Annotated in this window: 48 protein-coding genes, 5 pseudogenes and 1 riboswitch (2 of these 54 cut by a window edge); of the genes and pseudogenes, 37 read left to right on the forward strand and 16 right to left on the reverse strand. The window is 34.1% G+C overall.

Translation table 11 applies throughout. The features are described from left to right. Positions 1-910 carry the 3' portion of a 30S ribosomal protein S12 methylthiotransferase accessory factor YcaO gene (ycaO, locus tag H3S88_RS05385; RefSeq protein WP_198231924.1) on the forward strand. The gene continues 857 nt to the left of window position 1, outside the view, so 910 of the gene's 1,767 nt are visible here — the last part of the coding sequence; the start codon falls outside the window, past its left edge; its stop codon occupies positions 908-910. Between the two features lie 76 nt (positions 911-986). Here the strand turns inward: ycaO and H3S88_RS05390 are convergent, their stop codons facing one another. Then, a complete protein-coding gene (locus H3S88_RS05390; RefSeq protein ID WP_065737281.1) occupies positions 987-1,817 on the reverse strand; it encodes a shikimate 5-dehydrogenase in 831 nt (276 codons plus the stop codon). Between the two features lie 72 nt (positions 1,818-1,889). Between H3S88_RS05390 and H3S88_RS05395 the strand changes: the two genes are divergently transcribed. Further along, a complete protein-coding gene (locus tag H3S88_RS05395; RefSeq protein WP_086308452.1) occupies positions 1,890-2,219 on the forward strand; it encodes a nitrous oxide-stimulated promoter family protein in 330 nt (109 codons plus the stop codon). Positions 2,220-2,301: 82 nt separating this feature from the next. On the opposite strand, the gene H3S88_RS05400 is transcribed toward H3S88_RS05395, so the two are convergent. Beyond that, entirely contained in the window at positions 2,302-4,449 is a 2,148-nt protein-coding gene (locus H3S88_RS05400; protein WP_198231926.1) for a TonB-dependent siderophore receptor, read from the reverse strand. 207 nt (positions 4,450-4,656) lie between these two features. Between H3S88_RS05400 and alr the strand changes: the two genes are divergently transcribed. Both alr and mltG read left to right on the forward strand, forming a co-directional pair. Further along, entirely contained in the window at positions 4,657-5,745 is a 1,089-nt protein-coding gene (gene alr, locus H3S88_RS05405) for an alanine racemase (protein ID WP_198231928.1), read from the forward strand. 6 nt (positions 5,746-5,751) lie between these two features. Further along, a complete protein-coding gene (mltG, locus tag H3S88_RS05410) occupies positions 5,752-6,762 on the forward strand; it encodes an endolytic transglycosylase MltG (protein WP_172398402.1) in 1,011 nt (336 codons plus the stop codon). 119 nt (positions 6,763-6,881) lie between these two features. Here mltG and H3S88_RS13490 read toward each other — a convergent pair whose 3' ends face one another. Then, positions 6,882-7,217, reverse strand: coding sequence for a YqcC family protein (locus H3S88_RS13490; RefSeq protein WP_367301859.1), 336 nt, complete (start codon positions 7,215-7,217; stop codon positions 6,882-6,884). After that, positions 7,191-7,745, reverse strand: a pseudogene (gene ampD / locus H3S88_RS13495) (1,6-anhydro-N-acetylmuramyl-L-alanine amidase AmpD); the annotation flags it as partial. The gene H3S88_RS13490 and the pseudogene ampD, both read right to left, overlap by 27 nt. A gap of 203 nt (positions 7,746-7,948) precedes the next feature. Here ampD and ppdD point away from each other — a divergent pair. The 5 genes from ppdD (at position 7,949) to H3S88_RS05440 (ending at position 12,782) form a co-directional block, all read left to right on the forward strand. Continuing rightward, a complete protein-coding gene (gene ppdD, locus H3S88_RS05420; protein ID WP_198231932.1) occupies positions 7,949-8,380 on the forward strand; it encodes a prepilin peptidase-dependent pilin in 432 nt (143 codons plus the stop codon). A 33-nt stretch (positions 8,381-8,413) separates the two neighbouring features. Continuing rightward, positions 8,414-9,523 carry an ATPase, T2SS/T4P/T4SS family gene (locus H3S88_RS05425; protein WP_198231934.1) on the forward strand — a complete coding sequence of 370 codons (1,110 nt, stop codon included), beginning with the start codon at positions 8,414-8,416 and terminating at the stop codon, positions 9,521-9,523. After that, the gene (locus H3S88_RS05430) at positions 9,520-10,695 is read left to right on the forward strand and encodes a type II secretion system F family protein (protein WP_198231936.1); all 1,176 of its coding nucleotides are present in this window, start codon (positions 9,520-9,522) and stop codon (positions 10,693-10,695) included. The genes H3S88_RS05425 and H3S88_RS05430 overlap by 4 nt, the downstream gene beginning before the upstream one ends. A 35-nt stretch (positions 10,696-10,730) precedes the next feature. After that, on the forward strand, positions 10,731-11,486 hold the full coding sequence (locus H3S88_RS05435; RefSeq protein WP_198231938.1) for an A24 family peptidase: 756 nt from the start codon (positions 10,731-10,733) through the stop codon (positions 11,484-11,486). A 144-nt stretch (positions 11,487-11,630) separates the two neighbouring features. Further along, on the forward strand, positions 11,631-12,782 hold the full coding sequence (locus tag H3S88_RS05440) for a M20 aminoacylase family protein (RefSeq protein ID WP_198231940.1): 1,152 nt from the start codon (positions 11,631-11,633) through the stop codon (positions 12,780-12,782). Positions 12,783-13,043: 261 nt separating this feature from the next. On the opposite strand, the gene ygfZ is transcribed toward H3S88_RS05440, so the two are convergent. Then, the gene (gene ygfZ, locus H3S88_RS05445; protein WP_198227827.1) at positions 13,044-13,922 is read right to left on the reverse strand and encodes a tRNA-modifying protein YgfZ; all 879 of its coding nucleotides are present in this window, start codon (positions 13,920-13,922) and stop codon (positions 13,044-13,046) included. 284 nt (positions 13,923-14,206) lie between these two features. On the opposite strand from ygfZ, the gene ilvI reads away from it, so the two are divergent. From ilvI to H3S88_RS05515, 14 genes and pseudogenes are all read left to right on the forward strand, one after another. Continuing rightward, positions 14,207-15,925, forward strand: a complete 1,719-nt coding sequence (gene ilvI, locus H3S88_RS05450; RefSeq protein WP_198231942.1) for an acetolactate synthase 3 large subunit — start codon at positions 14,207-14,209, stop codon at positions 15,923-15,925. Further along, positions 15,925-16,419 carry an acetolactate synthase small subunit gene (gene ilvN / locus H3S88_RS05455; RefSeq protein WP_198231944.1) on the forward strand — a complete coding sequence of 165 codons (495 nt, stop codon included), beginning with the start codon at positions 15,925-15,927 and terminating at the stop codon, positions 16,417-16,419. Before ilvI ends, ilvN begins: the two co-directional genes overlap by 1 nt. A 204-nt stretch (positions 16,420-16,623) precedes the next feature. After that, a complete protein-coding gene (locus tag H3S88_RS13500) occupies positions 16,624-16,758 on the forward strand; it encodes a hypothetical protein (RefSeq protein WP_370528583.1) in 135 nt (44 codons plus the stop codon). A 190-nt stretch (positions 16,759-16,948) separates the two neighbouring features. Beyond that, positions 16,949-17,650 (forward strand): purine-nucleoside phosphorylase, encoded by a 702-nt coding sequence (gene deoD, locus H3S88_RS05465; protein ID WP_086336367.1) that lies wholly within the window; start codon positions 16,949-16,951, stop codon positions 17,648-17,650. A 39-nt stretch (positions 17,651-17,689) separates the two neighbouring features. Further along, positions 17,690-18,868, forward strand: coding sequence for an MFS transporter TsgA (tsgA, locus tag H3S88_RS05470; protein ID WP_198231946.1), 1,179 nt, complete (start codon positions 17,690-17,692; stop codon positions 18,866-18,868). Positions 18,869-19,042: 174 nt separating this feature from the next. Then, positions 19,043-19,735 (forward strand): Crp/Fnr family transcriptional regulator, encoded by a 693-nt coding sequence (locus H3S88_RS05475; RefSeq protein ID WP_198231948.1) that lies wholly within the window; start codon positions 19,043-19,045, stop codon positions 19,733-19,735. Positions 19,736-20,071: 336 nt separating this feature from the next. After that, positions 20,072-21,658: an IgaA/UmoB family intracellular growth attenuator gene (locus H3S88_RS05480; RefSeq protein WP_198227819.1), complete on the forward strand. Its 1,587-nt coding sequence runs from the start codon at positions 20,072-20,074 to the stop codon at positions 21,656-21,658. A 217-nt stretch (positions 21,659-21,875) separates the two neighbouring features. Beyond that, positions 21,876-23,513: a glutamine hydrolyzing CTP synthase gene (pyrG, locus tag H3S88_RS05485; protein WP_025315202.1), complete on the forward strand. Its 1,638-nt coding sequence runs from the start codon at positions 21,876-21,878 to the stop codon at positions 23,511-23,513. Positions 23,514-23,561: 48 nt separating this feature from the next. Next, entirely contained in the window at positions 23,562-24,863 is a 1,302-nt protein-coding gene (gene eno / locus H3S88_RS05490; protein WP_025315203.1) for a phosphopyruvate hydratase, read from the forward strand. 229 nt (positions 24,864-25,092) lie between these two features. Then, positions 25,093-26,037, forward strand: a complete 945-nt coding sequence (locus H3S88_RS05495) for a VirK/YbjX family protein (RefSeq protein ID WP_198227817.1) — start codon at positions 25,093-25,095, stop codon at positions 26,035-26,037. 199 nt (positions 26,038-26,236) lie between these two features. Then, positions 26,237-27,148 carry a lysine exporter LysO family protein gene (locus H3S88_RS05500; protein ID WP_198227816.1) on the forward strand — a complete coding sequence of 304 codons (912 nt, stop codon included), beginning with the start codon at positions 26,237-26,239 and terminating at the stop codon, positions 27,146-27,148. 416 nt (positions 27,149-27,564) lie between these two features. Continuing rightward, a pseudogene (locus tag H3S88_RS05505) lies at positions 27,565-27,828 on the forward strand (hypothetical protein); the annotation flags it as partial. 7 nt (positions 27,829-27,835) lie between these two features. Then, on the forward strand, positions 27,836-28,285 hold the full coding sequence (locus tag H3S88_RS05510) for a triose-phosphate isomerase (RefSeq protein ID WP_307785757.1): 450 nt from the start codon (positions 27,836-27,838) through the stop codon (positions 28,283-28,285). Between the two features lie 23 nt (positions 28,286-28,308). Next, entirely contained in the window at positions 28,309-29,283 is a 975-nt protein-coding gene (locus H3S88_RS05515) for a sugar-binding transcriptional regulator (protein WP_065737256.1), read from the forward strand. A 360-nt stretch (positions 29,284-29,643) separates the two neighbouring features. On the opposite strand, the gene pssA is transcribed toward H3S88_RS05515, so the two are convergent. Both pssA and ydiK read right to left on the reverse strand, forming a co-directional pair. Continuing rightward, positions 29,644-30,999, reverse strand: coding sequence for a CDP-diacylglycerol--serine O-phosphatidyltransferase (gene pssA, locus H3S88_RS05520; RefSeq protein WP_198227814.1), 1,356 nt, complete (start codon positions 30,997-30,999; stop codon positions 29,644-29,646). A 141-nt stretch (positions 31,000-31,140) separates the two neighbouring features. Beyond that, entirely contained in the window at positions 31,141-32,193 is a 1,053-nt protein-coding gene (gene ydiK / locus H3S88_RS05525) for an AI-2E family transporter YdiK (protein WP_198227813.1), read from the reverse strand. A gap of 101 nt (positions 32,194-32,294) precedes the next feature. On the opposite strand from ydiK, the gene eco reads away from it, so the two are divergent. From eco to H3S88_RS05575, 10 genes and pseudogenes are all read left to right on the forward strand, one after another. Then, positions 32,295-32,789, forward strand: coding sequence for a serine protease inhibitor ecotin (gene eco / locus H3S88_RS05530; RefSeq protein WP_198227812.1), 495 nt, complete (start codon positions 32,295-32,297; stop codon positions 32,787-32,789). 311 nt (positions 32,790-33,100) lie between these two features. Next, positions 33,101-34,210 carry an extracellular solute-binding protein gene (locus tag H3S88_RS05535; RefSeq protein WP_086318578.1) on the forward strand — a complete coding sequence of 370 codons (1,110 nt, stop codon included), beginning with the start codon at positions 33,101-33,103 and terminating at the stop codon, positions 34,208-34,210. Between the two features lie 102 nt (positions 34,211-34,312). Next, positions 34,313-35,449, forward strand: a complete 1,137-nt coding sequence (gene potG, locus H3S88_RS05540; protein ID WP_039127140.1) for a putrescine ABC transporter ATP-binding subunit PotG — start codon at positions 34,313-34,315, stop codon at positions 35,447-35,449. 324 nt (positions 35,450-35,773) lie between these two features. Further along, positions 35,774-36,646 (forward strand): annotated as a pseudogene (gene potH / locus H3S88_RS05545) (putrescine ABC transporter permease PotH); the annotation flags it as partial. A 243-nt stretch (positions 36,647-36,889) separates the two neighbouring features. Next, on the forward strand, positions 36,890-37,648 hold the full coding sequence (locus H3S88_RS05550; RefSeq protein ID WP_198227918.1) for an ABC transporter permease subunit: 759 nt from the start codon (positions 36,890-36,892) through the stop codon (positions 37,646-37,648). Positions 37,649-37,761: 113 nt separating this feature from the next. Next, positions 37,762-37,902, forward strand: a riboswitch (FMN riboswitch). Between the two features lie 223 nt (positions 37,903-38,125). Then, entirely contained in the window at positions 38,126-38,770 is a 645-nt protein-coding gene (ribB, locus tag H3S88_RS05555; RefSeq protein ID WP_198227811.1) for a 3,4-dihydroxy-2-butanone-4-phosphate synthase, read from the forward strand. A 125-nt stretch (positions 38,771-38,895) separates the two neighbouring features. After that, a complete protein-coding gene (locus H3S88_RS05560) occupies positions 38,896-39,825 on the forward strand; it encodes an alpha/beta hydrolase (RefSeq protein ID WP_198227810.1) in 930 nt (309 codons plus the stop codon). A gap of 112 nt (positions 39,826-39,937) precedes the next feature. Further along, a pseudogene (locus H3S88_RS05565) lies at positions 39,938-42,184 on the forward strand (TonB-dependent siderophore receptor). A gap of 457 nt (positions 42,185-42,641) precedes the next feature. Then, positions 42,642-42,965 carry a multidrug efflux SMR transporter gene (locus H3S88_RS05570; protein ID WP_198227808.1) on the forward strand — a complete coding sequence of 108 codons (324 nt, stop codon included), beginning with the start codon at positions 42,642-42,644 and terminating at the stop codon, positions 42,963-42,965. 23 nt (positions 42,966-42,988) lie between these two features. After that, complete coding sequence (locus H3S88_RS05575; protein WP_039127148.1) at positions 42,989-43,303, forward strand: multidrug efflux SMR transporter; 315 nt, start codon at positions 42,989-42,991, stop codon at positions 43,301-43,303. Between the two features lie 157 nt (positions 43,304-43,460). Here H3S88_RS05575 and H3S88_RS05580 read toward each other — a convergent pair whose 3' ends face one another. Together H3S88_RS05580 and srmB are read right to left on the reverse strand one after the other, a co-directional pair. After that, positions 43,461-44,063, reverse strand: a complete 603-nt coding sequence (locus tag H3S88_RS05580; RefSeq protein ID WP_039127151.1) for a peroxiredoxin C — start codon at positions 44,061-44,063, stop codon at positions 43,461-43,463. Positions 44,064-44,184: 121 nt separating this feature from the next. Continuing rightward, complete coding sequence (gene srmB, locus H3S88_RS05585; RefSeq protein ID WP_198227806.1) at positions 44,185-45,492, reverse strand: ATP-dependent RNA helicase SrmB; 1,308 nt, start codon at positions 45,490-45,492, stop codon at positions 44,185-44,187. A 406-nt stretch (positions 45,493-45,898) separates the two neighbouring features. Here srmB and trmA point away from each other — a divergent pair, with 406 nt between their 5' ends. From trmA to H3S88_RS05600, 3 genes are all read left to right on the forward strand, one after another. Beyond that, on the forward strand, positions 45,899-46,996 hold the full coding sequence (trmA, locus tag H3S88_RS05590; protein ID WP_198227804.1) for a tRNA (uridine(54)-C5)-methyltransferase TrmA: 1,098 nt from the start codon (positions 45,899-45,901) through the stop codon (positions 46,994-46,996). 364 nt (positions 46,997-47,360) lie between these two features. Continuing rightward, on the forward strand, positions 47,361-48,047 hold the full coding sequence (locus tag H3S88_RS05595; RefSeq protein WP_198227802.1) for a heavy metal response regulator transcription factor: 687 nt from the start codon (positions 47,361-47,363) through the stop codon (positions 48,045-48,047). After that, positions 48,034-49,446 (forward strand): heavy metal sensor histidine kinase, encoded by a 1,413-nt coding sequence (locus H3S88_RS05600; RefSeq protein ID WP_198227800.1) that lies wholly within the window; start codon positions 48,034-48,036, stop codon positions 49,444-49,446. Before H3S88_RS05595 ends, H3S88_RS05600 begins: the two co-directional genes overlap by 14 nt. On the opposite strand, the pseudogene H3S88_RS13505 reads toward H3S88_RS05600, so the two are convergent. The 6 genes and pseudogenes from H3S88_RS13505 to H3S88_RS05630 all read right to left on the reverse strand — a co-directional run bounded on the left by H3S88_RS13505 (position 49,424) and on the right by H3S88_RS05630 (position 54,447). Next, positions 49,424-49,624 (reverse strand): annotated as a pseudogene (locus H3S88_RS13505) (YaeP family protein). The gene H3S88_RS05600 and the pseudogene H3S88_RS13505 overlap by 23 nt on opposite strands. A gap of 40 nt (positions 49,625-49,664) precedes the next feature. Continuing rightward, the gene (gene rfaC / locus H3S88_RS05610; RefSeq protein ID WP_198227798.1) at positions 49,665-50,627 is read right to left on the reverse strand and encodes a lipopolysaccharide heptosyltransferase RfaC; all 963 of its coding nucleotides are present in this window, start codon (positions 50,625-50,627) and stop codon (positions 49,665-49,667) included. Next, a complete protein-coding gene (gene rfaF / locus H3S88_RS05615; protein WP_198227796.1) occupies positions 50,627-51,676 on the reverse strand; it encodes an ADP-heptose--LPS heptosyltransferase RfaF in 1,050 nt (349 codons plus the stop codon). The genes rfaC and rfaF overlap by 1 nt, the downstream gene beginning before the upstream one ends. Positions 51,677-51,691: 15 nt before the next feature. Next, positions 51,692-52,618 (reverse strand): ADP-glyceromanno-heptose 6-epimerase, encoded by a 927-nt coding sequence (rfaD, locus tag H3S88_RS05620; protein WP_198227794.1) that lies wholly within the window; start codon positions 52,616-52,618, stop codon positions 51,692-51,694. A 323-nt stretch (positions 52,619-52,941) separates the two neighbouring features. Further along, complete coding sequence (locus H3S88_RS05625; RefSeq protein WP_198227793.1) at positions 52,942-53,712, reverse strand: methyltransferase domain-containing protein; 771 nt, start codon at positions 53,710-53,712, stop codon at positions 52,942-52,944. 3 nt (positions 53,713-53,715) lie between these two features. Further along, positions 53,716-54,447, reverse strand: a complete 732-nt coding sequence (locus H3S88_RS05630; protein ID WP_198227792.1) for a 1-acylglycerol-3-phosphate O-acyltransferase — start codon at positions 54,445-54,447, stop codon at positions 53,716-53,718. Positions 54,448-54,535: 88 nt separating this feature from the next. Here H3S88_RS05630 and mnmD point away from each other — a divergent pair, with 88 nt between their 5' ends. Further along, positions 54,536-55,255, forward strand: a complete 720-nt coding sequence (gene mnmD / locus H3S88_RS05635; protein ID WP_198227791.1) for a tRNA (5-methylaminomethyl-2-thiouridine)(34)-methyltransferase MnmD — start codon at positions 54,536-54,538, stop codon at positions 55,253-55,255. Between the two features lie 352 nt (positions 55,256-55,607). On the opposite strand, the gene H3S88_RS05640 is transcribed toward mnmD, so the two are convergent. Then, positions 55,608-57,671: the 3' portion of a translocation/assembly module TamB domain-containing protein gene (locus tag H3S88_RS05640; RefSeq protein ID WP_198227790.1), read on the reverse strand. The gene runs 1,743 nt beyond the window's last position; only the last 2,064 of its 3,807 coding nucleotides appear in the window; the start codon falls outside the window, past its right edge — the gene reads right to left on this strand; it ends in the stop codon at positions 55,608-55,610.

Raw genomic sequence — 57,671 nt, forward strand, 5'->3', positions numbered from 1 at the left:
CGTTACTGAGCTGTTGCAAGGTCGCAGTTTGAAAGATCTTGATGTGTTTTCGCCACCAAGCTTTGATAACGATGACGTCGCTGATTTGAGTAATTTAGAAACACATTTTATCGATTCAAGTGGTTTAATTTCTTGGGATCTGTTTAATCAACAATCTGATTATGAATTTGTGGATTGGGATTTTTCTGGAACCACCGAACAGGAATTTGCAAACTTAATGGCGATTTTTAACCGCTATGAAACCGAAGTATTAATTATGGATTATGAGCATTTAGGCGTCTATGCTTGTCGAATTTTAGCGGTTGGAATGTCAGAAATCTATCCACCAGAAGATTTGTTGTTTGCCAATAATAATATGGCGATTCATCTGCGAGATCTGATTTTATCGTTGCCTTATAAAAAACTGACGGCTAAACAGTATCTGAATATTATTGAACAATTGGATGAAGAAGGCTTAGATGATTTTGCCCGAGTTCGTGAATTGCTCGGTATTGCAACTGGATCGGATAATGCTTGGCTAACGTTACGTATTGGTGAACTTAAAGCGATGCTGGCATTGGCAGCAAAAGATTTAGAGCAAGCCCAAGCTTGGATTGATTGGACAGTAGAAATGAACGAGTCAATTTTTACCCCTCAACGCAATCATGCTTATCGTTGCTTACAAACATTGGTTAATTTTATTCTTGAGCGAGATAAAAAACAGTTCAACCATTATCAAGATGCATTTTATAAAATGTATGGTAAAGAGTGTGTTGATGAAATGTGGCAATATGCTAATGGCGAAAAAACGTTTTTCGGGTTAGCTGATTTAATCTCGGCGGATAAATCATCTAATAACAATTTGCAACAATTTGCAATGCATCAAAAGTTATTGTCCGTGTACCAGAAATTACACCAAGCTATGTTATAAGCGCTCAGTTATTAAAGAGTAAATCATCTACTTTTGATACTATTCCACCCATAAAGCGGGTGGAATAGTTTATGATTTAGCCTTGTCTAGCAAAATCCCCAGCTTGCTTCACTAACTCTTTGCTTGGCGTAACGCCTGTGTATAACACAAATTGTTCCAGTGCTTGTATCACAGCGACATCTGCACCGGAAATAATGGTTTTATTAAGTGATTTGGCGAATTTAATCATAGGTGTTTCTACGGGCAGAGCAACCACATCAAATACAATATCGGCATTTTCAATCATTGTTTGTGGAAAGGCCAAATCATTGGCTTCAGCACCGCCTAGCATTCCAATTGGTGTTACATTAATAATGAGTTTTGCCTGTTCAGGCGCGATGTCTTGCTCATTTTTAACCCAGGCATAACCATAACGCTTGGCTAAAGCTTCACCTTTAGTTTGGTTGCGTGCGGCAATTATTCCATTTTTAAAACCTGCATCATAAAAGGCACCAATCACCGCATTGGCCATTCCACCACTTCCTTTTAATACAAAAGGGGTATTATTATCAATGTGATTTTCTTCAATCAGTTTAGCAACAGCAATATAATCCGTATTATAAGCCTTTAAATAGTGATCAGTATTAACAATCGTGTTGACTGATTGGATCGATTTTACAGAATCATCCAATTCATCAATAAACTCAATACAAGCTTCTTTATAAGGCATTGAAATAGCGCAACCACGAATGGCTAACGCTTTAATACCATAAATCGCATCTTTTAAGTTATTAGTGGTAAAAGCTTTATAGAGATAATTTAAATCAAGTTGTTCATATAAATAGTTATGAAAACGAGTACCGAAATTGCCAGGTCTTGCTGAAAGGGACATGCAGACGGTTGTATCTTTATTAATAATTCTTGCCATTGTAACAAATCCTTGTGATCATAGTTAAATTCATATTTATTTTAACACTTTATTCATCTGACATGTAAGATTATGGTTGCAAATAATACTGGACCCAAAATACAAGAAGAAAAGAAAACCGTTAGTGCAATGATTTATCTATATTGCAACAAACACCATCACTCTAAATCTAATCAGTTATGTGAAGAATGTAACGACTTATTGCTATATGCCATGCAACGCTTAACCATGTGCCGTTTTGGTGAGCAAAAAACGACCTGCGAGCGCTGCCCAAAGCATTGTTATCGTAAGGATTATAAACAGAAAATCAAACAAGTTATGCGTTTTTCAGGGCCAAGAATGATTATTCATCATCCGATTATGGCTTTTAAACATTTGTATAAAAATTTGACTAGAAAATAGCGTGACTAATCTGTTTTATTCACTCACAACGATTCGATATTGATCATAATCGCTAATGAGTGAGCAAGGTTAATCTTTCTATCTAAAATTTCATACTTGCGCTAATTATGGCATGGAATTTAGCCGCAGGAATCGATTCATAAGCAGTCCTATAGTTCTTATTTAATATATTATTGAGATCTATTCCAATATGGTACTGACGATCCGTACCGAACGAGGTTGTTGCCGATAAATTCAGCGTTGACCATCCATTGTAATGATATACCGATGAATCACTACGTTGTGTGGCTTTGGTCGCAAATCGCATAAACAGATCGGAATCTATATCAAATTTATCAAAGTAAGCAGTATGTTTTATCCCTGCATTTCCTGTAAAGCGTGGGTTGCCAGTATCATGAGTTGTATAGGTTTCTGTTTCAATTTTACGATGTAAATAATTGCCTTTTAGATAAGGGGTAACGGGTAGTTCTAAATATTCAATACTTAATTCAAGGCCATGAGTTTTGGCTTTATTGGCATTACCGTAATAAGTGTAATTTCGCCCAGATGTGCCATCACAAATCGCCGAACCATTACAATTCATTTGCGTAATGTAATCTTTTGCATCTGAAAAATAAATCGCCCCATCAATTAGCCATTGGTTATTATTATAACGTAACCCAATTTCGTAGTTATTTGATTTTTCAGCTTTTAAATTAGCATTACCATAGATTGTTTGCGAAGCTGCTGAAGTGACTGCATAAAGATGTGAAAGTGTTGGATAAACATATCCTTGGGCAAAAGAGGCCCTTAATTGCGTATGTTCAATTCCAGAATAGGTTAAACCTGACGATACAACGAAGTTATTGTCATGATCTTTCTTTTTGCCATCAATTTTATGATTGGAAGACGTTGCACCTATAACTGGAACTTTATTGATTGTCGTGTGACCTTTTTTTAGTTTTGATTGTACCCAATATTGGCGAGCGCCAATATTCCAAGAAATATCATCGGTAATTGCCCAATCATTTTGTCCAAATAGTGAGATACTTGATTGTTGCCATTTATTTGTCAGATATTTGTGTTGTGTATAACTTGCTTTTGGTGAAGGCATTTTTGATACGACGACATTATGTGAATCTTGATCGACATTATCTTGTTGATATTGCATACCGGTAATAAGATTCATATCCTTGCGTAGCTCAAAATCTGATTGCAATGTCATACCATACGTTTTTTGTTCATCATCAGTGGCGGTATTAGTTGTTACATTCATAATAGGTGCAGGTGATACTACAACATGATTTCTAAATTGACGATTTAGTTTTTGTGCATAAGCATCATAATGAAGTTTTTTTAAGAAATTACCATTAGCTTCATAATCATAAAACAATCCAACTTTTTCTCGTTGTAATTTGGGTAGTTTTACCCAGAATTCTTTAACTTGTGGTGAATTATCATCTTTGTCAGTATAGGTTTTAGTATCAAGTTTATAACGATCTAGTGAGATACCCAATTTATGTTTATCCAGATTAAGCCCAAACCATGAACTTAAACTGTTATTACCAAAATCGGTATTGTGTAGTTTGCCTTGATAAGCTTTGCGATCATTATTTTCAGCATAAGTTCCACTAATACGGTAATCAAAAATACCGTCAATTGAACCATTTACAGTGCCCATCTCAGTAAAACCATCTGTCGATTGATTATAAATAAATTTCATATCACCATTGATGGGAGAACCATTTTTGCTACCTTTACGTGTAATAAAATTAACCACACCACCAATAGCTTGTGAACCGTATAATACAGAGTGAGGTCCTTTAATCACCTCAATGCGTTCAACCGATTCCATATCAATTAACACACCGGCACTCGATCCGTGTCCGGAACGATGATAAGTTACTTCTTGCCCATCAATTAACATTAAAATGCGTGAAGGCGCTTCACCACGGATCATGATCTGTTTGCGTCCAGCAAGAGCATTATCGGTAATTTCAACTCCAGGGATGTCACGTAATGCTTCAACAACAGAATCACCATTTTGCTTATCAATATCATCTCGATTGACTGCATTGACTGATACTGAGCTGTCCCAAACAGTTTTTTCATTACGATCTGCTGTCACAATAATGGTATCTTGTGGATTGTTTTTTCGCTCTTCTGCAAAAGTATCCATACAAAAGCAGATATTCAATATTGCTATATAACAGCTTGGTTTAATGAAATTTTTGGTACTAATTGTTCTCATTATCTATTTTATCCTGTACAGCTTTAAACTATTTATGTAAATTTAATGCAAATGATAATCATTATTATTATATGTGTAAATAATTAAATTAATTAGAATTGTGAAAATTTTAATGGTAAAAATAGGTTTTTTTATGAAAAGAAAAATTTGTCATTATTGATAACAATATTTACAATGATGACTTAAGAAAAATTTAGGTTGATAAAAATGTCTATCGCAGTAATAGAAGTTAATCGTCAAGCAATTGTTCATAATGTCGAGTATATTCGAAAAATTGCACCAAATAGTCAATTGGTGGCAACCATTAAAGCAAACGCGTATTCGCATGGAATTGTAGGTGTGGCTGAACTGTTACAAAACATGGTGGATTGTTTTGGTGTAGCACGGATTTGTGAAGCAATGCTGTTGCGTCAAAAAGGGATCAATACTCCTATCATTTGTTTAGAAGGTTTTTTTCCACATGATGAGATTGTTGATTTAGTCGATTTTAATATCCAATCAGCTGTTCACAGTAAATGGCAAATTGATGCTTTACAATCATCTCCTCTAGAAAACGAAATTACTGCATGGTTTAAACTTGATACAGGGATGCATCGTTTAGGATTTAATCTTGAGGAAGCAAAGGCAGAATTTTATCGCTTAGCCAGTTGTTCGGTGGTGCGTAAACCAATTAATATTATAAGTCATTTCAGTTCTGCAGATGAATTAACCTCAGAACAAACCGCAAAACAGATCAAATTGTTCGATCAATTCATTGCCTCAATCGAAGATAAATCATTAATTGGTAAATGTTCAATAGCAGCATCAAGTGGTACGCTTGCTTGGACGCAATCACAACGTGAAATAGTGCGTCCTGGTATTAGTTTATATGGCATTTCACCCTTTAATGATCCCATTGCTGAATTGAGACCAGCCATGACATTCAAATCGGAACTTATCGCGGTACGCAGCCATAAAAAAGGTGAATCCGTCGGTTATGGTCAGATCTGGTGTAGCCCGCACGATACAAAACTTGGTGTCGTAGCCATGGGATATGGAGATGGTTACCCAAGAAATATTCCCGAAAATACGCCCGTTTTAGTGAATGGTCGTAGAGTGCCGATTGTTGGTCATGTATCAATGGACATGATTGTAGTCGATTTAGGTATCGATAGTCAGGAAAAACCAGGTGATGAAGTGATCTTTTGGGGACAAGATTTACCCGTTGAAGAGATCGCTAAATACACGGGCATTAGCCCTTATGAATTAGTTACACGCTTAACTGCACGAGCAAAAATCCATTATGTAGATAGATAAGTTATGATTAAGAAAATATTTTTATATACGTTATTTACCTTTGTTGCAATTGTCGTTGGTTCTTTCAGTATCTGTTACTATTCTTTACAGCAATTTTCCAAGCAGCAAATTAATGTGACACCTGATAATCAAATGTTTGTTTTGAAAAAAGGCACATCAATGCATCAATTAATTACTCAACTCAAAGAGACGAAATTGATGGATAGAGCTTTCCTGCTGCCTTATTTATCTAAGTTAGATCCCTCCTTAAGCTCCATCAAAGCTGGAACGTATCAACTACACCCTCATATGACCGTCGAAGAATTTTTGCGCTTATTAGTATCAGGTAAAGAGAGTAATTTCTCTATTCAATTTGTTGAGGGTAAACGTGCTAAAGATTGGCTAAAAGTGATTCAAAACACGCCTTATATACAGCAAACCTTGGCTGGCAAAACAGACGAAGAGATCGCAAAATTATTAGGGATTGAAGGTTCAATTGAAGGTTGGTTAACCCCTGATACCTATCTTTATACGGCAGATACGTTAGATATTAATATATTAAAACGTGCGCATATGACTATGAAAAGCAATTTACAAAAAATATGGGGTAACCGCGATAATGATTTACCTTATCAATCACCTTATGAAATGTTGATTATTGCTTCAATCATTGAGAAAGAAACGGCTCTTAGTTCTGAGCGCGCCAATGTTGCTTCAGTGTTTGTTAATCGCTTAAAAGCCAAAATGAAGTTGCAAACCGATCCTACTATTATTTATGGTTTAGGCGATAATTATACTGGAGTGATTAGGCGTATAGACTTAACAGATACCCAAAATCCATATAATACCTATGTTATTGATGGATTACCGCCAACCCCCATTGCTATGCCAAGCTTAGCCTCATTAGAAGCTGCGGCGCACCCAGCTAAAACAAATTATCTATTCTTCGTAGCCAATGGCACAGGTGGACATACGTTTTCTGATAATTATGGAAATCATCTACAGGCAGTCAATGAGTATCGTAAATTGTCAAAATAGGATGATTAATTTTAAAGTCACCTAAATGAGATTAATGGTATTCTCAACTGTTTTGATTGGCTCCATATTGATGTTAACTTGAAAATTACCGCAAATTGAATGCGGTAATTTTTTTATCTTTATTTTTGTGATGAGGATAATTCATCAAGCTGTTTAATCAGATTTAATAAATTATGAATGTTTGCTTCTTCATCTTTTAGTGCTTCTTCAAAGTACGGATGTAAAGCAAATTGAGGTAAATTGGCATTAGCTTCAATAAGTGCTCGCATGCGTGGAATAAAAATCCATTGTAACCATTCATGGGCTTGCATAGTATCAAGCGCAAAGGGTTGCTCACTTAAAAAGGCATCAGGGTTCGGTGGCGATGTTTGCCACAATGCAATTTTTTGTAGCTCTGCGATAATTAACTCTAGTTGTTTTTCAAATAGCTCAACTTGTGATTTTTGAGTAAGCAATCCTCGATAAAATTGCCAATCAAAACATGGACCAGGATCCGTTTTACGGTCGGGAGCAATATCACTATGACCGATAATATTTTTTATAGCATAAGTTTGTTGTAGTAATAAGGTTACCGCTGCAAGTTGTTGATACTGTATATCTGTAAAATTATCAGTATCACATCCCTCCATTTCAATACCAATTGAAAAGTCATTACAGTTTTCTTGCCCCTCAAAGATTGACTTACCTGCATGCCAAGCTCGTTTATCGAACGGTACAAATTGAATGATTTCTCCATCTCGACGAATGAACAGATGAGTTGATACTTTTAATTGATAAATTGTTGCAAAGTAGGGATGTTCATTCGGATCAAGTTTACCGGTAAATAACTGTTCTACATAAGGCCCACCGTATTGATTAGGTGGTAAGCTGATATTATGGATCACCAGTAAAGATATAGATTTATCGGTTGGGCGTTCATCATAAAAAGGCGAAATGATCTGTTTGACCCCTTGTAACCAACCATTAACAATTTTTAGTGACATAGTAAACTCCAACTCATTTTAAAAGATCTTTCATTCATCAGCTTGTCTTTGCGACATATTTCACAAACAAAGCTTACTAAATTCGGATCGTTGCAAACATGGTGCATTCTTTTTTCCAGAATATCGATTCTTTTATTATTTCATTTTTTTGTTTTGGTATAAAGGCAGAACTTAAATCATTTGCTTTGTTTCCCGAGGAATTTATGTCCAATCAATCAGGATTTACTTTATTCGAACTAATGATTGCAATTGTTGTAATCGCTATTTTAACTGCCATTGGTTTGCCTGCTTATCAAGGATATGTAAAAAAAGCGGCTTTAACCGATATGTTGCAAACGATGACGGCTTATAAGACAGCCGTTGAAATTTGTGCAATTGAACAAGGAAATTTAACTCATTGTAAAAGTGGTAGCAATGGCGTGCCACTGACTAAAAGTACGAATTATGTTACATCCGTTACCGTTACAAATGGCGCGATTACATTAGTGGGTGCCAGTGCTTTGACCGGGTTAACGACAACTTTAACACCCACTGAAAATAGTGCTCATGGCGGACTAGATTGGACACGAACTTGCTTAACTTCACCACTAGATGACAGTTTGACAGTTGCTTGTGAAGATATTTTCAAATTCTAGTCTCGTAAAAATTCAGAATAAGGAAAATTTATAATGCAAGAAGAACAGTTAGTTGCCAGCCTTGATAAATTACTCCTATCGGCGTTGGATAAACGTGCTTCGGATATTCATTTTGAACCTTATCAAAATTACTATCGTATTCGAATGCGTATTGATGGTGTGCTGCAAGATATGCTTACACCACCATTATCATTAGCCAAACAAATAACGGCTAGATTGAAAATTATGGCCAATCTTAATATTGCTGAGCAGCGGTTACCCCAAGATGGACAATTGGTGATTGACCGTTATGCCATGCGAATAGCAACTTTACCCGTCATAAACGGTGAAAAGATTGTATTACGTGTTATGGATAATCATGATTCAGAGTTGACTATCAATGATTTAGGTTTGAGTGTTGATGATTTAAATCATTTTCAGCAAATACTCGATTATCCGCAAGGGTTAATTTTAGTAACGGGGCCAACTGGAAGTGGTAAAACGGTGACACTGTATAGTGGACTGAAAAAGTTAAATCGCAGTGATCGAAATATTTGCAGTGTTGAAGATCCGATTGAAGTGCCAATTGAAGGTATCAATCAAACTTCTGTGAATGTTAAAGCCGGTTTGACTTTTTCTATCATACTACGTGCACTATTAAGGCAAGATCCCGATGTGATGATGATCGGTGAAATTCGCGATCAAGAAACCGCAGAAATCGCTATTCAAGCAGCGCAAACAGGACATTTGGTTTTATCAACATTACATACTAATTCCAGTATTGAAGCGTTGACACGTTTAAATCAAATGGGAATTGAAAATTATCTGCTCTCATCCAGTTTGAAGTTGATTATTGCACAGCGATTAGTGCGTAAGCTTTGCAATAGCTGTAAAGTTGTGGCCAACCAATTAATTTTTTTAGCTGATGAAACTATCCCGCATTATGTTGCATCGGGATGTTCACATTGTGTTGGCGGTTATAAAGGACGAATTGGATTATACGAATTTCTAGTAATCACTCCAGAAATTCAACATCAAATATTGACTCATCAGCTTCGTGCGCCATCCAATATGATCACCTTAAAAAAAGCAGGTCAGAAAATGGTCAAAGATGGTATTACCTCCGTTGCCGAATTGTATCGCGTTTTAGGTGATTTTGTATGAAGAGGCTCTATTTTTGGTATGACTTGGATTTTCATCAATATCAAATAATCGCAACTTCACAAAGTGAGGCCAAAAAACAGCTATTATTACAAGGTAAATTAGCCATAAAAGTAAAAGCGGGCAATTATATAACGGCGCGTAGTTTTAACCAATCGGAATTACTGAATATAACGACACAATTGGCGACGATGTTAAAGGCTGGATTATCGATAATTGACAGTCTAAATTTATTGGCCGAAGAACAATCTAAACCTCATTGGCAATATTTAATAAATGAAATTGAGGCGCAAATTGTAAAAGGTGAGTCCTTATCCAGTGCATTAGCCAAATATAAGTATGTGTTTTCTTCACTGTATTGTGAAATTATTGCCACAGGTGAACTGACGGGTAAACTTGACGAGAGTTTTGAGCAATTAGCATCATTGCTCGAAAAATCCATTAAATTACAAAAAAACCTTAAAAAAGCAATGCGGTACCCTGTATTTTTATTATCGGTAGCCATAATTGTAAGCTTAGTCATGTTATTATTTGTTTTACCAAAATTTGCTGATATCTATCATGATTTTGATGCAGAGCTTCCTTTTTTTACTCAATGCATTATTGATATTGCTGACTATCTGCAACAAAGCTGGCAAATAGGGTGTATGATTTTCGTAGGGAGTTTTTTTGTTTTTCAACGTTACATTAACAAGCGATATCGTAACAAAATTGAAATCGCCTTAATGAAAATCCCTTTTGTTAATAAGATCATTCAAACAAGCTGTTTAACCCAAATTTTCCAAACAATTGCGATCACTCAAAAAGCCGGAATTCCGTTATTGGCGGGTTTAACCGCTGCGGCTAATGCTTCTTACTATTGTATTTATCGCAATAGTATTTTACAAATCATTTCAGGCATTGAACAAGGTCATTCATTCAATCATGTTTTACATCTACAATCCTGTTTTCCTAACTTGTGCCGTCAGTTAATTCATGTCGGTGAGCAATCTGGTACTTTAGATCTGATGTTAAGTCGTTTAGCCCTTTATTATGAAGTACAGAATCAAACATTGATAGAAAATCTATCCCAAACTTTTGAACCTTTATTGATGTTAGTCTTGGCTGTGATCATTGGTGGTTTAATAATTGCTATGTATTTACCGATATTTCAACTCGGAGAAGTAATTCACTAATGATAATGCTTATAGTCATATGTCTAGGTCTTTGTGTGGGTAGTTTTATTAATGTTGCATATTGTCGTTTTGCTCCATCACAAACATTATCAGTTTATCTGAAAGAAATAAGCTTGCAACGTTCAAAATGTCCTTGTTGTCAAACGAGATTAAACGTTTGGCAATTAATTCCAATTGTTTCTTGGCTCATTTTAAAAAGGCGTTGTTATTACTGTCAAAGCATCATTTTATTCAAATATGTTGCTTGGGAATTGCTGGTCGCTACTTTATTTTTAGTGATTTATTTGCATAAAGGCCTCAGTTATCAGAGTTTAATTTTAATGTTTCTGAGTTGTTATTTTTTATTGTTGGCATCCATTGATTTTAAATACTTTTTACTACCTGATTTTTTTACTCAACCTTTGATGTGGGCAGGATTAATTGCAGCCTATTTCAATATAACAAACATTAGGTTAGATGACGCATTAATTGGTATTTTATGTGGTTATCTTTTACTTAAATTACCTGCTATTTTGTTTTATCTGATTTCTAACAAACAGGGATTAGGTGGAGGTGATATAAAACTGCTTGCAGCCCTAGGTACTTGGGTTCCATATCAATTACTTGCACTATTATTGATAATTGCCTCGCTATTAGGTATGTCCTATTATATTTTTCAGAAGAATATTTTGAAAAAACAATTTTTGACGATTATTCCATTTGGTCCGTTTTTATTAATTTCTGGTTATTGTCTCTGTTATTTTCGTCAAGAAGTTTCAGGTCAACTATACGTTTTAGTCAATAATTTGTAGTCTTAAAACTTTTTCTGTTTCACGATATAACTAAAACCAATAATCTTAGTAAAAATAGTTATTTTCATAAAAGATGAAATAGCAGTATAGTAATGCACATATATACTGACTCAGTTAAAAAAGAGAATCAATAAGGAATTTATAATGAGTATTATCAATGAATTGAAATCAGAAATGATCACTTGGCGTCATCATATCCACGCCCATCCAGAAACTGCTTTTGAAGAGTTAAATACAACAAAATTTATAATAGAAAAACTGAAATCTTTTGGTATTAACGAACTTTATACAGAGTTTGCTCCAACGGGTGTAGTTGGTATTATTAAAGGTAATAAAGATGGACGATGGATTGCTTTACGAGCTGATATTGATGCATTAGATATTATTGAAGAAAATAAAATTGCTTATTGCTCTACAATACCGGGTAAAATGCATGCTTGTGGTCATGATGGTCATACAGCTACATTATTAGGAACAGCCAAATATTTAAGTGAACATCGAGATTTTGCTGGAACAGTAGTTGTCATTTTCCAACCAGCAGAAGAAAATGAAGGCGGAGCACGCGTTATGGTGGAAAATGGATTATTTGAACGTTTTCCAATTGAAGCTGTGTATGGTATCCATAATCAACCTAATATGCAACTTAACCATTTCTATGTAACCCATGGTCCAATGATGGCATCCTATGATGTTTTTGAAATTAAAATTACGGGTGTCGGGGCTCATGCAGCAGCACCTCATTTAAGTAAAGATACTATTTTAGTGGCAACTCAAATTGTTAATGGTTTACAGAGTATTGTAAGCCGTAATGCAGATCCACTCAGTTCATTAGTGGTCAGTGTAACTCAAATACACAGTGGCGATACTTGGAATGTAATACCGCAACAAGCTGTTATTCGAGGAACAGTCAGGACCTTCGATGCAAAAATTCAAGATATGGCTGAAAGTCGTATTAAACAAATTGCTACAGGCATTGCATCCACATTTGAAGCTAAAGCTGAGGTAGACTATCAAAGACGTTATCCTGCTACTATTAATTATGCAAAGCAAGCAGACATTGCCATTAAAGCAGCTAAAAATGTGGTCGGGGAAGCCAGTGTTATTATTGATCCAAATCCATCAATGGGTGCTGAGGATTTCGCTTTTATGCTAAAAAAAATACCCGGTGCTTATGTGTGGTTAGGTGCGGGGCAAGGAGCGAATTTACATAATCCAGCTTATAACTTCAATGATGAAGTTTTAACAACCGGTGTTGAGTATTTTATTGAAATAGTCAATCAAGAATTAGGCAAATAAAAGTTAATATTAATTAATCTATAATTTGTAAAAATACTTAAATGATTAAACAGTTAATCAATTAACAATATTTTTTGGTTAACTGTTTGACGAATATCAATGAAAGAATGTTTGGCTAATTGAGACAACAAGAATTGGTCAAACAAAAGTCGATATTAATTAATCTATAATTTGTAAAAATACTTAAATGATTAAACAGTTAACCAATTAATAATATTTTTTGGTTAACTGTTTGACAAATATCTTTAAAATAATATTTAACTAATTGAAACTAAGTACACTATCAATTTCCCCTTTTACTCTAAATGGGGTATTAAAATCAATGCCATTAGCTAGCACAACTTGCACATAAATATTATTATCTTGATTAAGTTTCAAAGCTGCTAAAACTTGACCGCTTTCTCGCCAATTACCATCAATTTGGTATTCTATGGTGCCTCCAATAACTGGTAAAACAGCACTTTTGCCGGCTAATAAATAAAGTCCGCGTTTATTGGCTCCCCGATATTGTGCGCGAGCGACCATTTCTTGCCCACAATAACATCCTTTATCAAAACTGATAGCATCAAGATATTGCAAATTACAGGCTTGAGGTAACAAGCTTTCGGTATTTTCGGCATCAATAATGGCATAACCTGCTTCTAACTCAAGTTGTAACCAACGACTACAAGGCTCTAAATCATCATCGATTGCCTCTGGTGTTATCTTAATTACTCGAACATGAGGAGAGGTTAATTTTATATAGGTAACATTATTTTCAGTAAAACAATTATTATCCGTAAATTTTGCAAGTATTTCGCTCGGTATTGCTTGAGAATCTAATCCAACAATATTTAAGTCGGTAACAGGTTCAATACTGACTTTTGAAAAGACTGCATATTTTTTTAAGGCAGCCATTTGTTTTTCTACTACACTTTTTCGAACAATATAGTAAATATCTTGACCTCGTTGGAATAATAATAAATTGCTCCACATTTTTCCCTGAGAATCACAATGAGCAGCAAATAATGCTGTTTGTTCTGTGAGATTGTCAATATCTATTGTTACTTGTCCTTGTAAGTATTTATGATTATCAGTACCAGAAACTTTGACTAATTGCCAATCAGCAAGTGAGATGGGTTTAATTGAGAGAATGCTCATAATAACGCCTATATTATAGTAATGGAATCTAGAATCAGTATTGCCAGAGATTAACTTATTAAGAGTTTATATAAATACGATAAAAATAACAATAAAATCAATAAATAATATTTTAAAGAAAATTATTAAACATTGTTTTAATTAGTTTTATTTCTCATAATTTAATATATTTTTTAATTAACAAAATTTGTATCACTTATATCATTGAGTTTATTGATTTTATGTATAAGTTAATGCAAAATGAAGTATTAAATGACAAATAAGTTATATTGGAGGCAATAAGCATGGCAAAATTGTCAGGTGCGGAAATGGTCATTCAATCTTTGATTGATCAAGGAGTAAAACAGATATTTGGTTATCCTGGTGGTAGTGTTCTTGATATCTATGATGCAATTCACACACTCGGTGGTATTGAGCACATTTTAGTTCGTCATGAACAAGCCGCTGTCCATATGGCGGATGGTTATGCCAGAGCAACTGGTGATGTCGGCGTGGTTTTGGTCACATCAGGGCCAGGTGCAACCAATACGATAACAGGTATTGCCACTGCCTATATGGACTCAGTGCCACTGGTTATTTTGTCTGGTCAAGTTGCCAGTAATCTTATCGGCAATGATGCTTTCCAAGAATGTGATATGGTTGGTATTTCGCGTCCAATTGTTAAACATAGCTTCCTAATCAAAAATAGTAAAGATATTCCTGAAACGATAAAAAAAGCGTTTTACATCGCCTCAACAGGTAGACCCGGGCCGGTCGTAATTGATTTACCGAAAGATATTGTTAATCCTGCTAATAAATACACTTATCATTATCCAGAAACAGTATTAATGCGCTCTTATAATCCAACTATTCAAGGTCATAAAAAACAGATCAAAAAAGCGTTAACTACTTTATTGTCTGCTAAAAAGCCAGTGTTATTTGTTGGAGGCGGTGTAATTAGCGCTGATGCGAGTAGTGAAATTAAAACGCTTACGGAAACATTGAATTTACCTGTTGCTTCAACACTAATGGGTATCAGTGCTTTTCCTGGATCGGACAAACATTCTTTAGGGATGATTGGTATGCACGGTGTTTATGAAGCCAATATGGCGATGCATAATGCCGATGTGATTCTTGCTATCGGTGCACGTTTTGATGATCGAACGACCAATAACGTTGAAAAATATTGTCCAAAAGCCAAAATTATCCATATTGATATCGATCCTACCTCAATATCCAAAACAATTCATGCAACAATTCCTGTTGTTGGTGATGCCAAAGTCGTTCTTGAAATCATGTTATCCATGTTGGATGAGTTAAACATCGAACGTGATTTTGATGCATTAGTTGATTGGTGGAAACAAATTGAACATTGGCGTGCACGACACTGCTTGGCCTATAGTCATGAAGGTCAAAGTATCAAACCTCAAGAAGCCATTGAAGTGTTATACAAATTAACTAAAGGTAATGCATATGTGGCAACGGATGTGGGACAACATCAAATGTTCACAGCACTTTATTACCCATTTGATAAACCGCGTCATTTTATTACATCGGGTGGGTTAGGAACCATGGGATTTGGTTTGCCTGCTTCACTTGGCGTTAAATTAGCGTTTCCTGATAAAACGGTTGTTTGCGTTACAGGTGATGGCAGTATTCAAATGAATATACAAGAACTTTCAACGGCATTGCAATATGGCTTGCCTGTTATTGTCTTAAATCTTAATAACCGCTTTTTAGGAATGGTTAAACAGTGGCAAGATATGATTTATGCTGGTCGTCACTCTTCATCTTATATGGAGTCGTTACCTGATTTTGCAAAAATTGCTGAGGCTTATGGTCATGTGGGTATGATGATTAACAAACGGGAAGATCTTGAACCTATGCTTAAAAAAGCGCTTTCGATAAAAGATCGTTTGGTTTTTATTGATGTTATGACAGACGCCACAGAACATGTTTATCCAATGCAAGTTCGCGGTGGGGCAATGAATGAAATGTGGTTAAGTAAAACGGAGAGAACCTAATGCGTTATATTTTATCAATTTTAACAGAAAACGAGCCGGGCGCATTGTCGCGTATCATTGGTTTGTTTTCACAACGTGGGTTTAATATTGAATCCATTACGACCGCACAAACTGAAGATCCGACAATGAGTCGAATGACGATTCAAACCTCAGGTGATGAACATGTGCTTGAACAAGTCCAAAAACAACTTCATAAACTAGTTAATGTGTATCGTGTTAATGATTTAACCGAAGGCCCACATGTAGAACGTGAAATTATGTTAGTAAAAATAGCCGCTAAAACATCAGATGCGCGTGATGAAGTTAAACGTTGTGCCGATATCTTTAGAGGTTCGATTGTCGATGTGACAGCAACTCACTATATTGTGCAATTATCAGGTACGAGTGACAAACTTGAGTCATTTCTCTCTTCAATTCGAGAGACCTGCAATATAGTTGAAATGGTTCGATCTGGTATTATCGGCTTATCCCGCAGTGAAAAAACGTTTAAATAAGTTATCTTCAAAATAAAACGAAAGGCGCATCATTGAAGCGCCTTTTTTATAACAGGAACAAGTGACAAACTTGAGTTATGTCTCTCTTCAATTCGAGAGACTTGCAATATAGTTGAACTAGTTAGATCTGGTATTCATTGGATTATCCCTCAGTGAAAAAACAGTGAAATAAATTATATTCTAGATCAAATTAAAGACGCTTTAATCGTCTTTTTTATAACAGGAACGAGTGACAAACTTGAGTTATGTCTATCTTCAATTCGTAACACCTGCAATATAGTTGAAATGGTTCGATCTGGTATTATCGGCTTATCCCGCAGCGAAAAAACGGTTAAATAAGTTATCTTCAAAATAAAACGAAAGGCGCATCAAGCGACTTTCTAAAAATCAATGATAATTTAATTATCAAATTACCCAAAAAATTCCAAAAATGTGGCATAGAACAACGATTTCGGACTTATGTCCTAGTTGAATGAAATATATTCTGATTATAATTTGGAAATAAATCACTAATTAATCAGGAAATATTATGACCGCACATATCAATGCTAATCCTAACGATTTTGCACAAACCGTTATCATGCCTGGCGATCCTTTACGAGCCAAATTTATTGCAGAAAATTATTTAACTGATGCAAAACAAGTTTGTAATGTACGTAATATGCTTGGATATACAGGCCTTTATGATGGTGTTGCTGTTTCTGTGATGGGACATGGAATGGGTATTCCATCAATGACACTTTATGCACATGAATTAATTAATGACTATAACGTTAAACGCATTATTCGAGTTGGTAGTATAGGTGCAACCCAACTAGGAATTAAAATGCGAGATATTATTTTAGCGATGGCTGCTGGAACAGATTCTATGACGAATCAAAAAAGAGCGGATGGTTATAACATTGCAACATCCGCGACGTTTTCATTATTACATCGTGCATATGAAATAGCTAATGAGATGGGTTTACCTGTAAAAGTTGGTAATGTTTTTAGTGGTGATCTTTATTATGACCCAGATGAAACGTTAATTGGTACGCTCGAAAGATCGGGGGTTTTAGGTATAGATATGGAGGTCGCAGGTCTATATGGTATTGCGCAGCAGTTTAATATTGAGTCATTAGCCATTTTAACGGTTTCCGATCATTGTTTAACTGGCGAAGAAACGACTGCAGAGGAGAGGCAATTAACATTCAATAATATGATAAAGCTGGCTTTAAATGTTGCCACATAATCCTAATTAATTATGTAATGGATATCTTTGGATAATAATATGAAAAATAAATTATCTCTTACTTTTATCAGTTTTTTAGCTAATTTCATTATGGCTGGTTTTGCCAGTCAATTTGGTATGCTAATTGAACCAATTGCACAAAGTTTCAATGCTGATGTCAATAATGTTGCATTCATTTTTTCTTTATTAAATGGAGGGGCATTATTGGGAACAATTTTAGCATTTTTTTTAATTGATATTATTGGTATTAAACGAATTACCTTACTAAATTATAGTATTATCATAATATGTTCATTTATTTTATATCTGACTAAATCTCTAATAATGCTTAAATTTTGTATGATTTTGGTTGGTTTATGTGGTGGAATAGGTTTGTGTATTGCTGGTACAATTGTGGTATCTACTTGGCAAGATAAAATACAAAGTACAATATTAGTTGTACAAGATGCTACTTTCAATATTGCTGGCGTGATCTTTCCACTAATTACAACCTACGCTTTAACTCATGACCTGTCTTGGGCTACTAGCTATTTAACGGTTGGCATTGTCACTATATTGATGTTAGTTATCATTCTATTTACCAATTTTAATTTAATTAGTAAGCCTCATGCTGATCAAAAACAGCAAAGTCATCAAAAATCTGAATGGAACTTTGGCATTTTATCTGCTGGTTTTGGATTATTTTTGGCAATGCTTGCCTTATACACTTTTTTAACTTGGGCGCCATTATTTGTAAGTTATAAATTTTCTATTTCATTTGAAAATGCAGGCAATATTATTACTCAATATTGGGGTGCAGCCTTGATAGGTGCTCTCGTTTCGACACTAATTGTTACACGCATTAAAATTGAGTATTTTTTCGTAACTATTATTATATTAGCTTTTATTATGACGTTGTTGATTGTCAATGTTCAAAATGTTGATTATATTGGTTATTTTACCTATGGATATGGTTTTGTTTGTGCTGCATTATATAATGCCTTTGTCGCTTACGGCGTGACATTTGTAAAAAATGCCTCAAGTAAAAATGTGTCATATATTTTAATCAGTGGCAGTGCTGGAGCCATGTTTAGTCCGGCAATTAGTTCTGTATTGAGTAAGTATTTCAGTATTCAAATTATTATGAATGCAATCCCAGTTTTTTATGTAATTATTATTATAATGTTAGCTATTTCAATGATCGAGAAGAAGAGGACAAGTAGCATCGATAAAATTTAATAAAAAATAATGAATTACAAAAAGTTAAAATAAAATAGTATATCGCTATTATTATCACAGTTGATTATAATTATGCCATATTAAAATAAGATAATGATATGGATAATTGAATATCTAGATTTTACAAATATAAAGTAATATTGTGATTAAAAGTTCGTTAGTAGTGATAATTTTATGCAGTTGAGATCATTAAATAAAGGTCGTTTTAGCCAATATTGGCAAGATAATAATCAATTATTTGAAACAATTATAGAGCAGTGTATTGTTGATAAAAAAATTGTTGATGAAAAGACGATTCTTTTCCGGCAGGGATGTAAAGTCGATAAGTTAATTGTTGTTTATAATGGTACGATTTCGATACGTTATCAGGCAAATAATGGGCGCTGTTTTCATCTTGGTACCATAGATTGTGATGCGCATATTTTTGGTGAAATGGAGTTTTTTACCGATTATTTATGTCAATTTGATATTATTGCCGAAGATGTGTTAACCATTGCTGTAGTTAGTATTGATAAATTATATCTATCATTACTTGAACACCCTAAATTAGCGCTGTTTTTTGCCAGTGCTATCGCTTTTGATTATCAAGAAACATTAGATATCTTATTAAAAAGAACGTTATATTCAATTTGTTTTAATATTGCTTTTGATATTTATCAGCATCATCTAAATGTGCATCCAGTCAATAATTTTCAAAAAAGGTATTTAGAAGCTGAACGTTTTGGCACAACAGATCGTGTCTATCGCCGTGCTGTTAATGAATTAATAAATTTAGATATCGTACATAAAGTTGCTGGAAAATTGGTGATTAAAGATATCGATAAGCTTAAAGCTTTTATTGAATGTCAGGAGAAAATCGCCAAATAATTAAAAAAAAGTTAACACATTACAGCAAACAGATAAATAATTTTTTATTATTTTATAAATGAGCCGTATTTAAATAAAAAAATAAATAATTTTTAAAATAAGGAATTTAAATATTAGATGAACAGCCAAAAGAATTTATCAATCATTATGCTATTTTAGCTGGCATGGTTTTTGTCTGACAATCTATATTGTCTGATAGGTGAGTGATAGTTGTTATTACTATAGCCATAGTATTTCTGGTTTCAGAGTTAATTAATCTAATGCAGACGAAATCATTTAATATTATGAAGTTAAGTTAGGCAATATCGTTATTTATTTTTATAAGAAATCAATAGTATGTTATATATTTTAGCGATTATAGTTTTTGTTGTTCTCTCGTCAGCGTTGGTGAGAGGTTTTATTTTGTCTCAACGAATTATGGATAGTTTAGATAAGCCTAAAAAAAAGCGAATCCAAAATGTCACCTTTACCCGCCTAGAATCAATACGACAGTTAACTGAAGAAGAGGATATTTTGCTTCAGCCTTATCTTGATAATAAAGACCTTATTACTTGTCCTTATCAATGGGAAAGTTCATTAATCAGTTCTGATGTCACGACAATTAAAGGTTATATTAAAAGAGAGCATGCAAATAATGCGAAGATTAAAGACGCTTTCTATTACAAGATGGATGATATATCACTATTTTTTCCTTATAGTATGGATCACCATATTGCTGGGTTTGATGGTCTAGTCCGAAAAAATACTCACACAAATATTGAACCTATCAATACTGCTGAAGTAGTTTTTACTAAAAGCTATGCAATTGTTGTTAAAATAAACAATTATGATTTATTGCAAGCTGGTTTAAATCTATCTTGTCGTAAAGAGAATCAAATTAAAGAATATTGGCAGACAGGAAAATTAAAACCTATTCCTTTGAGTAGAGCTGAAAGCGCAAATGAAACCTTTACTCAACTAATAACAGAAGAATCAGAAAAAGTACCTACTTTTGAGATTCTTAACAAAAGAGAAAAAAATCAATTTGAAACCGCAATCGAAGATCGGAGCAACTCTGGCAAATTAATGATTGGATTGTTTGTATTTGGCGTGATGGGATTATTGGCTTTAGAGCATTTTCAATCGCTCGTACTGGTTGCCTTTTCAATCATCTGTTTCATATTATCTATGATAGCATCGTATATAAAGCGAGAAATACCTAGCGAGTATGTTAATCATATTAAAGCACAAATTAGGGATAACTGTCCTGTTAATCATCAATTAAGTATTGAATCAAATTTTAATGTTTTTTATCCCGAACACTGGAAAATGTTTCTTCCTAATAACAGTGATGTATCGATTGATATGCAGGCAGAGCTTGAAACTGCACAATTACTCAGTTACGGTGACTATTTATCAATAAGTGAAGAAGTGAAAAGTTATGGCGCACCAAAATTTATCTACCATAATGTTTTATTAGCTATTACGGGGTTGATACTTGCCGTGTTAATGTTCTTTCTTACCAATGCCGGTGAAAAATTAGATTTTACCTATCAGATATTAAATGATTTGATCAACATTAGAAACATTGATGATAAAAACAGCATAAATAAATCGTCAATCAAACCACAAACTGATTATAATGCAATTTTTTCAGGTAATAGTAGCAACCTTAAAAAAGCAGATATAGTAAAAAGTGTAAATTATCACAATGAGAAGAATTCGAAATTATTAGTAACTACGCAAATAATCTATAATTTTGATAAAAACCAGTTATTCTCTTTTTCATCGCCTATTTTGATCAACAATTGCGTATTTCTATTGGTTATCTTAATCAGCTTAATCAATAGTATTTTGATTATCTGGAAAAAAGGTTCGAATCATTTGAGACTAGAAAAAATAATCAGTAACTATAAAGATAAATTTATTCAAGATACAAATTAATGGGTTGGATTAATGTTTAGACGGATTAGCTGAATAATTGATGTTATTTAATTGAGCAAAGTGAGCAAGTTATTTGCTGTGCTTAATTATTCAATTGTGAGCTAAGGCAGATTCTGTTATACTAATTTCCCGTCTGATTCATCGTATATTGCAGTGATTTTTATAGTTTAAAATCGATGCAATATTATTCAATTAAATAAATAATGGTCTGGTATTAATGGTCACGAATTATATTTTTGTTACAGGCGGTGTCGTTTCTTCTTTAGGTAAAGGCATTGCCGCAGCGTCTCTTGCTGCAATTTTAGAAGCCCGCAATTTAAAAGTCACCATGCTAAAACTTGATCCCTACATTAATGTTGATCCGGGTACAATGAGCCCTATTCAACATGGTGAAGTTTTTGTGACTGAGGACGGTGCTGAAACAGATCTGGACTTAGGTCATTATGAACGTTTTATACGTACCAAAATGACACGTAAAAATAACTTCACAACTGGACGTATCTACTCTGACGTATTGCGTAAAGAGCGTCGTGGAGACTATTTAGGGGCAACTATTCAAGTTATTCCTCATATTACTAACGAGATTAAATCACGTGTAATTGAAGGTGCAAAAGGTTTTGATGTCGCGATTGTTGAAATTGGCGGCACGGTAGGGGATATTGAATCGTTACCATTTTTAGAAGCGATCCGTCAATTAGCCGTTGATGTTGGTCGTGAGCACACTTTATTTATGCATCTAACATTGGTGCCTTATTTAGCATCATCTGGTGAAGTTAAAACCAAACCAACGCAACATTCAGTGAAAGAACTTCTTTCAATTGGTATTCAACCAGATGTTCTTATTTGTCGTTCAGATCGCATTATTCCTGCAAATGAAAGATCTAAAATTGCACTATTTTGTAATGTGCCTGAGCGTGCAGTTATTTCACTTAAAGATGTCGATTCTATTTATAAAATTCCTGCATTATTAAAATCACAAAATTTAGATACCTTTGTTTGCAATCGTTTCCATCTTGAATGCAAAGAAGCGGATCTTTCTGAGTGGGAACAAGTAATTTATGAAGAAGCCAATCCAGTTGGTGAAGTTACAATTGGTATGGTGGGTAAATATATTGCTTTACCTGATGCTTATAAATCAGTGAATGAAGCATTAAAACATGGTGGATTAAAAAATCGTTTAACGGTGCATATCCGTTATATTGATTCAGAAGATCTTGAATCACGCGGTACGGATCTGTTAAAAGGTTTAGATGCGATTCTCATTCCTGGTGGATTTGGTTATCGTGGTGTTGAAGGTAAAATCATGGCAGCTCGTTATGCCCGTGAAAATAAAATCCCTTATTTAGGTATTTGTCTTGGTTTACAAGTTGCAATGATTGAATATGCACGTAATGTAGCTGGGATTAAAGATGCCAATTCTACTGAGTTCGTTAAAGACTGTGCTAACCCTATTATCGCTTTAATTACTGAGTGGAGCGATGAATCAGGTAATGTAGTACAACGTAATGAAAACAGTGATTTAGGTGGTACTATGCGTTTAGGATCTCAAATTTGCCATTTAGAACCGAATTCATTAGTATATAGCATGTATAAAAATGAGTCGATCACGGAGCGTCATCGTCATCGTTACGAAGTAAATAATAATTTATTACCAAAAGTAGTTGAGGCTGGGTTAAAAGTAACAGGTCTTTCAACAGATAGAAAACTTGTTGAGATCATTGAAATCCCAGATCATCCTTGGTTTGTTGCTTGTCAATTCCACCCGGAATTTACCTCGACACCACGAGATGGACACCCACTATTTGGGAGTTTTGTGAAAGCTGCCAAAACTTATCAAGAGCAGCAACAAAAATAGTTTTTGGATTAACATTAGTAATATATCTGTCATATAGAGGAAAATAACATGGCAAAAATCGTTAAAGTACATGGTCGTGAAGTAATCGACTCTCGTGGTAACCCAACTGTTGAAGCAGAAGTTCATTTGGAAGGTGGATTTGTTGGTTTAGCAATCGTTCCATCAGGAGCATCAACAGGCTCACGTGAGGCATTAGAACTTCGTGATGGTGATAAATCTCGCTTTTTAGGTAAAGGCGTATTAAAAGCTGTTGAAAATGTAAATGGCCCAATCGCTAAAGCTGTTGTTGGTAAGGATGCGCTAGATCAAGCAGCTATCGACCAAATTATGCTTGACTTAGATGGAACTGACTTCAAATCTAACTTAGGTGCTAACTCAATTCTTGCTGTTTCTTTAGCAACTGCTAAAGCTGCTGCGGCAGCTAAAGGTGTTCCACTTTTTCAACACATCGCAGATCTTAACGGTACACCAGGTCAATACTCAATGCCATTACCAATGATGAATATCATCAATGGTGGTGAACACGCTGATAACAACATCGACTTACAAGAATTCATGATTCAACCAGTTGGTGCTAAAACAGTTCGTGAAGCAATCCGTATGGGTTCTGAAGTTTTCCATAACTTAGCAAAAGTTTTACATGCTAAAGGTATGAATACTGCTGTTGGTGATGAAGGTGGTTTTGCGCCTAACTTAGGTTCAAATGCAGAAGCATTAGCATGCATTAAAGAAGCTGTAGAAAAAGCAGGTTATGTACTAGGTAAAGACATTACTTTAGCGATGGACTGTGCCGCTTCTGAATTCTATAACAAAGAAACAGGTAAATATGTATTAAAAGGTGAAGGTAACAAAGAATTCACTGCAGAAGAATTTACTCACTATTTAGAAGGTTTAACTAATGAGTATCCAATCGTATCTATCGAAGACGGTTTAGATGAAAGTGATTGGGAAGGTTGGGCATACCAAACAAAAGCTCTTGGTAACAAAATCCAATTAGTTGGTGATGATCTATTTGTTACTAATACTAAAATCTTCAAACAAGGTATTGAAAAAGGCATCGCAAACTCTATATTAGTTAAAGTTAACCAAATTGGTACATTAACTGAATCTATCGCTGCAGTTAAAATGGCGAAAGATGCTGGTTATACAGCTGTTATTTCTCATCGTTCTGGTGAAACTGAAGATTCAACTATTGCTGATTTAGCTGTTGGTTTAGCTGCTGGTCAAATCAAAACTGGTTCTATGAGCCGTTCTGACCGTGTTGCTAAATATAATCAATTAATTCGTATTGAAGAAGCATTAGGTTCTAAAGCACCTTTCAACGGTTTGAAAGAAGTTAAAGGACAATAATTATTGTTATTAAACTGATTATTTACTTTAATAGAAAAACGGTGACCAGTTCACCGTTTTTTATTTTCATATAATTTAGCCTTTTATTTAGCAACAGTTGCACCAACTAGTTTTGTGTTGTAACCTTATCGTTCAAATTTTATGGCTTTTTATTAATATTTCATTATTATTTATTAATTTAGTCGCTATATAAATATTTAATAGAATAACTAATTTGATTTTTCTGCTTATGAATAATATTACGAATATGTCCCAGCCTAAAAGTAAGTGGCAACTGTTTAACTGGCTTTGTACCGGTAAACTTCCACTTAATGAACTGTGGATAAAATCGACTTATCGTTTCAAATTTTTTTTTCGAACCTTATTTTTAAGTCCGATCACATTTAAATTATTGGATAAATTGAGACTATATCCATTACTGGGATATTATTTATCATGCCAAACCAATTTACCATGTAAATTACAACGACCTTATTTAGCCTCTTGTTTAAGTCAACAAGAACGTTTTGAGGCACTAGCCTACCATTATGACTTTTTAGCTAAACATCCTGACAGCATGAGTAAAGCTTTTTATAATCCGAATATCGCTTTTGTACTGGCTGATGTTAAAGTAAAAAACGATGCTAATATCAAAATCGCCATTCAAGCACGCAATAAGTTTGCTCGTGAAGGTGAAATTAGTCTATATTTTTATGATAATGATAGCATTGATTTGGCTACGATAACTTTTACAATAATGCAATATCAACAAAAAACAACACTTTTTATTGCTGGATTACAAGGCACAGGTCATCATGATGCTCGCATTCGAGTACAACAAGCAACAAAACAGTGTTATGGACTGTTTCCTAAACGTGTTGCGTTAGAGGCGGCCTTAGTCATTGCGCGCTATTTTAATTTAGAACAAATAGTGGCGGTGGGTAATAAAACGCATATTTACAATAATTGGCGTTACAATAGCCGACAAGAACGTATTTTATCGGATTACGATGATTTCTGGTTAACCATTGATGGCAAACAAGACAGCAATGGTTTATTTATATTACCTAATCAAATCTATCGAAAATCACTGGATGAAATCGCTAGTAAAAAACGATCAGAATATCGTAATCGTTATGCTTTATTGGATCAACTCGAAAATAGTATTACAGAGAATTTGGCTTCATTAAAATAATAAGCTAGCTTTATTGTTAATCACAATATCGCCATATTAAAATAGACAAAATTGTCGCTTGTTTAAGGTGTTTACAAGCGACATGCAAATCGACTTATTCTAAATAATTATGCTAGTCTACTTAACCCGATTGTCGATTTTATCGATAGTTTCATATTAGTAAGATAATAACTAAAATTAAATAGTCAGGAAATAGAAAATGTATTTTGGTCTTCTTATTGCATTTGTACCATTGTGTTTGGGATATTTAATTACCTTTAAAAACCAACAATGGATAACCAAAATTAACAAAATCCTTAGCTGGATGGTTTATTTTATTCTATTTCTAATGGGATCCGAATTAGCGCACCTTGATAATCTCAAAGATAATTTACAAACTATCCTATTTTATGCGGGCGTCTTATTTATATGTACTTTTGGTGGTAATTTTATCTTTTTAATGTTATTTGATATCTTCCTGCCTTGGCAAACCACTCATACTAAACATGATATTGGCTCACGCTTTAAAATGATTTTAGAATCATTACGGGTTTGTATTGCTTTGATTCTAGGTTTTCTTGCTGGCTTAATTCCTCTCTTTATCTGGCAATACAATGAAGATATTACTAAAATTGTTTTGGTTTTTTTACTTTTATTGGTTGGGATTCAGTTACGGAGTAATAATATCTCATTAAAGCAAATCTTACTTAGTAAAGTCGGTATTGCTACCACAATAATTGTAATAATAAGTACTTTTTTAGGCGGTATCATAGCGGCATTGATATTCAATCAACCAATTCGTGTTGGATTAGCCATGTCATCTGGATTTGGTTGGTATTCACTTTCTGGACTCTTAATGACAGAAGCGCATGGTGCAATTATTGGTAGTGCCACCTTTTTAAACGACATTTTGCGCGAATTATGCGCCATCATTTTAATTCCGAGTTTAATTAAACGTTATAAACTTACTGCACTAGGTTTATGTGGTGCTACCTCTATGGATTTTACCTTACCGATGCTACAAAAAGGTGCAGGTATAATGATTGTTCCTTCTGCAATTGTGCAAGGATTTTTATTAACCTTAATTATGCCAATATTTATGACATTATTTAATTATGGCTTCTTTTTTTAATAATGAGTAACAACTCATTATTAAAATTTAAATTTTGTTTTAATCTTAAATTTATGATCATGCATTTAAAAATTCATGGTTATGCTCTTAGTATCAATTATTAAGAGATTTAAGTCATTTATCTTATCTTTAATTCAATAATTACTAATCATAGTCATTCATTTAGCTATAAATTCTCATCATTTTAATATTTAGATCTTAGTCACAAATTTTTTAAAAAGTAATTTTCTCTATCGTTTTACTCTATAAAATCGAACAAAAGATTAATTATTAATCATTTATTCGAAGGTTTCATAATTAGTATCGTATTAGTGTCACACAGTAAAAAAATCACTGATGGGCTTAAAGATATTATAGAAGATATGGTGGATTCTACGGGTGACGTAAAAATTTTTTCAGCGTGAGGAACGGGAGATGGCCGAATGGGAACAGATCCCCTCACAATTTATAACATCATCAAACAATCTTCTGATTATCGTAATATTCTAATCTTAGCTGATATTAGTAGTGCCATTTTAAGTGCTGAAACAGCCATTGGACTTATAGAAGACGAATCATTAAAAAATAAAGTGACTTTAGTTAATGCATCTTTATTCGAAGGTGCTTTTGTTGCTTCTTTAACCACTATACTGTTAGTTATGTGGTACAACTTTAGGAGGTATCACAGCGGTTTACATTGAAAATTATATAACGGTCAATAAAAAAGTGAAAACTGCTTTGAAACATGGATTAACACCTTTAGTTTGTATTGGTAATAGTCATGAGGAGAAGTCTTTAGGTGTATCAGCTGAAACAGTGATCAAACAAATGAAAATAAACTTATTTGAGATTGATAAGCAGCACCCAGCACAAGTGGTTATAGCTTATGGGCCAATATGGGCTATTAATAAAAATGGTATCGCAGCAACTCCAGAAGAGGCACAATATATTCATCATCAGCTGCGATCAGCTTTAGTTGAACTCTATGGTCAACAGATCGCCTATCAAATGATACTTTTATATGGAGGCAGCGTAAATCTCGAAAATTCAACTTCATTAATTGCTCAACCAGATATTGATGGCTTATTTATTGGTCGTAGTGCATGGCAAGCGACAGGTTTTTGTAATATATTATCAGCAATTAATCAGCAAAATTAATGTTATGACAAAAGGCTAAAATAATGGATATATTTGAAGATAAGCAAGAAACAGAGCTCCTTACCGAAATTGCTGTTGCTTACTATGAGTATGAGCAGACTCAAGAAGAGATTGCTAAGCGATTTGGTATTTCTCGCATTAAAGTCGGTCGGTTACTTAAAAAAGCAAGATCGGAAGGAATTGTAGAAATTAATGTTAAATATCATCCAATATTTAGTTCAAGAATCGAACAACAATTTATTAATAGTTTTGGTATAAAACGAGCGCTAATTGCTTTAGATCATCAAGATGAGGATGAACAACGCAGACAAGTAGCCGCACTTGTGACTAATTATTTATCGAGTGTTTTAAAAAAAGGTGTGACAGTGGCGGTTGGACAAGGTCGTAATGTTGCAGCGATTGCAAGTCATGTGGGTGTTTTTCCTGAAAAGCAGTGTAAATTTATTTGCGGAATTGGTGGTACCCAAAGGGTTGGAGAAATTATTGATGCCGATCATATTAGCCGAAGTTTAGCTAGAAAATTTAATGCGAGCAGTGAAACGCTTTATGCGCCAGCCTATGTTGAAAATCGAGAGCTTAAAGAAGCTTTTATTCAAAATAGAGTCATCAAAGATACATTAGAACGAGCGGCCAAAGCAGATATTGCGTTAGTCGGTATTGGTGATATGAACGAAAATAGTTACATGGTGCAATTGGGTTGGTTTACTCCCCAAGAGATAACTCATGCAACTTTGAAGCAAGGCGTGGTAGGCGATATTGCGGGTTATGGTTTTTTTGATATCAATGGGGATCCCGTTGATACGGCTATGAATGATCGGGTAATTGGTCTTAGCATTGATGAACTCCGTAATATCCCGTGTGTTATTGCTATAGCTTCTGAAAATACTAAAGCAACAGCGATTTTAGGCGCGCTTCGTTCTGGGGTTATAGACATAATTGCAACCAGTGCATCAAATGCTCGAACGGTACTCAATTTACAACAAAATCAGATTAAATAATAGGTTGTAAAAAAGTTTGAGGTTAACTATACGTTTTAGTATAAAAAAGCGAAACATCCTAGTCATTCAATAATAAATAGGTTACTAAAACGATTTACGTTTGTTAAATTAACAAAGAAAAATAAGTTAATAAAAATTCATGTAGTCATTAACAACTGGTCATTAGCAAATAAAAATTTTATAAATCTGATGTCTAAGTTAAGAGAGTTTGATTGGTGTATTTATTTTAATGGATGGTTGATTAAAACATTGCTCTAATACACAGATAAAGGTATTAGAGCATTTTATTTTAACATTAATATAATGATTTCAAGTTTAACTTATATAAATCTATTATACTAACTTATTTATTTTAAGGGTTTATAATAAACGCTTAATCACTTTATCTACGCGGATTCGGCTCAATCTTTTTATTAATTTATGAACACGTTTCGGATAAAATTGACTCGCTTGAATCTGTTGAAAGTGTGTAATTAATGTCGTTTTTTGGCGTATTGTATCAAGCTCATGGGTGATTTGTGTCTGTAATTCTTGTTTAGGATCATGAATCAAAATACCGTTTTCCAGGTCTAAACGCCATGCTCTTGGATTAAGATTGTTTCCAGTAACTAACATCCATTCATTGTCAATCCAAACCCCTTTTAAATGATAGGTTTGATCATTATCTTTCCATAATCTAATAATTAACTGTTCTTTATCAACATATGACTGCAATCGTTCAATAAAGTTTCTTAAATAAATTTCATACAAATAAGGTAAGCCACCGGAAATATTAAACGGCTTATCTTCAGGAATATAAAAGTCATTCGCTTCTTTATCACCAATAATAATTTCAACTTGTTTGCCTTTTCTAAGCAAACGAATGATGTCACGAACTAAGATATTTGGCAGATTAAAGTAGGGCGTGCATAAAGTCACTTTTTGTTGCGCTGAATTAATTAAATGGTGAATGGTTTTATTTAATGAATTATTTCGACCTAAGCCTGCAATCGGTGATACGGATAACTCATTATTATTTGCATTATTGGTATATTGATAATTGGTTTCAGAAAGATGTTGACGTAATACTTTAATTTCATTTTTAATTTGCTTGCGTGATTTATGTTCCGCAACATCTAAACGTTGCAAAGCGTCAAAAGGCAAAAAGTTATTATCGATATAATCAATCATGCTTTGTGCAAGTAATCTATTGGTAATAAGATGATATCTGTCATAACGATAATGATCGAGTTTATGCAGGTATACATTATTCAGGCTGGCACCACTGTATATAACTGTATCATCAATAATAAATCCTTTAAGATGTAAAACCCCAAGCACTTCACGACGATTAATTGGAACACCATATACAGGAACATCAACGCCAGGATGCTGTAATTTCATTTGGTGATAAAAACGTGCATTGGTGTGCGTTTTGTCTTCTCCGATTCGACCACGTTGTGCACGATGCCAATCTACAAAGATTTTAATATCTAAATTAGGATTGATTTTTTTTGCTTGGTAAAGAGCATTTAGTATTTCTTGCCCAGCTTCGTCTTGTTCTAAATAGAGTGCTACAATATAAATTCGAAATTGGGCATTTTTGATTTTTTCAAGTAAAGCTTGTCTATATGCTTTAGGATCGTACAAAATACTATATTGATCTGCATTTTGCTGGATTTTTGCTAATTCATTAAGATGCTTTTGATGATTATATTTAATAAAAGGTATTCTCATGATTCATATATTATTGTAACTGGTTCAAACTGTAGAATAACACACTTTAAGCCAGAAAATAACACTCCTTATTTCATAGTCCTGAGTCAATGTTGTTTATATAATTTTTGTTATTCAATTTAGTTCGTCAATATTATCTTTTTAAGATTGTTCATCAATCCAGGTTTGAATGATTTTATATGTCAATGCCAATACCACTGGACCAATAAATAATCCCATCAAACCAAAACTGAGTAGGCCACCGATTACCCCAAATAAAATCAGTAAAAATGGTAAATCAGCCCCTTTCTTTATTAAATATGCACGCATTACACTATCAAGCGTTGTTAAAATAATTGCGACAACAATTAATATAATGCCAGAGAGAGTATGGCCATTCCAAAATTGCCAAATGATACAACCGAGCATGACAATGACAGGGCCGATTTGTGCAACACAGCAGATAAATAACACCAGTGTTAAAACGCCCGCTAATGGCATTTTCGTGATAATAAAACTGATTCCACCAATTAGAGCTAGAGTGATTGCAGTTACTACCACGCCAAGAGCTACTGCACGAATGGATTGTCCTGCTAGTGTCACGGTAATGGCGCCATATTGTTTAGATAAGCGATTAGCAAATAAATAAACGTATTTGGTAATCATTTCACCTTTAAGAAAAAGTAATAAACTGAAAATGATCATGACACCAGCATGAAAGATGAATATACTGATGTTGGTTACCTGTGATAACAACCAACCTATTAGCGTTCCAATGTAAGGTTGAATACTGGAGACCAGATCAGAACCATCCGTTTTAATGATATTTAGCCAACTTTGATGAAGTTCTGGTCCGAAAGTCGGGATACTCTCCAGCCAATCAAATGTAGGTAATTCATGATGTGATAAAGATTTAGCCCATTCAATGAGATGGTGACCATTTTGTGCGACACTACTGATGATCAAAAGAAATGGAATAATACAGACAAGCGCTAAAATTAATGCCATGATAGTTAACGATAACCAGCGTTTATTAAACATTTTTTTCTGGATTTTTATCATTAATGGCCATGTAGCAATAACTACCATGACAGCCCAAAAAAAACCAAATAAGAAAGCTTCAACAACACGATAAGTAATAATGATTAGTAACCCAATCAGTAATAAGTTTAAAATTAACTTCAATAAATCATAGGTATTTTTTTCTGCTGGCATTTTTGTACCATTTTTATTAATCTAAATAATGTTATTATACGCACTATCATTAAAAAAACATATGTTAGTGTAAATGATAAATCTTTGATGGAGATATTAAAATGAGAAAATTACTGTTATTGCTGTTAGTTAGTATATTGTTACCTGCATGTTCAACAACACCTAAAATTAACAATCCAGTTCAAAATGCGAACAATATAGCACCTTATCCAGATGCTATGGATGGCTACACTCGCTATGCAATCCACCTTCCTTCTTTAGCCAATGAAAATAAAGCGCGAGTTGAAGTTTTAATAGGTAAAGAGATAAATACTGATTGTAATACGCGCAGTTTAGGTGGCATCGTTAAGCAAGAAGAATTGAAAGGTTGGGGTTACAACTACTATGTTGTTGATAAAGCGAATAACGATATTTCAACGCTTATGGCTTGTCCTGAAGGCACTAATAAAAATCAATTTGTTACTATGAATCATAATTTAGGATTATTAGATTATAATAGTCGCTTACCAATTGTGTTTTACGTACCAAATGATTTAACAGTTAAATATCGTATTTGGCAAACAGGCTCTAAAGTCCTCCAAGCGAGTGCTGAATAGAAAAAGAAAATTAACTGTAATTATCGGTGAAATAAGGATTGTTTGATTAAAATATAGTCACTCAATCCTGAAACTTAAGATATTTGATTTTTTAAGTAGACATCTCAAAAAAAAAATGTATTTTATCCCTCGTAATGCAAGGTTAGCTCTACATGTTCATTAGCCTTATTAATGACTTGTGATTGCCTGATTATCTCGGTTTCGCCATATCATTCAATAACGAATAATGGCAAAATTTGGGGGTCCGTTGTTTTTCACAATGGGCTTGTGTCTAACATGTAATATCCCTAACTAGAGGAGAAGTGGTGAGCATGTTTACTCAACGTAAAACAATTCTTTCAATCATAGCTGGTGTTTCACTAGCATTATCTCAATCTGCTATAGCTAAAGATCGCGTTGTGCATTTTTATAATTGGGCAGGTCAGATTGGTAATAGTACTATCAGTGATTTTGAAAAATCGACAGGAATCAAACTTGTTTATGATGTGTATGACTCTAACGAGGCTCTTGAAGGTAAGCTAATGGCTGGCCATTCTGGTTTCGATGTCGTTTCACCATCGGACAGTTTTTTAGAAAGACAGATTAAAGCTGATATTTATCTGCCATTAGATAAAAATAAATTGCCAAATTGGAAAAATCTTGATCCAAATTTAATGAAATTAATGGCTAACCATGATCCAGATAACAAGTATGCGATCCCTTATGTATGGATGACTACAGGTATCGGTTATAACATTGATAAAGTTAAAGAACGCCTAGGAGATAATGCTCCTGTTGATAGTTGGGATTTAGTTTTTAACCCTGAAAATATGGAAAAACTTAAAGATTGTGGTGTGGCATTTTTAGATGCTCCAACTGAAATCTTTTCAAGTGCTCTTCAATATTTAGGCAAAAATCCAAACAGTACAGATGCAAAAGATTACACGGGTGCAACTTACGAGTTGTTGTCGAAAGTCAGACCATATATCCGTTATTTCCATTCATCTCAATATATTACTGATTTAGCGAATGGTGATATTTGTGTGATTTTAGGTTGGTCTGGAGACATTTTACAAGCTCGTGATAGAGCTAATGAAGCAAAAAATGGTGTGCACATTGGTTATCAAATTCCGAAAGAAGGCGCGTTAGTTTTCTTTGATACATTTGCTATTCCAAAAGATTCAGCAAATCCTGATGAAGCTCATGAGTTTTTAAACTTCATTTTAAAACCAGAAATCGCTGCACAAGTGACTAATGATGTTAACTTTGCAAGTGCGAATAAAGTTGCTAACGATCAGTTTGTTAAACCAGAAGTGAAGAACGATCCTGCGGTTTATCCAAGACCGGAAGTAATGGAAAAACTATTCACTTTAACAGTGAAAGAACCAAAACTTGAACGTGTGATCACTCGCACATGGACAAAACTTAAAACGGGCAAATAGCCGTTTGAAAATGTCAAATAATTGACTTATTTATTCTAGACGGGGAGATTCAATAATCTTTCCGTCTCGTTTTTTATGGCTTGTTGTTATGAGGAAAAAAGCGTGAACGATAAAACAACAAATCAGGTACAGCCTAAAAAAAAGATGATAACTCCACTATTGGAGATCAAAAATTTAACGAAAGTTTTCAATGATGATTATTATGCTGTCGATGATGTAAATTTAACCATTTATACCGGAGAAATTTTTGCTTTATTAGGTGCTTCGGGTAGTGGTAAATCAACATTATTGCGGATGCTTGCTGGTTTTGAACAACCAACGTCTGGACAAATTATTCTCGATGGTAAGGATTTATCACAAGTCCCTCCTTATAATCGTCCTATTAACATGATGTTTCAATCGTATGCTCTTTTTCCTCACATGACGGTTGAGCAAAATATAGCTTTTGGTCTAAAACAAGACAGATTAGACAAGAGTGAAATTAAGCATCGTGTTGAAGAAATGTTAGCACTTGTGCATATGGAACAATTTGGTAAGCGCAAGCCACACCAATTATCAGGTGGTCAAAGACAACGTGTTGCTTTGGCAAGAAGTTTAGCAAAAAGACCTAAATTACTATTGTTGGACGAACCAATGGGGGCATTAGATAAACAACTGCGTGATCGAATGCAGCTTGAAGTCGTGAGTATTTTAGAGCAAGTTGGCGCTACATGTGTAATGGTTACTCATGATCAAGAAGAAGCCATGACAATGGCAGGGCGTATTGCAATTATGAATAAAGGACAATTTGTTCAAATTGGTGAGCCTGAAGAAATCTATGAACATCCAAATAGTCGTTATAGTGCTGAATTTATTGGCTCAGTCAATGTCTTTGACGGTATTTTGCAAGAAACATTAGAAGATGGCTTAATCATCAGTTGTCCTATGATTAAACATCCTTTAAAAGTGGATTATGATTCACCTGCTGTTGAAGGTGTTCCAATTCAGGTTGCCTTACGACCAGAAAAAATTAAACTTTGTGATGAAATACCAAAAGAAGGCTACAATTTTGCAACCGGTGAAGTGGTTGAAATAGCCTATTTAGGTGATCTCTCTATTTATCACGTTAAATTGGAAAGTGGACAAATTATTATTGCTCAACTACAAAACGAACATCGCTATCGTAAAGGTATGCCAACTTGGGGCGATGTCATTAACCTCAGTTGGGAAATTGATAGTTGCGTTGTACTTACTGAATAAACACAAGAGGATATATTGATGCGATCCATTTATTGTGGTTTGTTTCTAAATGCATTGGTGTTACTCAATGTTTATTTACGTTTTGTAACAACAAATGCATTTGACAATTTGTTTTTAGATGCGTTATTTACCTCTATGGTATTAAGTCTACTATTATCTTGTTTAGGTGCATATTTGGTGCATTATAAACCCTCTAAATTCGCTTACCGTTTAATTATAGCAGGCAGTATTTTATATATACCTGCTGGGTTGGGTTTAGTTGCGATTTATTTTGCATCCAAAAAAATGCGTCAACAACGAGATGATTCTGACTTAATGACATTGTATGGGCGTCTATTAGTGATAGCGATTCCTTATTTATGGATGCTATTACTATTTTTATTGCCGTTTTTGATTGTTTTTCGTATCAGTTTTTCGGAAGCCGCTATCGCGGTACCTCCTTATACTGATCTGTTGAGTTATGAAGATGGTCTACTTAATATTGTTTTAAATTTTGGTAATTATTTCAATTTATTTGAAGATACTATCTACATTGATTCTTATTTACAATCATTAAAAGTCGCAGCTATCTCAACACTGTTATGTATTTTAATTGGTTATCCGTTAGCTTGGGCTATATCACAATGTAAACCATCGAGTCGAAATATTTTATTATTGTTGATTATTTTGCCTTCTTGGACTTCATTTTTAATTCGTGTTTATGCTTGGATTGGTATTTTAAATCCTAATGGTCTTTTAAATAATTTCTTAATGTGGTTGGGGGTTATTGATCAACCTTTAATAATCATGAAAACCTATTTAGCGGTCTATATTGGTATTGTCTATTCTTATCTACCATTTGTTGTATTGCCAATTTATACATCATTAAGCAAAGTCGATACAACGCTTATTGAAGCAGCTTTAGATTTAGGTTGTAAGCCAATTAAAACTTTCTTTAACATTATTGTACCATTAACCAAAAACGGGGTTATCGCTGGTGGAATGTTGGTCTTTATTCCTGCGGTAGGGGAATATGTAATACCTGAACTATTAGGTCCATCGGATAGTTTAATGATTGGTACACAACTGTGGGCTGAATTCTTTAATAATCATGATTGGCCAGCTGCTTCCGCTGTTGCAACCGTGATGTTATTGATATTAATCGTCCCTATTTACTACTTTAATAAATTTCAGAACCGACAATTGGGAGGTAAATAAATGAATAATTTACCATTAATTATGCGATCTGCATTGATTGTTTTTATCTCCTCATTTTTAGGTTCATTAGTGCTGTCGATTTTAATTTCGGCATCAGGCTTTGCTTTATTGGGCAGTATTAACTTATATGTGGGATGTTTGGTATTTAGCCTTATTTTGACTGGTCTTGTAACAATATCGCTATTAGTTCGATGTTTAAAAGGATTAATTATTTTATTGTGTTTATCCTTTTTATATATCCCTATGATTATTTTAATCATTTATTCGTTCAATAGTTCAAGACTTGTTACAGTTTGGGCTGAATTTTCGACCAAATGGTATTTTGAATTGGTTCATAATCAAGCGTTACTTAAAGCGGTAGGATTAAGCTTGAGTATTGCTGCTGGGGCTGCTTCGTTGGCAATCGTACTTGGTACTTTAGCTGCTTTTGCAATTATTCGTTTTAAACGATTCCGTGGCTCTAATTTATTCTCTTTTATGACAACCGCACCGCTTGTTATGCCTGATGTAATAACAGGTCTAGCATTATTATTACTGTTTGTTGGAATGGGGCAAGTGCTTGGTTGGCCTAAGGAACGAGGAGCAATGACCATTTGGATGGCTCATGCAACGTTTTGTACTGCCTATGTGACCGTTGTTATTAGTGCTAGATTACGAGAGTTGGATAAGTCAATTGAAGAAGCTGCATTAGATTTGGGCGCAAATCCATTAAAGGTATTTTTCATTATCACCTTACCTATGATTGCTCCAGCTCTTGTTTCTGGTTGGTTGTTGGCATTTACCTTATCGCTTGATGATGTGGTTATCGCGAATTTTGTGACTGGACCAGGTGCAATGACGTTACCGAAACTTATATTCTCGAAAGTACGTTTAGGTGTCGATCCACAAGTTAATGCGTTAGCAACAATTATATTGTTAATTGTGGGTATTATTGGTTTCATTTCATGGCTTTGGATGCGAAATGCTGAAAAACGACATTTACGTGAAATTCGTATGAGCTAATTACCTTATCTATATCAAAGATTGCCGCACGATGCGGCAATTTTTTTAACTTTATAAAATATCCGTGTTTTTTTTTCTATTTTATATTATAGTGTGGGCGGTCAGTTCGCTGACAAAATTCTCAGGGCGGGGCGTAATTCCCCACCGGTGGTTATAGCCCACGAGCGCTTAATAATATTCAATTTTATTGAGGACAAGCAGATTTGGTGAGATTCCAAAGCCGACAGTTAAAGTCTGGATGAAAGAGAGTGGCTTATCTTTTCTATATTTGCTTTATAGCAAAATCACTATGGTCAAGCACTTGCCCTGATTCTGGTATTTAATATATTTATAACTTAACTAATTTAACTTTGCTTTTGGCAATTATTTTAGATGTAAACTTATCTCAATTAGTTACATGAAATATTAGTTCGGATTAGGTTTATTTTAATTAAGAATAAATATAATTAACTTAATAAAACAGGATAGGTATCTACCATGAATCAGTTTAATTTAAATGAATTTGGAACACCAATTGAGCGAGTAAAAAAAGCTATTGCTTCAATTAAGGCAGGATCTGGGGTATTAGTTTTAGATGATGAAGATCGCGAAAATGAAGGCGATATCATTTGGGCGGCAGAAACAATTACAACTCAACAAATGGCACTAACTATTCGATATGGAAGTGGTATCGTTTGTCTATGTATGCCACAATCTTTTTGTGACAAATTAGAATTGCCTATGATGGTCGCCAATAATACCAGTAAAAATCATACTGCTTTTACCATTACAATTGAAGCCGCTAAAGGTGTTACTACTGGAGTATCTGCAGCAGATAGAGTAACGACTGTAAAAGCCGCCGTTGCTGATAATGCGAAACCTAGTGACTTAAACCATCCTGGTCATGTATTTCCATTAGTTGCTAAAGAGGGCGGTGTTTTGAATCGCCGAGGGCATACTGAAGCATCAGTTGATTTGGTTTCATTAGCAGGTTTTAAACCAGCTGCTGTAATTTGTGAGTTAACTAATGATGATGGATCGATGGCAAGGGCACCACAAGTTGTCGAATTTGCCAAACAACATCATTTACCCGTTGTCACAATTGAAGATATTGTTGCTTATCGTAACACTTTTTCAGTCTAAACATATGGATGTAAACTGTCGAATTAACCATTCGGCAGTGGCATCATTTTATTAAGTTTATTATTGAATAAGTTAGATGTATTCATTAATTTGTTCCAGTAAGCTCTGATTGTTTAGGATAAACTATGGCACGTTTCAGTCTGTTATATATAATAATGCTTTTGATCATAACAGGTTGCCAATCAATATCCATTTCTACAAATAACGTGGTCGTTCCTAATACTCGGACTGAAATATTTCATTCAACGGCAAATGGTGATTATAAAGTTACTATTTATACTCCTAATAAACCTACACCGAAAGGTGGTTGGCCAATTATTTATCTTCTTGATGGTGACAGTTATTTTTTAACAGCAAGTGACATTATTAAAAGTCAAGCTTGTGAGCGTTGCATTCTTCAAGAAGGTATAATTGTCGCAATTGACTATCTCAATCAAACACGTCGTGATTTTGATTTTTTACCTAAACCAGATCATTTTGTTTATGAGACCTTACCGAATAATCAAATTAATTTATCTGGTAAATATGGTGGAGCAGATGCGTTTTATGATTTTTTAACAAAAGAACTTAAACCTGAAATGGAAAAACGCTATAAGATTAATTTAAAACAGCAAGCTATTTTTGGACATTCATACGGTGGATTATTTAATTTATATATTTTTTTAACAAAACCAGTGATTTTTAATACCTATGTGGTATCGAGTCCATCTATGTGGTTTAGCGATGGATATATGTTTAAAGTATTATCGAAATACTTATTAGATAATCAGCCACCACTCATCAATCCCGTCAATTTACTTATCTCTGTAGGGGGATCTGAACAATCTTTACTTCCTTTTGATCGCAAGTTACCCAAGGAAAAGCAGAATCTCTTATTAAAGCATCGGCAAAATCGTAAAATGGTGGATAATTCGAAACATCTATTTGATCAATTAAAACAAGCTAAGATTCATAACTTAAACTTAAGTTACAAAGTTTATCCGCAACAATCCCATAAAACAGCAGCGATTATAGCTTTACAAGATGGCATTCAAATAAATTTTAACATTCATTAACCAGTATTTGAGCAAATAGTTATTAATCAACTTGAATATATGATAGTTTGATTTATATTACTGCCACTTGATAATGATAATCATTATTGAAGAATAATATTAGGGATAATATATGTGTTCAAAATATAAATCGACTTGTTTTATTGCCACACTTGTTAGTCTTGCATGTCATAATGCTAATGCTGATATCAAAAATTCATTAACTCATAAGGCAAGTGATTCAGATGATGTGATGGTTGTGACAGCAGCAGAGCAAGCTAAACAAGCATTGGGTGTTTCGGTTATCAGCCAAAAAGATCTGAGCAAAATGCCGCCCAAAAACGATATTTCCGAAATTATTCGTACTATGCCAGGTGTCAGTTTGACGGGTAATTCAACAAGTGGTCAACGAGGTAATAATCGACAAATTGATATTCGAGGAATGGGACCTGAAAATACGCTTATTTTAGTTGATGGAAGATCAGTAAAAAGCCGTATGTCTGTTCGATATGGTTGGCGCGGTGAGCGAGACACAAGAGGCGATACGAATTGGATACCTGTAGATATTATTGAAAGAATTGACGTGCTCCGTGGTCCAGCAGCAGCTCGTTATGGTGATGGTGCAGCAGGAGGCGTAGTAAATATTATAACGAAACAACCCGCTAAAGAGTGGCATGGATCTTTAAATAGTTATATTAATGTACCATCTCACAGTGAGGAAGGTTCAACAAAAAGGACTAACTTTTTATTAACAGGTGGATTAACCGATAATCTAAGTGTGCGTCTATACGGCAATATCAATAAAACCGATGCTGATGAGTGGGATATCAACAAAAAACATCAAATTAATCCGAATTCGGTCAGTGCAGGACGGGAAGGGGTGCGCAATAAAGATCTCAATGGTCTATTGCGGTCGGATATCACTGATAAACAATCAATTGAATTTGAAACGAGCATTAGCCGACAAGGAAATATTTATGCCGGAGATACACAGAATAATAATCCTAATCAATTGGTGAGTCGTTTTTATAATGATGAAACTAACAAAATGATTCGTCAAAATTATTCAATAACTCATCGAGCATATTGGGACAACGGTTTAAATACAATATCTTATATTCAATTGGAAAAAACACATAATACCCGTTTAAATGAAGGTTTAGCTGGTGGAACTGAAGGTCGATTTGATAATGATAGTTTTTCTACCATTAAATATAATAATATTACTTTACATAATGAGACCAACTTCCCATTAACTATGGTGGTACCCTAAACTATGACTGTTGGTGGCGAGTATAATCATCAAAAAATGAAAGATCCAACCTCAAATAATCAATCCGTTGAAGAGGGAGGAAGCATATCTTGGATCAAAGATAAAATGCGCAGTGAAAACTCATCAGCTAATCTTTGGGGAATGTTTATCGAAGATAACATTGAACTGACACAAACTACCATGCTTACCCCTACATTACGATATAATCATCAAAGTAAATCAGGTGGTAACTGGAGTCCAAGTTTGAACTTATCCCAAGAATTGGGCGACTATTTCAGTTTAAAACTTGGTATTGCCAGAGCTTATAAAGCACCTAACTTATATCAAACTAACCCAAACTATCTTCTTTATAGTCGTGGGCAAGGTTGTCATAGTGCGGGTGGCAGTTGTTATTTAATTGGTAACAAAAATTTAAAAGCGGAAACAAGCGTCAATAAAGAAATTGGGCTTGAGTTTCATAATAATGAAGGATTAATTGCTGGCATAACTTATTTCCGTAATGATTATCATGATAAAATTGATTCTGGCACAAAAGTGGTGGGTCATGCGCAAGGTGGAAAAAATAAATTTGGCAATTCAAATATTTTTCAATGGCAAAATGTGCCCAAATCTGTTGTAGAGGGATTGGAAGGCAGCTTAACGATTCCCGTTACTTCAACAATCAAGTTTCGAAATAACCTAACTTGGATGTTGCAGTCAAAAAATAAAAAGACTGGCGATTATTTATCAATAATACCAAAATATACGTTGAATTCATCAATAGACTGGCAAACAACCGATAAATTGTCGTTGTTAACTACGGTCACTTGGTTTGGTAAACAAAAGCCGAAAAAATATGATTATCTTGGGAATAAAGCTACGGATAGTGCAACTCACCAACTTAGTCCTTATGCTATTTTAAATTTTAGTGGGCAATATCAATTTAATAAAAACGTTACGTTAACGGCTGGAATAGATAATGTGTTTAATAAGCGCTTATTCCGAGAGGGTAATTCCACAACCTTAAAAAATCCAGTAAATGGTATCGTAACCGTTAAGGGTGCAGGAGCTGCAACGTATAATGAACCAGGGCGGACATTTTTTGTAAGCACTAAACTTTCATTCTAGCTCAATCAATTAAATAAAATCGCCAAACTAACGATTAAATTGATTAAACTTGGCGATTATTTAGCTGCTTTAAGTTATTTATTGTTCTCATTATTCACTATAATTTTATCTGTAAAAGTGTGAAACATTGAATAATAACAGTTTTATTCTTGCTTTTTGTCTTTCTTCATTATAAAATATCTTATACATTTGATAAATAAGGATAAAATTTTTTAAGTTTTTAGAAACGATAGATATTTTAATATCATACTAATTTTAAAAATCTAATTAGCATTCAATTAAGTTGTTTCTTTGTAAATAATATTAAGTTCTTTTGGTGGCAAATGCTTTGTTTGCGAACCATCTATAGTTTTGTCGATGCTTATTGGCAAAATAGCAGAATCAGCATATCTAACATATAGATTGCATTAAAAATATAGATTTTAACAAAATAGATAGTAATAAAAACGGGGTAACTATGTTTAGCGCGAATAAAGAGTGGGCATTTGTGATACTGACCTGCTTTTTTGAACTGTGTTGGGTATTTGGTTTTACTACTGCCAGTCAGTGGTGGCATTGGGTTATTGTTATACTCATAATTATTGTTGATTTTACGTTTTTAACAAATGCATGCAAGACAATTCCTACAGGTACTGTGTATGCAATATTTTCTGGTGTCGGAGCGATAGGCTCACTTGCTATTGATATGGTCGTGTTTGGTAAAGAAATCAAACTTATTGAAATATTGTTTGTTGCATTAATAATTATTGGCGTTGTGCAACTTAAACGAGCAGATAGTTGATTAACTGAAATTTGGATTACAATATGGGATGGTTATTTATTTTAACGGCTGCAATTTTTGAAGTTATTGGCGCTATTGGCCTTAAGCTCTATTCGCAACAAAAAAGTGTGTTTCGATTAACACTGTATTGGGGTGGTTTTTTTGTTTCGTTTACATTATTTTATTTTTCACTTCAATATCTGGATTTAAGTATAGTCTATCCTGTATGGGTTGGGCTTGGTACGTCAGGTGCGGTATTGGCTAATATGTTTATTTTTAATGAGCCGAAAAATCTTCCTCGCTTATTTGGACTTACTTTTATTATTATTGGTATTGTAGGATTACACGCTACAATGTAGTCAAAGATATACTCAAAAAAATTATTAGATATAGAGTTAAAAAATAGTTATTCGTTTTACTTATTCAATTCTTTAAATAAAAAAAGACCGGAGATGAACTCCGGTTAAGCAAAGTGTAAGCTAAAAGGATGTATGAATAAAAGGGAAAAACAGTTTACTAAATTTCGTTACCATGTTGTTTTAGGTAGCTAGCAACACCATTTGGGTTAGCCTGCATACCTTGTTTACCTTTGGTCCATTGAGCAGGGCAAACTTCACCGTGTTCTTCATGGAATTGGAAAGCATCAACAATACGAATCATCTCGTCAATATTACGACCGATTGGTAAATCATTGATCGTTTCATGACGTACAACACCTGACTTATCAATAAAGAATGATGCGCGAAGAGCAACACCAGCTTCAGGATGTTCAACGCCGTAGGCTTGCATAATAGAGTGTTTTATATCTGCAACAATTGGGAATTTTACTTCACCAATACCGCCTTTATCTTGTGGAGTATTACGCCATGCATTATGTACATATTGTGAATCCATAGAAACCCCAATAATCTCAACGCCACGTTTTTTGAATTCTTCTAAACGATGATCGAAAGCGATGATTTCTGATGGACATACAAATGTAAAATCCATTGGCCAAAAGAATACAACAGCATATTTGCCATTAATGTGTTTAGCTAAATTGAAATCTTCAACGATTTCACCTGAGCCTAACACTGCTGCTGATGTAAAATCTGGGGCTTTACGAGTGACTAAAGTCATTATGGTTCTCCTAACTATTTAATGCTTTTTAATATGTGGGACATTATAACAATTTAAACTTACACTCCAAGTTGTTATAAACAATTGATACCATAAGTTTAAACTATTAACTGATAAATTATCATTCGGTAGTATTTATTAATTTCTTCGGTTTACCTTTATTTTTAGTATCGCGATGGCGTATTTTGACTTTTTTCTTTTTGTTATCTTCTTTTTTGGAAGCATTTTTCAATTTCGCTTTTTGTGAAGGTTTTTTCTTAGTTGCCGGTTTTGGAGCTTTCGTTTTTGGGCGTAACTCATCAATGGTTCGTAACTTTATTGGTTCTTTGATGTAACGCTCAATTTTTTGTAACAATTCGTTGTCATGAGCTTCGACCAACATAATCGCGGTCCCTTTTTTCCCCGCACGCGCAGTACGACCGATACGATGCAAATAGACGTCGGCTGTTTTAGGTGCATCAAAATTAATAACATGGGTAATATCATCAATATCAATGCCACGAGCCGCAACATCGGTTGCAACCAGTACATTAACAGTATGGTTGTTCATTCTTTTAATTGCTTCGTTACGTTTAGCTTGAACCATTTCACCTTCTAAATAACAGCTATGGATTCCGGCCTGATGTAACAAGCTAACCAATTCATGTACCCGTTCACGCTTACGTACAAAAACGATCGTCTTTTTCAATTCTTCTTGCTTTAATAAATGAATGAGTAAGGCTACTTTATGCTCTAAATTGTCGGCACGATAATAGAATTGTAAAATCTTTTTACGTTCTTTTCGTGAAGGATCGGCATTAATTTCAATGGGTTCATTTAATATGCGATTAGCAAAATTATGTAATCCTTCACCCTCTAGCGTTGCAGAGAAGAGTAGTGTTTGTTTGCGCCAGCGAGTTTCTGCTGATATGGTTTCAACATCTTGAGAGAATCCCATATCTAACATACGGTCTGCTTCATCTAAAATAAGCATTTCAACAGCTCGACAGTCAAAATTTTCTTCTTTAATGTATTGCAATAACCGTCCAGTTGTCGCAATCACAATATCTTGATTTTTACTGAATACTTCAGCATGGTTCATATAAGCAACGCCTCCGGTTATTGTGGCTATGCTTAAATGAGTGGATTGCGTTAATAGTTTTGCTTGCTCAGCTATTTGCATCGCTAACTCTCGAGTAGGTGTTAAAACCAAAATACGAGGTGGTCCCGGTTTGCGACGTGGAAAATCCAATAAATGTTGCACAGCGGGAATTAAGAAAGCAAGTGTCTTACCCGTACCCGTTGGCGCCGAGCCTAAAATATCTTTGCCATCTAATGCGACAGGTATCGTTTGAGTTTGGATTACTGTTGGCGTGTGGATGTTTTGTGTTTGTAGATTTTGAATTAAAATCTCATCTAATTCTAAATCTGAAAAAGTTTTTGCAGTCATATTGATCATTCTATCTTAAATTTTGAGACACATTATAACGGCAATCGTTATAACTACAATCAATAAAACGTAGTGAGTAACTAACATCAATATTCATTTTGTTCATTTTATAGTATATCAATTAAGCTAGTTAAATACTTTGTAAAAAAGTTTTAGGTTAAGCATACGTTTAAGTATAAAAATTAAAGAATAATTGATTCATCAACTCTTATCAATGCTTGTAACGGAATCTTTATTTATAATACACTTTGCCTTTGTGTTAAGATATCAAAATAAATTTTATGACATTAGGTAAAATAAGGGATTAAAACTCAATATTTACTTAATAACTTAATATAATCTTGTTGTTATTTTTATAATAGACAATATTTCTTTTAACAATTAACAAAATCACCCATTACAGAATATGACTGAAATTTTTTCGAACGATAAATATCATCTTCAACTTGAAAATAAAATAACCCATTTAAAAACGATTTTTAGTGATTTCTCACTTCCAGAATTGCAAGTTTATAGTTCTCCTATCAGTCATTACCGTATGCGAGCTGAGTTTAGAATATGGCATGATGGTGAAGATATCTACCATATTATGTATGATAAAAAAACGAAAAAGCGCACACGAATTGATGATTTTCCGATTGCAACGAAATTGATTAATCAAGCAATGAAAGCTATTTTACCATTGCTTAAGCATAATCAATTATTACGTCATTTATTGTTTCAGATAGATTATTTTTCCACACTGAGTGGTCAATTACTTATCACCCTTTTGTATCATAAAAAGTTAAGTGATGATTGGATTGCTGAGGCAAATAGACTTAAGCAACAACTTGCCGAGCAGGGGATCGATGCTAATATCGTTGGTCGGGCGAGTAATCAAAAAATTGCTATTGATGTCGATTATGTTGATGAGGCCTTACCAATATTTGATAAAATCTTTATTTATCGTCAAGTTGAAAATAGCTTTACTCAACCCAATGCCGCAGTCAATATCAAAATGCTTGAGTGGGCTATTGAAGTTACCAAAGGTTTGTCAGGTGATCTACTTGAATTTTATTGTGGCAACGGTAATTTTTCTATCGCTTTGGCTCAAAACTTTCGTAAGGTGTTAGCGACAGAAATAGCGAAAGCGTCTGTATATTCAGCGCAATATAATATTGCAGTAAATGAGATTGATAATTTAATTATTGCCCGTCTATCCGCAGCTGAGTTTACCAGTGCTATTAAAAAAGAACGTGAATTTAATCGATTAAAGGATATTAATCTTGATGATTATCAGTGCCAAACTGTACTGGTTGATCCTCCTCGTGCTGGAATAGATAGTGATACAATTAATATTCTTAAAAGTTACAATACTATTATTTATATATCCTGCAATCCTCTTTCTTTACGGGATAATTTACAGCAATTGATAGAAACTCATAATATCAAGCATTTTGCTATGTTTGACCAGTTTCCTTATACCGATCATATTGAAAGTGGTGTTGTGTTGCATAAAAAATAGATATATTCATATCCAAGGATGGTTAATTTTGTTAGAATAATTAGGCTAAATACTAAAATAATTAGTACTTGTTTGGCTAATGACTACTGTCAACATTGCTTTTGATAAAAAAAAACCCTAGGTAAACTAGGGCTGCATTAAATTGCAAGGAATGGATGAAAGGAAATAAAACAATGAAACAATAATGTCTAGCCTCATGAATCATTGTGTGAGTACTATAACAAAGCTAAACAAACGAATTAATGACCAAATTATTACAATATAGTCATTAAAATGTCATGATACCATTTGGTTTTTTCATATATCCTACTACGGCAGTAAACATTTTCGATAATCATATAAAATAACAAAGGAAATACTCAAAATGAAATTGTTAGTTGTAGAAGATGAACATAAAACAGGTGAGTATCTTCGTCAGGGTTTAGTTGAATCAGGTTTTATTGTTGATTTAACCGATAATGGTTTAGATGGCTATCATAGAGCCATGACAGAAGATTATGATTTAATTATTCTGGATGTAATGTTGCCAGATATCGTTGGCTGGAAAATAGTCCAATCTTTGCGTGAAGCAGGAAAAGACACGCAAATTATGTTACTCACTGCGATGGGCAGTGTCGAAGATAAAGTTAAAGGACTGAATTTAGGTGCGGATGATTATTTAGTTAAACCGTTTTCTTTTGCTGAATTACTGGCAAGAGTCAAATCCTTACTCAGGCGCAATGTTCCACAAGTCAATAATTATCAATTAAGTATTGCTGATTTGGTAATGGATTTACCTAAAAGAACAGTAACGCGAGCAGATAAAAGAATTGATTTAACCAATAAAGAATTTCTGTTATTAGAATATTTTTTACGTTATCCAGGTGAAGTTCTACCAAGATCACTGATTGCATCCCAAGTTTGGGATATGAATTTTGATAGTGATACTAATGTTATTGATGTGGCGATTAGACGATTGCGAAATAAAATTGATGCAGGTTTTGAACCTAAATTAATTCATACCGTACGTGGAATGGGATATAAATTGGATGTAATGGATGAAGCGGAATAACATTATTTCTTTTCGTTTACCACTAATTGTTTGCCTACTAACTTGTGGGCTTCTTTATTGTTTTAGTTATCTTATTGAAAGTTCTTTTGAAAAATTTTCCATCCAGCAAAATGTATCCGAATTAAATTCAGTTATCTCATCAATAGAACGTGAACTTATTTATTTTTCACCTAATGACAATCGTGATGAGCTTTTTCAAAATCTATTATTGATATTAACTGGCCATCATCACTTGTTTGTTTATATCATTGATGAATCAGGTAAGGTACTTTATCGGACACGTGGACCTAATCTGGCTGTTGCATTAAAACCCTCAAATTTAGAAAAAATTATAACTGAACACGGTACGACCATATCCAATCTGAATAAATCATCTTATCGAATTGCTGCATCAAGAGTTATAGTTGAAAATAACAAACAATACACCACTATTGTGGCCGTTGGACGTGATTTACAGCTTGAATTTATCAGTCGATTAAGAAACGGTTTAGGATTGCTTATTGCCATTTCTTGTGTTTTAGCATTGATTGGTTCATTTATTTCAATTTATTATACTCAAAAACCGATTAATCGGCTTATTAAGAAGATAGAAAAAATCAATCTTAAAAGTTTAAATTATCGAATACCAACATCCTCAGTACCAACCAAATATATTAGTTTAGTGAGAGCGTTCAATAAAATGCTTAATCGTATGGAAGATGTTTTTCAGCGGCAACGTAACTTTACGGCTGATATTGCTCATGAAATGAGAACCCCCATTACTAATCTAACAACCCAAACGCAAATTGTGTTAAATAATGCTCGATCCACCGAAGAGTATCGGGAGATTTTATACTCCAATTTAGAAGAGTATGAAAAAATGTCACAAATGATCTCAGATATGCTTTTTTTAGCTCAAGCTGATAATCATCAATTAGTGCCAAATCTTATTGATATTGATTTGGTTAGTATGCTTACCATGATGTGTGACTATTTTGAACCGCTCACCGATGAGAAAAATATCACATTTAATTTAGAGGGTAACTGTTCACATATTCAAGGCGATAAACTGATGTTAGGTCGAGCGATAAGTAATATTTTATCCAATGCCATTCGTTATACTCCTCAAAATGAAGTAATTACCATTACTTTAAGTCAAACTTCAGAAAAAAGAGTCAAAATCATTATTGCCAATCCAGGTGAAAAAATTGATAGCCGGCATTTACCTCACCTTTTTGACCGTTTCTATCGAGTAGATGAATCACGTCATCGTAATGGTACTTCGGGTGCAGGAATAGGGTTGGCAATCGTAAAATCAATTATCCAAACCCATAAAGGAACGATTTTTGTTGAGTCTGATGATAGATCTACCCGTTTTATTATCAATCTACCAACCGCTATTTCACCTCATAATCACTAATCAACAAATTAGCTGCTGCATAGGCAGCTTTATCTTTTAGTTCTTGAGGAACTTGCTCTCAATCGACTACTTCATTTAGAACCAGCATTACGGCTCCTAGGGCATCTTCAATGTAACCTAGTTCATTACTTCCAATTTGGGCATACTTTTCACGAATGAGTTCACAATATTTATTCATTAAACGGCTTCCTGTTATTTTTCGTAATTATGATTTGTTGTTATAAAAATTGAGCCAATTGTTGGTATACTTGCTCGGCTTGAATAGTGCGCATGCTTTTTTCAGGCGAAATTATACTAAATTGATTTTTGCCATAACCACCAATTAATTTTGGGTCGGTTTCACCAAATAGAGTAATATTTGGGCGATCTAATGCAGCGGTTAAATGGCTTAATCCTGTATCAACTGAAACTACTGCTTTTGCTCCAGCAATAATGGTTGCAACATCAGACAGTGATAGTTTAGGTAATACTTCTACATGCTTAAAACCTTGTGCAAGACGAATCGCTCTTTGATGTTCGTGTTCGGCTCCCCAAGGTAATTTTATTTTTAATCCAGTTGCTTGGGTTAATTTAATTAATTTTCTCCATGCTTCTTCCGTCCAGTGTTTTTCATCTCGAGTTGTAGCATGTAAAAAAACAAGATACTGTTGATTATCACTAGGTAGAGACGATAGAAAATGGCGGGCAATAGCATAATCCCCCATTGAATCTGGTAGTGGGTATTGTAAGCTTTGAGCAAACAACATTCTAACTCGTTCAATGGCATGCATTTGCTTGGGAATAGCATGTTTTACATCATAAAACCAACTGGCAATGGGCTCTTTAATACTTTGACGATCCAAACCATGCTTTATACCTCGCGCTTTACGAGTTATAAGAAATGCGCTTTTAATAAGTCCTTGCGCGTCAATAATACAATCATATTCTTGTTGCCTAAGGGTTTGGATAAACGCATGATGTTCTTGGCGAGAATTTTTTGAAAACCAACTTTTGCGCCAACGTCTTATAGCAACAGGTATTACATTATTTACAGAATAGTGCCAACTAGGTATTTGAGCAAAATTTTCTTCAACTACCCAATCAAAAGTAATATCAGATATGTTATTTGCTGCATCGGTTAATGCTGGTAGGGTATGCAGCACATCACCCATTGATGAAGTTTTAACGACTAAGACACGCATTATCCATTACTCTTTTTACTACGCATGATAAGATTCATCAAAGTTTCAAATACATTATCTGGTTTAATATCAATCAAGCTTTGATGATAACCTTGTTCAGCATCACCTTTACGAACACGATGATAACCAGTGATTAAACGGATAACTTCTGCTTTATCCGATAATGGAGGGGTAAACTCTGGACTACTTGGACCATATAATGCAACTAATGGCCTATCTAATGCAGCTGCAACATGCATTAATCCTGAATCATTAGTCACAATGGCTTTACAAGCTGCGATTAAAGCAATAGCTTGTTCTAGCTTGGTTTGACCTGCTAAGTTGATACATTTATCACTTTGCACTATTTTAGCAATAATCTGATCGCCAACTTCTCGATCTTTGGCTGAACCAAAGATTATAATTCTGGCATTTTGTTTAACCAGCATATCGGCAAGTGTAGCATAATGATAATCTGGCCAACGTTTAGCGGGTCCAAATTCTGCACCAGGACAAAAGCCAATTAATGGTTCATCTTGTGGAATCGCAAAAGTGACTAATGCCTCATCAATTTCTTTCTGCTCAACACTCAGTTTTGGCCACAATAGTGGTTGTGGTAAATCTTTTGCTGAATGAATTTGATCTTTGGGATAAGCCAGCGCAACATAGCGCTCAACCATTAAAGGAAACGCAGCTTTATCAAGTGTGCGAATATCATTTAATAATCCGTAACGCAGTTCTCCTTTCCAGCCTGTTCGTTTAGGAATTTTGGCAAAAAATGGAATGAGTGCAGACTTAAATGAATTCGGTAAAACAATAGCTTGATCGTAATGATTAGCTCGTAATGATTTACCTATTTGACGACGTTTAGCGAAAGCAAACTCACCATGACCGATTGGCATTTCAAGCGCCTGATTGACTTCTGGCATTTTATTTAATAAAGCCCGACTCCAAGCCGGGGCCATAACATCAATTTCATTATGAGGATCAAGCTGCTTTAAAGTACGATATAGGCTTTGTGACATCATCATATCACCAACCCATGAAGGACCAATAATGAGTGTTTTCATCTTATCAATTCCTTTCTATTGTTCGTTAAGCCATTTCATATATTCAGTTGTACCTTCAGTTACAGTTTTAAATTCAATTGGGCATCCAGTTTCTCTAAATTTAGTGAGATCAGCTTGAGTAAAGCTTTGGTATCGTCCTTTAAGGTTATCAGGGAACGGAATATAATCTATTTCCCCTTTTCTATGATAATTGACCACAGCATCAGCTACGGTTTGGAATGATTCTGCTCGACCTGTGCCACAATTGAAAATACCTGAAATTTTATTTTTCCAAAACCATAAATTTACATCAACAACGTCACTTACATAAATAAAATCGCGTTTGAAGTTATCACTACCAGTAAATAGTTTCGGTTTTTCACCTTTGTTAATTTGTTCATTTAAATGAAATGCAACGCTTGCCATACTACCTTTATGTGATTCACGTGGTCCATAGACGTTAAAATAACGGAATCCACAAACCTGTGACTTAGCTTTAGGTAATACTTGTCTTACATATTGGTCAAACAGAAATTTAGAATAACCATAAACATTCAGCGGTTTTTCATAAGCGCGATCTTCGATGAAATTATCACTGCGGCCACCATAAGTAGCAGCCGAAGATGCATATAAAAATGGAATATCAAGATCTAAACAGCAATCTAACAAGTCTTTTGAATATTGATAGTTGTTTTCCATCATAAATTTGCCATCCCATTCGGTGGTCGATGAGCAAGCTCCTTGATGAAAAATAACATCAATATCCATATCTTCACCTGCTACAACTAATGAGATAAATTCGTCTTTATCCATATAGTCAGCGATATCTAAATCAACTAAATTACTAAATTTAGTACCGTCGGTTAAATCATCCACCACTAAAATATTTTTGTGTCCTTGGTCATTTAACCCCTTAACAATATTACTACCAATAAATCCAGCACCGCCAGTTACTACGATCATATCAAATTCCTTAACCAATAAAATGAATCCACTTATAATACCGATTTATGACAAATTTTTCGAGTGATGATTTATTTTCAAGGCTGGTGCGCATTGAAAATTCATAATATCATATCATCATTACTTGCATATCCATTGGGTTGATAGTTGACAAAATACGAATAAGATCAGTTAATTAATTGTTATTTGATCTGACAATGATTCTGTCATGTCAGGTATATTACTTAAATTAACATCGTTAGATAGATACAATATTTAGAATAAACAAGTTATAACCTATGAAATAGATTATAACTCTTTTGATATTGTTAATCGTTTATCAATTAATTCTTTTTCGCTGTGACTAAAATATATCTTGCTAAATTAAGATAAGGTTCAGTACGACAGTATTGTTTTTCAAGCTCTAACAGCTGTTCAAATTGAGTTTCAGCCTTGGATTTATTCGCTAGATAGTCGTGGAAAATACGAATTCCTATTTTTTGTAAAATATTAAAATCTAACTGGGTCAGCCAATAATAGACATCTTTAGGCTCTCTTGGAAAATCAGGGGAGAGTGTCTTTTTTTTACGTTTTGCAAGGCCTGCTTGTGTATAACCAAAATTACCCAAGGTGACTGTTTTAAATAGCAGTCCATGGTAGTTATAAAACATCAAAGATAAATAGCCATTTACCTTTAAATGTTTTTTTAATGATTGAATTAATTCAATCGGCTCTGCAACCCATTCTAAAACGGCATGACAAATAACGATATCAAACTGTTCATCAAGTAAAGTATGAAGTTGCTGTATTGAGCAGCAAAGACAATTGATTTCGATATTTCCCTCGCTCGCTTTTTGTTTTGCTAGTTCAAGCATTTGTTGCGAAATATCACAAATGGTAACATGGTGGCCGAGTTTAGCTAGTCTACAGGCGATTTGACCTTGTCCACCACCAGCATCAAGGATATTTAGGGGTTTATTTGCAGGATAGTTAGCTAAAATATTCTCAAGTTCTTGCCAAACTACCGCTTCACGAATTCGACCTTTAGTTGTACCATAAATATTTTGTGCAAATTTGCCACTGATATCATCAAAATTGCGATCTTGTTTACTCATAAATTACTTTTGATTGTTAAGTTGTTGTACTTCAGCATTGATTTCCGCTATTTTGTTAGACATTTGTGCATAGCACTGTTCCATTAATGCTTTGGCATCTTCTTTGCGAAGGTTTTTAGTTTCAATTGGATCGAGCATTTCAACAATCATATGCCCATTATTGATACGATTTAACTTAATTTTAGTCGTCTCTGATACACAAATTGGTACAATGGGTACACCGGCTGCTATTGCTGCTTTAAATGCACCCATTTTAAAAGGTAACAGTCCTCGACCGCGGCTACGTGTACCTTCAGGAAACATCCAAATAGAAATACCACGATTTTGAATTTCTCTAACCACTTGTTCAATGGTATCGCGTGCTTTTGATTTATTGTTGCGGTCAATGAGTATATTACCTGTAAGGTAATAAAGTTGCCCAAAAAATGGGATCCAAGCCAAACTTTTTTTACCAACGGTGACAGTTTTCGGTTGTACAATATCAGCAGCAACCACCAAATCGAAATTATTCTGGTGATTAGCAATATAAACACAGCTTCCCATATTACTAATTTTAGAATAGGGGCGTGTAGTGACTTTAACGCCAAATACCGGTTGGAACAACAAACTAAATAAATGGGCGAATCTTGCTACATTTTTGGGGTTTCTTGGATTAAATAAACAAAAAATCACGCCAAAAACACAAAGAATAATTCCTGTGATGACGACAAAAATTAAGCGAAAAATAAAAACCATAATTTACCTCATAAGTTAACTTGGCGTATTATATACGTAATCAACGTTAATATACAGTTTGTAAAAATCACGCGTCTATAGGATGTTTATGCTTAAATCAACGATTATTTGGGACGAAAATCAAACCCCAATTTCAACTTATTTTAATGATGTGTATTTTAATACTGAAGGAGCAATTGACGAAACCCGTTACGTGTTTATTGAAGGTAATGATTTATATCAACGTTTTTTACAGCATGAGCAAGAGACATTTATAGTTGGCGAAACCGGTTTTGGTTCAGGTCTCAGTTTTTTAATTTTATGGCAAACATTTTTACATTTTAGAGATCAACATCCAAATCATGTTCTTAAAAAAATTAAATTCTTTAGTGTTGAAAAATTTCCATTATCATCAGATGAATTAAAGCAAATTCATCATAATGTATTAACCAAAGATAAAAATTTACAAAACTTAGCATCGCAACTGCAGACCAATTTCAGTGAAATTGAAAGCAGTTACCAGTTTGATAATGTCTCGTTGTCCATTTTTTATGATGATGTTAGTTATTTCCCCGATTTTCTAAGAAAACAAAATATATTGATTAATGCTTGGTTTTTTGACGGATTTTCGCCAGCTAAAAACCCTGATATGTGGTCAGAATCATTATTTAAAAAATGTTATACATTAACGGCAAATAAGGGCACTTTTGCGACTTTTACATCTGCAGGATTTGTACGTCGTAACCTACTTAATGCTGGGTTTAATGTATTTAAACATAAAGGCTTTGGTATAAAGCGTGAAATGTTAATCGGCAATAAGACTGAATAATATTGTTTCTTCCACAAAACATAAAATGAAGTGAAAAATCTAACTTAGCAAGTACGATTCTTGAATCGGATCCTTGTAGTCAAGCTAGAGATGCTCTTCGTAATAGGAGAATGGAATATATTTGTTTTCAGAAAAAATTTATGAATAATTATAAATTTAAATCCCATTCTAAAATGGGATTTAACTAATTATGAATGTTAAAATTAGCTTTTCAACGCTATTTTAATTAAGATAAAAAACTAATCAATCTAACCTTTGTCTTATTTTTTAACACTTAGATGCATTATTTTCAAACCCACCTATAACCTATATCCATAAATTTTATCGTTTACATTAACTTTGATTAGTAAATTTAAAACTCAAATTGATAAATTACATCTAGTGCTTGAGCTAAACCAGAAGTCGCTTCTAAATAGAGACTTGGCATAAGTCTATAGCGTAGTGTAAAAGTTGCCAAAGAATCAAAAATACCGACTCCATATTTAAGTTGTAGATGTGGTAAAATATAGCCACTCACGACCACTTTTGAACTATCTCCTGCGCCTTGAGTATCTAAAGTAAGATTTTTAATCCCAAACATATTACCGATATCACCAATGTATTTCCCTGTTCTAGATGTACCAATTCCGACTAATAATGCTGTCATCATGTCATTTTCACTCTGATCAGAGTTATCAAGACCTTGTCCACGGATTAGGTAAGATAATGCTTCTTGTTGCGACATTGCAGGGTCGGAGAAGATGTCAATTTTTGGATCTTCTGATGAGCCCGTTACCCGAATTCCTGCTGTAATATTACTTTTATCTATTGAGTCTGGATTACGTATTGCTTCAACATCAAGTATAGCGCGATCACTTGGTCCTGAAAACGTAATAACCCCTTTGCGAATAATTAAGTCTTGACCATACGCATGAAACCGTCCGCTAGGAATTAATACTTCACCATGTAGATCTAAACCTTTATTAGTCTGTGTGGCAACTAAATGTCCCTTTAGTTTAGCGTTTAAACCAAATGCATCAACAGAAACATCATTCCCAATATTAATTTCAAGATGACTATTGATTTTCATACCAAACTTCTGTGGTTCTATTTGATTTCCATTTCTATCAAGCATCACTTCATCTGGTGAAACATCGATACTTGAGGCTGGCAGTGAATCAACGGTAATCTTACCTTTAGGTATGTTAATTTTTCCTAATAGAGTTAATTCATCTTGAGTTGCGTTAATTTTGATATCAGGAACAATACTCATTACAATCATTGGTGGAACCGATACCTGCATTGCTGCACCATTGACTGTTAAATTAGCCTGCCATTTATCTAAATTTTGCCAGCTTGCATTACCGTTAATATCAACATTACCTGATTGAGTTGTCAGAATTCCCTGTAAGGTTGAAGATTTACCATTCAATTTTATATCAAGCGTTGCTGATTTAATGTCGATAGGTAATTGATTAGATTTTATTTCACTTTGTTTAAGATTGATATTGCCCGTTAGATAAGGATCCATTAATGAACCAGAAAATTTAACCGCTCCATTAATGGCACCTTTAGTGTATTCATTTTTATCTAACAGTGGGTTAAGGATTGCCAAAGCCAAATTATCAATTATTAATTGACCACTTAATTTTTTCTGATTGTTTGGATCAGTAATAAGTAGATCTCCATTAATTTTTCCTAATTCTTTTAGACTAAAATGCCAATCTAATTTAGCCTGTTGTTCATTAAATTCTACATTAATATTAAATAAATCAAATGGAATAGGTAAGGCTTGATTTACTATCATTTGCTGAACAAAAACTTTATTACTGGTTATATTGGCTTTAATAGCAGGCGTTTTGCTGTTATTGCCAAATTTAATTTCTACTTTACTGTTTATGCTACCTGCAAGTTTTGTCTCGCCATCATTTGGTATAGGTAGTCTGGCTAAATCAATATCTTTCAGGGTTATTGTTGATTGAGTATTAGGTATAGGTGATAATGGCTTATCTAAGCAGATGCTTGAAGAGCTATTGTGCCAACAATGGGCTCCAATAGTGGGGATTTGTTGATTTAAATCATAAATTAAAGTTAAAGGTTGAGTTAATGACCAATGGTTATTATTACCTAAATTTAATAGTGCATTAGATATATTGCCGCTCCATTTAGTATGGTCTTTATCAATTTTCCCCGTTAATGATGTTTTTAATGATGCAGGATTACCATCAAGATCAATACTTAAAGTATGCTTACTTTCATTACCAACAAGATCAATGTCTGCTTTTTTAATTACTTGGTTGGAAATCTCAATATTCTGTCCAATGAGTCTAAGTTGTAAGTTTAATTGGTCTTGATAGTGCACTTTACCGGATAAATTTGCTTTAGATATTGAGATATTTGGTATTTTTAAAGCGTCTACGGTTAAATTTGTATCAAT

This window comes from Gilliamella sp. B14448G11 (assembly GCF_016101765.1).
GTDB lineage: Bacteria > Pseudomonadota > Gammaproteobacteria > Enterobacterales > Orbaceae > Gilliamella > Gilliamella apicola_N.

Bases quoted from the DNA above. Each gene is read 5' to 3' on its own strand.
- H3S88_RS05390 (WP_065737281.1), bottom strand. From the start codon at position 1,817: ATGGCAAGAATTATTAATAAAGATACAACCGTCTGCATGTCCCTTTCA.
- H3S88_RS05395 (WP_086308452.1), top strand. From the start codon at position 1,890: ATGGTTGCAAATAATACTGGACCCAAAATACAAGAAGAAAAGAAAACC.
- H3S88_RS05400 (WP_198231926.1), bottom strand. From the start codon at position 4,449: ATGAGAACAATTAGTACCAAAAATTTCATTAAACCAAGCTGTTATATA.
- alr (WP_198231928.1), top strand. From the start codon at position 4,657: ATGTCTATCGCAGTAATAGAAGTTAATCGTCAAGCAATTGTTCATAAT.
- ppdD (WP_198231932.1), top strand. From the start codon at position 7,949: ATGTCCAATCAATCAGGATTTACTTTATTCGAACTAATGATTGCAATT.
- H3S88_RS05425 (WP_198231934.1), top strand. From the start codon at position 8,414: ATGCAAGAAGAACAGTTAGTTGCCAGCCTTGATAAATTACTCCTATCG.
- H3S88_RS05430 (WP_198231936.1), top strand. From the start codon at position 9,520: ATGAAGAGGCTCTATTTTTGGTATGACTTGGATTTTCATCAATATCAA.
- H3S88_RS05440 (WP_198231940.1), top strand. From the start codon at position 11,631: ATGAGTATTATCAATGAATTGAAATCAGAAATGATCACTTGGCGTCAT.
- ygfZ (WP_198227827.1), bottom strand. From the start codon at position 13,922: ATGAGCATTCTCTCAATTAAACCCATCTCACTTGCTGATTGGCAATTA.
- ilvI (WP_198231942.1), top strand. From the start codon at position 14,207: ATGGCAAAATTGTCAGGTGCGGAAATGGTCATTCAATCTTTGATTGAT.
- ilvN (WP_198231944.1), top strand. From the start codon at position 15,925: ATGCGTTATATTTTATCAATTTTAACAGAAAACGAGCCGGGCGCATTG.
- deoD (WP_086336367.1), top strand. From the start codon at position 16,949: ATGACCGCACATATCAATGCTAATCCTAACGATTTTGCACAAACCGTT.
- tsgA (WP_198231946.1), top strand. From the start codon at position 17,690: ATGAAAAATAAATTATCTCTTACTTTTATCAGTTTTTTAGCTAATTTC.
- H3S88_RS05475 (WP_198231948.1), top strand. From the start codon at position 19,043: ATGCAGTTGAGATCATTAAATAAAGGTCGTTTTAGCCAATATTGGCAA.
- H3S88_RS05480 (WP_198227819.1), top strand. From the start codon at position 20,072: ATGTTATATATTTTAGCGATTATAGTTTTTGTTGTTCTCTCGTCAGCG.
- pyrG (WP_025315202.1), top strand. From the start codon at position 21,876: ATGGTCACGAATTATATTTTTGTTACAGGCGGTGTCGTTTCTTCTTTA.
- eno (WP_025315203.1), top strand. From the start codon at position 23,562: ATGGCAAAAATCGTTAAAGTACATGGTCGTGAAGTAATCGACTCTCGT.
- H3S88_RS05495 (WP_198227817.1), top strand. From the start codon at position 25,093: ATGAATAATATTACGAATATGTCCCAGCCTAAAAGTAAGTGGCAACTG.
- H3S88_RS05500 (WP_198227816.1), top strand. From the start codon at position 26,237: ATGTATTTTGGTCTTCTTATTGCATTTGTACCATTGTGTTTGGGATAT.
- H3S88_RS05515 (WP_065737256.1), top strand. From the start codon at position 28,309: ATGGATATATTTGAAGATAAGCAAGAAACAGAGCTCCTTACCGAAATT.
- pssA (WP_198227814.1), bottom strand. From the start codon at position 30,999: ATGAGAATACCTTTTATTAAATATAATCATCAAAAGCATCTTAATGAA.
- ydiK (WP_198227813.1), bottom strand. From the start codon at position 32,193: ATGCCAGCAGAAAAAAATACCTATGATTTATTGAAGTTAATTTTAAAC.
- eco (WP_198227812.1), top strand. From the start codon at position 32,295: ATGAGAAAATTACTGTTATTGCTGTTAGTTAGTATATTGTTACCTGCA.
- H3S88_RS05535 (WP_086318578.1), top strand. From the start codon at position 33,101: ATGTTTACTCAACGTAAAACAATTCTTTCAATCATAGCTGGTGTTTCA.
- H3S88_RS05550 (WP_198227918.1), top strand. From the start codon at position 36,890: ATGATTATTTTAATCATTTATTCGTTCAATAGTTCAAGACTTGTTACA.
- ribB (WP_198227811.1), top strand. From the start codon at position 38,126: ATGAATCAGTTTAATTTAAATGAATTTGGAACACCAATTGAGCGAGTA.
- H3S88_RS05560 (WP_198227810.1), top strand. From the start codon at position 38,896: ATGGCACGTTTCAGTCTGTTATATATAATAATGCTTTTGATCATAACA.
- H3S88_RS05570 (WP_198227808.1), top strand. From the start codon at position 42,642: ATGTTTAGCGCGAATAAAGAGTGGGCATTTGTGATACTGACCTGCTTT.
- H3S88_RS05575 (WP_039127148.1), top strand. From the start codon at position 42,989: ATGGGATGGTTATTTATTTTAACGGCTGCAATTTTTGAAGTTATTGGC.
- H3S88_RS05580 (WP_039127151.1), bottom strand. From the start codon at position 44,063: ATGACTTTAGTCACTCGTAAAGCCCCAGATTTTACATCAGCAGCAGTG.
- srmB (WP_198227806.1), bottom strand. From the start codon at position 45,492: ATGACTGCAAAAACTTTTTCAGATTTAGAATTAGATGAGATTTTAATT.
- trmA (WP_198227804.1), top strand. From the start codon at position 45,899: ATGACTGAAATTTTTTCGAACGATAAATATCATCTTCAACTTGAAAAT.
- H3S88_RS05595 (WP_198227802.1), top strand. From the start codon at position 47,361: ATGAAATTGTTAGTTGTAGAAGATGAACATAAAACAGGTGAGTATCTT.
- H3S88_RS05600 (WP_198227800.1), top strand. From the start codon at position 48,034: ATGAAGCGGAATAACATTATTTCTTTTCGTTTACCACTAATTGTTTGC.
- rfaC (WP_198227798.1), bottom strand. From the start codon at position 50,627: ATGCGTGTCTTAGTCGTTAAAACTTCATCAATGGGTGATGTGCTGCAT.
- rfaF (WP_198227796.1), bottom strand. From the start codon at position 51,676: ATGAAAACACTCATTATTGGTCCTTCATGGGTTGGTGATATGATGATG.
- rfaD (WP_198227794.1), bottom strand. From the start codon at position 52,618: ATGATCGTAGTAACTGGCGGTGCTGGATTTATTGGTAGTAATATTGTT.
- H3S88_RS05625 (WP_198227793.1), bottom strand. From the start codon at position 53,712: ATGAGTAAACAAGATCGCAATTTTGATGATATCAGTGGCAAATTTGCA.
- H3S88_RS05630 (WP_198227792.1), bottom strand. From the start codon at position 54,447: ATGGTTTTTATTTTTCGCTTAATTTTTGTCGTCATCACAGGAATTATT.
- mnmD (WP_198227791.1), top strand. From the start codon at position 54,536: ATGCTTAAATCAACGATTATTTGGGACGAAAATCAAACCCCAATTTCA.